The sequence below is a fragment of the Alkalibacterium sp. MB6 genome (assembly GCF_009935905.1).
GTDB lineage: Bacteria > Bacillota > Bacilli > Lactobacillales > Carnobacteriaceae_A > Alkalibacterium.
Genome location: NZ_PREX01000011.1, coordinates 1 through 57,671, shown reverse-complemented (window position 1 = coordinate 57,671; position 57,671 = coordinate 1). Strand labels below are relative to the sequence as shown.

Below are 57,671 nucleotides of genomic sequence, written 5' to 3'. Positions count from 1 at the left end.
TGGAGCAAACGTAGAAATAAAAGACTTTGTAGGCGAAGAAAATCTATTTGTATTTGGTTTAACGAGTAAAGAGGTTTATGAATTAAAAGGTCGACAAGACTATAATGCAAGAGCTCTTTATGAAGGTCAAGATAAGATTCATGCTGTACTCAACGCCTTAACAGATGGCACTGTACCAGGTTTACAGGGTGAAGGGCATGCCTTGTTCGATTCATTGGTTCAGTACAATGATGAGTATTTTGTTTTAAAGGATTTCGAATCTTATGTAACAGCTCAAGAAGATATTGATACATTATATAGAAATCAACCGGAATGGTTACGTAAGTCCTTACTCAATATTGCTGCATCTGCACCATTTTCTGCAGATTATACTATTAAGCGTTATGCTGATGATATTTGGAAAGTCAAACAACACAGCTCAAATGGTTTCGCTGTAACTATTTTAGATGAACCCTTAGCTTAAACCAAAAAACGTGCTTCTTCTTATCTGTTTTTCACAGATAGAAAAAGCACGTTTTTTATTTTTTCTCACGGCCTTAAACTAGTTTAAGCAATCAACCCAAAGTAGCCAATAACGATCAAACCAACAACAATTCGATACCAACCAAAGGAACTAAAATCATTGCGACGGATATAACTCATTAAGAACTTAATTGCAACTATAGAAACGAGGAAAGAAAATAAGCAGCCGGCAATTAAAATAGCTAATTCTGCTGAAGTAAACGTAAAGCCGAAACCGACTAATTTTAATAGACTAGCGCCAAGCATAACAGGTATGGATAGGAAAAAAGAATACTCTGCAGCAACTGGACGAGCGATTCCAATCATTATTGCTCCGACGATGGTTGCACCAGACCTAGACGTACCAGGTATTAAGGCAAGGACTTGAAACATCCCGATAATCAATGCCGTTTTATAAGACAACTGCTCGAAAGTGGCAACAGTAGGAATCTTTCCTTCGTTACGTTTTTCAATAATAATGAAGGCAATACCATATACAATTAACGCAATAGCGACTGTCCACCAATTATAAAAATGTTCATTGATGACATCTTCAAACAGCAAACCAATAACACCGGCTGGTATAACCCCAACGACTACTTTAAACCAGATATGCCATGTCTCTTTCTTTTGAATCTCATTTTTTTGTGAATCAAAAGGATTTAATTTTCTGAAATAAAGCAAGATGACAGCTAATATAGAAGCCAACTGGATAACAACGAAAAACATTTCCTTGAAGTCAGCGCTCGTATTGAGGATTAAAAATTCATCAACTAAAATCATGTGACCGGTACTACTAATAGGTAGCCATTCGGTAATCCCTTGTACAATTCCTAATATAATCGATTTAATTATTTCAATAACCACATAAAACACTCCTTAATGAACAATTTAACAGCCTTTTTATCATAACGAATATTGTCAAAAAATGCTATGATATTTAGTGGAAAAATGTGTCTAATCGTTTCGCTTAATGAATAAGACAAGGTATGATAGTATTAATAGTAGGTTAAACCTATAAACTATTGTATAATACGAGTATAAAAAAAAGAAAGCGGGCGAAAAAAATGGGTGTATTTGATTTTTTGAAAGGCAAAGGAAAAGAAGCTGGAAACTCGAAAGCAGAGTTGTCAAACCCGGTTAACGGAAAGGTCATTCCGATAGAAGAAGTAGATGATCCTGTCTTTTCACAAAAAATGATGGGTGATGGATTTGGAGTTGTTCCTAACGATGGGGATATTTATTCACCAGTTTCAGGTAAGGTAGTCAGTGTCTTTCCTACTCAGCATGCAGTCGGTTTAGAGATGGACAATGGAGTTGAAGTGTTGGTTCACATTGGTATCGATACTGTAGAACTTGAAGGTGGACCATTCAATACCGTAGTTAAAGAAGGAGATACGGTGTCCCCAAGCACGAAGCTTTCGACTGTTGATTTGGCCGGCTTGAAAGCTGCAGGCAAAGAAAATACTGTCATCATTGTATTCACTAACATGGATCAAGTAGGCGATTACGATCTAACCAGCACTGGTGAGATGGACAGAGGCGCACCAATTGGAACAGTTTCATCTAAGTAAGGATAACCAAAAACACGCTACGAAAGCAGGGGATCAACCTGCTTTTATAGCGTGTTTTTTCTATTTATCTGGTCGAATCATTGAGAATACCTTTCCGATTGAGGCATATTCGATACCGGCCAAGCGGGCGACTGGGTCCAGTTGTTCAGGTAGGATATAGTCTTTATCCTTATCGAATACTGACTCATCAAAATAATAATCGGTAACCTTAAGAAGGAATAAGTCAGTAATGATTTCACCTTTTTCATCTTCCACAGGCACGTGTTGATACAAAGTGGTCTCAAATCGAATGAGAGCTTCTTTAATTCCAGGAACGGAGATACTTTTGCTGTCAACTAAGGACAAGTCTGTTCTGTCCAATTCGCTTTCGTCAGAAGGCATGGGTGCAGAAGTAGCATTCATCTCTTCAATTACTGAACTACTGACGATATGAATCACAGCTTCTTTGTTTTTCAATATATTCACTGCCGAATCCTTTTGCTTACCGGCAGTTCGTAAAATGGAAACGGAAAGCAAAGGAATCTGATTAGAAACAACACTGAAAAAACTGAAAGGAGCAGCATTGACAGTGTCTGAGTCTTCATTCAAAGAAGTGATCCAAGCGATAGGGCGAGGAATCACACTCCCTGTTAAAAACTTGTATTGTTGTTTTAGAGATAAATCGTCTGTACTAAAATGATACATATTAACTCCTTGTCTTGAATGTGATAGGGACTAGCTAAATCAGTTTACTATTATTTTTTAAATGTAACGCAGATAACTTCTGGCGCGTACACATCTTTTTGAAGCATGGTTAACGTGCCGTCTGCTTTATTACGTTCAAATAGGGTGAGATTATCGGTATCTTGATGGGCGACAACAATAAATTGTTCAGAAGGATCTAAGTTGAAATCGCGAGGCGTTTTACCTTCAGTAGGAACATACTCCACTAACTCTAAGGTGCCATTCTCTTTGATTGCATAAACAACAAGAGAATCATGTCCACGATTTGAAGCATAAAGGAATTTGCCGTCAGAAGACATTCGAATAGCGGCGGCACCATTAAAGCCAGTATGGTCTTCAGGGATGGACGTTATTGTCTGAATAGAATCAAAACGACCCTCGTCTTTGTCGTAAGAGAGTACCACTACCTCACTACTCAATTCCCCCATGACGTAAGCGTAAGGTTTTTGAGGATGGAAGACGATATGTCTAGGACCCGTACCAGCGGGCATCTTTACAGAAGCGACGGGTTGTAATTTATGATCCATTGTTAAAGAATAGGTAATAACTTCATCCGTACCTAAATCACAGGCGACTAGAAAGTCTTTATCTGGTGTAAGGTCAAAATAATGAGCATGAGGACCTTTTTGATTGTCGTGTACAGAACTGCCGGAGTGTTTCACTTTATCGACTAAAGTCAATTCCCCTTCTGAGTTTGTAGAGAAAACAGCGACTTCTCCAGTGTGGTAATTAGCCGTATAAACCAGTTCTCTATCCGAATCATAAGCAACATAACAAGGTGGCGCACCTTCTTCCATAAATGTGTCCATGGCAAGGTAGTTACCCAGTTCCCCTTTTCTAAAAGACGCTATACCACCTTTGTCTTCCGTTTTAGCTACTGAAAAGAGTAGACTTAGATCATCAGTGCCATCCAGGTAAGTAGGGTTACCGATGTGGGCTTCTTCTTTCAGTAAATCCAAGGATTTCTTTTGAGTATCTAATTGAATACTATATATGCCTTTACTGTCCTTTTTTGTATAGGTGCCTAAAAGTATAGTCTGTGTCATATCATTTCCTCCTTCGTCATTTGTACATCTTCCAGTATATCAGATAGAAGAAGGAGGTGGAAAGGAAACAGTCAGCATAGACAAGCGAGTTAAATAAGTGTGGTCACCATAAAGGCTTTATTTTACTATAGAGGTGAACAGTATGATAAAATAAAAGTAGTTGTTTGAAGGAAGGTGATAAGGTTGGATGGAGATAAAAATCAGTTTGGCTTATCTCAGTGGAATAGAACTTGGCTTTGGCGAAGAGTCATTAATAATAGAGCTGTGTCTGTGTTATTGGTCACCTTTTTAGTGTTTTTAAACATTTATATGCTGACACGGATTTCTTTTATATTTAGACCTCTGGGAATAATATTAACTATCGTGGGACCCCCGCTTATTTTTTCAATTATCTTTTACTACTTACTAAATCCAGTGGTTGACTGGTTAGTCACTAAACGCTTCTCGAGAATCACCGCAATAGCCTTTGTTTTTAGTTTAATCATTTTGCTAGTCATTGGTGGAGTGAATTATATAATTCCCATTATAAGGGAGCAACTAGAAACGCTCATTACTAACTGGCCGTCTTACTGGAATAGTCTTATTGCGCAATTAGACACCTTTTTAGATACGGCAATTTTTACAGACTTTATGGATCAGATTAGAGAAACAAACATATTGGAAACAATGACTAATCAAGCTACGACTGTAGTGAATGCAACTGTGGGAGGCATCGGTAGTTTTATAGGAACGGTTACTCAAGTTTTTATCACGCTGATTACTATGCCTTTTATTCTCTATTATCTATTAAAAGACGGTCGCCACATACCAAACATATTTTCCAAATATATTCCTACAAAAGCTAGGCCAACCATTAACAAGTTATTTGGAGAAATTAATCAACAGGTCAGTTATTACGTTAGAGGACAGTTGATCGTTGCCATATCAGTGAGTATTATGTTTTGGATCGGGTATTCTATTATAGGACTGGACTTCGCATTGACACTCAGTATTTTTGCAGGCTTTTTAAACTTAATTCCTTATTTAGGGTCGTTTCTTGCAGCTATTCCAGCTGTGATTATAGCCATTGTCCACTCACCCTTAATGTTACTTAAACTGCTCATTGTTTTTAGTATTTTACAAATTTTAGAAAGTCGAGTGATCTCTCCTCAAGTAATAGGGAATACTTTGAAGATACATCCAACCATTATTATCTTCTTGTTGTTAATCGGAGGTAGATTGTTTGGGGTATTTGGAGTCATATTCGGTATACCTGGATACGCCATCATCAAAATCATTTTCACCATGTTCTTTCAATGGTATAGTAAACGCACGGGTCTCTACGAACCCGAGGAACCACCAATAAATCCAGAAGAGGCTATTATTAAAACAGAGGAATAATTGGCATCTTTTTAATACTCACCGAATTTAAGGTGGGGTTAAGAAGATGCTTTTTTCACGGAAAATTCACTTGCTATGTGACACGTTGTCACTTATAATAACCTAATGTGACAGCGTGTCATGTTTTAATTTTTAGGCATAAGGAGGAAAACGAGTGCCAACGCAAACCTTTTTTAATTTATCAGAAGAAAAGAAAAAACGACTGATTGCAGGAGCGATGAAGGAATTTTCAACAAAATCACTCAATGATGCATCGATTTCTAATATTGTAAAAAATGCAACTATATCCCGAGGAAGCTTTTATCAGTACTTCGAGGATAAAAAAGATTTATATTTTTATTTAATCGGTAAGTTTCGATACAACTATCGTAAGTTAATGTATGACAGCTTTGTAAAAGAAGAAGGAGACTTTTTCAAAGGGTATAAAAACTTTGGTGAAAAGTATATTTTATACATTCGCCAATCTCCAAAATTTGGTTTTTTTGAAAACATGTACTTGCATATGAATTATCAAATTAATCAAGAAGCACGACTTGATTTTGATAAAGCAAAAGGTAAAGTCATGCCTGAAGGAAAACGAATTGTCGACGTCATCAAACGCGATAGTTTGAAGATAAATACTGAAGAAGAATTGGTATCCATTGTTAGGTACTTGTTAAGTGTTTTAAACGATACAATTATGGAAGGGTTCTGGAAAGAGCTCTCGATAGAAGAGACTCAGCAACTATTTGTTAAACGGTTAGAATGGATCACTTATGGTGTTGCAGTCTCACAGAAAGAAGAGGATTAAGAATGATTAGATTAGGAAAATGGATGAATCCATGGCGCATCTTTTTAAGTTTGTTGTTTTTAGCGGTACAGACTGTTGGCATGTTAGCTATGCCAACCATCACAGCAAATATCATAGACTATGGTGTAGCCCAAGGAGATATTGATTATATTGTTAGAAGCGGCATTATCATGCTGTTGTTTACTCTATTAACCATTGGCTCTGCAATTTTAAACGTGTATTTTTCTGCCAAAGAATCTCAAGGACTCGGGCATAAGATTCGCCAAAGAATTTATAGCATGGTTACTTATTTTACGAATGAGGAATTAGATCGGTTCGGGACATCTACTTTGATTACTCGAACGACGAACGATGTCATGCAAATACAATTCGTCATGATGATGGTTCTACGTACAATGGTTTTAGCTCCGTTCTTAATGATAGGTGCCGGCATTATGGCCTTTACGCGTGAACCTCAACTGGCTTTTGTCTTTCTCATTACCATGCCGCTTTTATTCGTTTTGTTATATATTATTCTCAGATTAACTAGTCCGATTTTTAAATCGATGCAAAAAAAAACAGATAGACTAAACAAAGTCTTTCGAGAAGGCTTGACTGGGATTCGAGTCATTAGAGCCTTTAATAAAGATGAGTATGAAAAAGAACGTTTTGATGAAGCGAACTGGGACTTTGCAGCTACTTCTATCAAAGCATTCACGAGAATGTCCTTTATGATGCCATCTATGGTATTTGTAGCAAGTATTACGAATATTATGATTACTTGGTTTGGAGCTCAATTAATTAGTGTCGGAGACATGCAAGTAGGCAATTTAGTTGCCTTTATGACTTACGCCAGTCAGATTTTGATTGGAGTGATGATGGTTTCTATGGTTCTTTTCTTCTTACCAAGAGGTCAAGTAGCAGCTTTCCGTATATTGGAAGTTCTTGATACAGCTAATATTATTGTGGATCCTGAAAAACCTATTAAATTAGACGATACGAAAGAAGTATCACTATCATTTGAAGGAGTAAATTACCGCTACCCTGGTGCTGAAAAATTAGCACTGGAAGATATTAGCTTTACCTTACGAAAGGGAGAACGTTTGGCTGTCATTGGCGGAACTGGTTCAGGGAAGTCAACTCTGTCGAATCTCATTCCCCGCTTATATGATATAGAAGCAGGCTCCATAAAAGTTAATGGCATTGATATTAGAGATGTGAAACAAGGTGACTTACGCCAAATTATTGGTTTTGCTCCTCAAAAAGCTGTTCTATTTAGTGGAACGATACGTGACAACATGCGTTACGGAAAAGAAGAAGCAACGGATGAAGAGATTTGGCATGCCCTAGAAGTGGCTCAAGGAAAAGATTTCGTGTCAGACCTGCCGGATGGGCTGGATTCAAGAGTCGAACATGGAGGAGGTAACTTCTCTGGTGGTCAACGTCAGCGTCTAAGCATCGCTCGAGCTTTGGTAACGGATGCCGATATTCTCGTATTTGATGATTCCTTCTCCGCGCTCGATTTCAAAACAGATGCTCGATTAAGAGAAGCTTTGAAACCTGAAACAAAAGATGTTGCGGTCGTTATCATTGCCCAGCGAATCAGTACGGTTTTAGATGCTGATCAAATAATTGTGTTGGATAAGGGGCAAATTGTTGGTAAAGGGACGCACAACGAACTAAAAGAATCGAATGTAGTGTACCAAGAAATCATGGACTCTCAAATGAAAGGAGAGGATATTTAATGAAAAACCAGGGGAAAAGTCCAGCTCATATGAAAGCTCGGAAAGCGAAAGATTTCTGGGGCACATTGATACGCTTGGTCAAATATATGTCCACTCGTTTCTGGGGATTAGTGATTACGTTGGTCTTAGTTATTGTGTCTACCGTCTTGGCCACCCAGGCACCAAGAATCTTAGGTGAGGCAACTACGGAAATTTACCGCGGTATACAAGAGGGAAATGCCCTTAGAGAAGCTGGACAAGTGGTCAACACCTACCCAATTGATTTCGATTTAATTAGAACGATATTAATTACGGTATTCGTTGTATACATGACTCAGTCTGTTTTTCAATATTTCCAGTCTTTTATTACGGCTAGAATTGCCCAAAAAACAGTTTATGACATGAGAAAAGACTTGAAAAACAAAATGTCACGCTTGCCTATTCGCTACTATGATACTCACTCAAATGGTGATATCATGTCTCGAGCAATTAACGATATGGACCAAATCGCAAATACTTTGCAGCAATCATTGTCTCAATTTATTATAAGCGTCGTGCAATTTGTTACAGTGTTAGCTGTTATGATATCCATTGATATCCAATTAACTCTTGTAACTATTGTGACCGTGCCGATTAGTTTTGTATTGATTGCTATTGTTGCACCTAAATCACAAAAACAGTTTGCTGCTCAACAAAGAGAGTTAGGCTTTCTTAATGATAAGGTAGAAGAAACCTTCTCTGGTCATACGATAGTGAAGACATATAACAGAGAAGAAGATGAGATTAAGGCATTTGAAGAACAAAGTGAACGATTAAACGATGCGTCAATGAAAGCTCAATTTCTATCAGGTATCATGATGCCATTAGTGAGCTTTTCAAGAGACCTTGGTTACTTCGGAGTTGCTATCGTTGGCGGAATTAGTGTAGCTAACGGGACTGTTACATTAGGTAACGTTCAGGCCTTTATTCAGTATGTTAACCAGTTCTCTCAACCGGTTAGACAAGTGGCGAACCTCTCTAATACGATTCAAGTCACTATCGCGGCTTGTGAGCGAATATTTGAGTTGCTTGATGAAGAAGAGATGGAAAACACTGAGTCTGGTTTGGATCCTAAACCGAATTCACCTTACAAAGTTGAATTTGAGCATGTTCAGTTCGGGTACAGTGAGGATGAGCCGTTATTAATGACTGACTTTAACTTAACGGTTAAAGAAGGCGAAATGATAGCTGTAGTCGGACCGACCGGAGCGGGTAAATCCACTTTAATTAACTTGTTGGAGCGTTTCTACGATGTTGATGGTGGAAGTATTCGATACGAAGGGATCGATACAAGAGATATTGATCGTGCAAAATTGCGTAGTAGATTCTCAATGGTACTACAAGATACGTGGCTGTTTAATGGTACGATATGGGATAACTTAGCATATGGTATTCAAAATGGTGAACCAAGTCCTGAGAGGATTTTAGAAGCGGCTAAAGCTGCTCACGTTGACGAATTTGTTCGTCGACTTCCGGACGGTTACAACACAGTGTTGAATGAAGAAGGAACCAATATATCTCAAGGGCAAAGGCAGCTAATTACTATCGCACGGGCCTTTTTGGCTGACCCTGAAATATTAATCTTAGATGAAGCGACTTCATCTGTTGATACACGTACAGAGATTCTTATACAGGAAGCGATGACTAAGCTACTTGAAAACCGTACGAGCTTCGTTGTTGCCCACAGACTCTCCACTATTCGTGATGCGGATAAGATTATTGTGATGAACAATGGAGATGTAATTGAAACAGGTAACCATGAGGACTTAATGGAAAAAGACGGCTTCTATGCAGACTTATATAATTCACAATTCCAAAGTCCAGACGAACAACTGGCTGTTGGATAACAAACAAGCACCCTTTCTACATTGTTAATGTGGAGAGGGTGTTTGTTAATTTTTATTTTATCGTAACTATCTAACTATAGTCGACTTCAAGTAGCAGAAAACCATAAATAGTAAAGACTACTCACTTTTTTGTCCAGGAGTTGAAGCAATAATGTGAAGATTCCCATCTAATGTCCACTCTCTTACTGTTGCGGGTAAGATAAAATGGTCGCCTTTTCGACAAGAGTAAGATTGGGCATCAATCGTTAAGTTGCCTTCACCATCTAGAACACTAACCAATGAATATGGGGCGTCAGGAGTAAAGTCTGCTTTACCTGTCACACGCCATTCTTCAACCGAAAAGAAGTCGTTAGAAACTAAGTGTGTGCGCTCAAGATGATTGTTTTTTGTTTTATCCATACTTAAACTGGGTTCTACGTGAGGAATCGTTGTGACGGCTATCGATTGTTCCAGGTGCAAATCCCGTGGCTCGCCGTTATCTTGGAGTCGATCATAATCGTATACTCGGTAAGTGGTATCACTGGATTGTTGGGTTTCTAAAATCATGACGCCACTGCCAATGGCATGTATGGTACCACTAGGCACATAAAAGAAGTCTCCTGGTCGGACTTTTACTCTTTTTAATAGATTGTCCCAGTCACCTTGTTCGATAGCGTCTTCCAGTTCTTTTTGGCTGTTAGCGTGATGACCATAAATAATTTCTGCATCTTTTTTTGCGTCAATGATATACCAGCATTCAGTTTTTCCTAACTCACCTTCATGCTCCAGTGCATAAGTATCGTCTGGATGAACTTGAACAGACAAATCATGTTGAGCATCGATAATTTTGATTAATAAAGGAAAGACAGCTTCAGTTGGATGACCAAATAACTCTTTGTGATTATCCCATAGATCACCTAACGTTTTTCCCTTGTACGTTCCATTAGCTACAACACTTTGTCCATTAGAGTGGGCAGAAATGGCCCACAATTCTCCTGTACGGTCGCTGGGAATATCATAACCAAACAAGTCGTGGAGCTGCTGACCGCCCCATATTTTCTCTTTAAATACTCCATTTAAAAATAAAGGTTCTGACATACTAACACCTCATATATTTTTCTTCAGTGTAACATAAGATAGGAATACTAGATAACATTTAGTCACTCGTTCTAAATAAAGTTGGATACACTGTCATGCAGCAGGAGAGAAATACCAGTAGATATGAATGAATGCTTGTGCTTTTCTTCTTATTAACTTATAATTTATTAGGATATGGGTCATAGATGACACGGAGTATATATATATAAAGAGAGTGGGAGTTTAACATGGCACAACTGTTTTTTCGATATGGAGCAATGAATAGCGGAAAATCAATTGAGATATTAAAAGTAGCACACAATTATGAAGAACAGGACAAACCAGTCATACTCTTCACAAGCGCATTGGATAATCGAGAAGAAGTAGGAGTAATCTCAAGTAGAATTGGCTTAAAAAGGGAAGCTATTCCTGTAACAAACGATATGAACATTTTCGAATCGGTTAAAGCACTTAATAAACCACTTGCATGTGTCTTAATCGATGAAGCCCAGTTTTTGAAAAGAGAGCACGTTAACCAATTGGCTGAGATTGTAGATGAATTATCTATTCCAGTTATGGCTTTTGGCTTAAAAAATGACTTTATGAATAATTTGTTTGAAGGTTCAGAGCGACTACTTGCGTTGGCAGATAAAATAGAGGAAATGAAAACGATTTGTTGGTTTTGTCATAAAAAAGCAATTATGAATATGCGCACGCACGATGGAAAACCAGTTTATACAGGAGAGCAAATCGTGATTGGTGGGAATGAATCGTATTACCCTGTGTGTAGAAAGCATTATCACAATCCGCCAATAGTCACTACTGATTAGATAGCATCTTTAAGGAACACATGAGGTAAATTGTAAGAGTGAGAACGGAGCTAGTTGAAAGGAGCGACTGTTTTATGAGTAACATGTTAGATCGATTGGAACAAGTTGAGGGACGTTATGATGAGTTAAACGAATTGTTGAGTGACCCAGATGTCATCAGTAACACTGACCGTTTAATGAATTTAAGTAAAGAAGAGGCTAGTTTAAGAGAGACTGTAGCCACTTACCGACGATATAAAGAAGTAAAATCAGAACTGCAAGATACAGAAGAGATGTTAAACGAATCGCTTGATAAAGACATGGAAGACATGGCAAAAGAGGAACGTGCCTCCTTGCAAGCAGAAATTGCAGAAATGGAAGAGGCATTAAAAGTGCTATTGCTTCCAAAAGATGAAAACGATGAGCGCAATATTATTATGGAAATAAGAGGAGCAGCGGGTGGAGATGAAGCTCAGTTGTTTGCTGCCGACTTATTTGAAATGTATCAGCGCTATGCGGATAGTCAAGGTTGGAAAACAGAAGTATTGGCTGCTAACTCAAATGGTCTTGGTGGCTATAAAGAAATCACCCTTATGATTACAGGAACAAATGTGTATTCAAAATTAAAATTCGAAAATGGAGCGCACCGCGTCCAGCGTGTACCTCAGACAGAATCTCAAGGCCGTATTCATACGTCTACCGCTACAGTTGTTGTTATGCCTGAAGCTGAAGATGTTGAAGTGGATATTGATGAAAATGACATTCGTGTTGATATCTACCATGCCAGTGGAGCTGGAGGGCAGCACGTTAACAAAACGGCTTCTGCTGTCAGATTAACTCATGAGCCGACTGGAATTGTGGTTGCGATGCAGGATGAACGCTCTCAATTGAAAAACAGAGAAAAAGCGATGAAAATATTACGTTCAAGAGTATATGATAAAATCACACAAGAAGCTCAGGCAGAAGTGGATGCAGAAAGAAAATCAGCAGTAGGAACAGGCGATCGTTCTGAACGTATTCGTACCTATAATTTCCCACAAAGTCGAGTGACTGATCACCGCATCAACTTAACTATTCAAAAACTAGATCAAATTTTATCTGGCAAGCTAGATGAATTTATCGATGCGTTAATGCTTTGGGAGCAATCTAGAAAAATGGAGCAGCTTCAAAATGAGTATTAAAGATCTTTCTTCTGCACTAACATATGGGGAGGCCCTCACGAGGGCTTCCCTTTTTTTAAAAAAGAATGGAAAAGAAGCGCATTTAGCAGAATGGTTGTTGAAAGAACGGTTCGATTTTAGTTTAACTGATCTTGTTCAAAAACAAAGACACGTCATGCGTACCGATGAAAAAGAACAATTTATAAAAGATATACTCGAGGCAGTGGAAGGTAAACCGGTACAATATATTGTTGGTCATGAATGGTTCTATGGGAGACGATTCCATGTCTCTCAAGATACCCTTATTCCTCGACCAGAAACAGAAGAATGGTTCGATCATTACATTAAAACGTTGCCCAACAGAGCACTTAATGTATTGGACATTGGGACAGGCAGTGGGGTATTAGCCATTAGTCATAAATTGGAAAGACCTCAAGATAAAGTTACTGCAGTTGATATTTCCCCAAACACGTTGAACATGGCTATAAAAAATGCGGAAGAAATGGAAGCGGACGTAACCTTTATTATTAGTGATATGACTAAGCAAGTCACAGGACCTTTTGATTTGATTTTGTCTAACCCTCCTTATATAGGTAGTGAGGAGTTACAAGCTATGGATGATTCTGTATTGGCTTTTGAACCTCATGAAGCGTTGTTTGCAAAGGATGAAGGGCTATTCTTTTATAAGCAGTTAGCTCACACAATCCCTGATATACTGTCTCAGACAGGGCTAATTATTATGGAGCTTGGATATAAGCAAGGTCAAGCGATTAAAGGACTATATGAAGAAGCTTTTCCGAAAGCACAGGTAGAGATTAGAAAGGATTTTAGCGGTCATGACCGAACACTTTATGTTAGACGATAAAGAAAGGAGGGGGCTTTATGGATACGATCATATGGAACGAAAATCAACTTAAAGAAGCAGCCAATCAGTTGAGAAATGGAGATGTGGTCGCCTTTCCAACTGAAACGGTGTACGGTCTTGGAGCGGACGCAACAAACGAAGAAGCAGTTAATCGGATTTTTCGAGCAAAAGGGCGGCCTAGTGACAATCCTTTAATTGTGCATATTTCGACTATAGACCAATTAGAAGACTATGTTACCTTTGTGCCTGAAAAGGCTAGAGAAGTCATCGAGCATTTTTGGCCAGGACCGTGCACCGTTATCTTAGAGAAAAAAGGAAACCTGGCTCCTTCTGTAACAGGAGATCTTCAATCAGTGGGCATTCGGATGCCAGATCACCCCTTGGCATTAGCACTTATTGAACAAGTAGGTAAACCATTGGCCGCGCCAAGCGCAAACTCTTCTGGAAAACCAAGTCCGACAACGTCTCAGCATGTCTGGGATGATTTAAATGGAAAAATTGCAGGCATTATTGATGGTGGACCGACTGGAGTAGGATTGGAATCCACAGTTTTAGATTTAACAAATCCCCATAAGCCTACGATATTACGTCCAGGAGGGATATCAAAAGAAGAGTTGGAGTCAGTTCTAGGTCAGGTATATGTGGATACACATTTAGTCGATGAAACAGCAGCTCCAAAATCTCCCGGAATGAAGTACCGACATTATTCACCGGATAAGCCAGTTTGGATATTGCCCCAAGACACTGAAGAAAGTCGTCAAATGATAACTAGTTTAATAAAAAACGGTGAAGTAGTCGGCTTATTAGCGAGTGAAGAGTTCATTACATCAGTATCGATTCAACCGCTTAACCATTACTCCTTAGGGAAAAAGACGTTACCCTCTCAAGCAGCATCCTTATTGTATAGTGGGCTGAGAGAGATGGATCAATCGTTAGTGACCATTATCCTAGTGGAACCCTACGAAAAAAAGGGAATAGGAACAGCTTATATGAATCGGCTAGAAAAAGCGGCCGAAAGAGTGCTTTAAAAATGAGGAATATGCTTAAGTGACCATGACTCATTATTTTAGTAATAAAATTGTCTGGAAACTTGGTCATACTTTTTGTACAATAGATTAGGATTAAAAATGGATTTATAAAGGAGCCGAATCATGGGAAAAGTAGAAGTCATTAACCATCCACTTATTCAGCATAAACTTACAATTATTAGAGACAAGAGCACAGGGACAAAAGATTTTAGAGAAGTTGTTAATGAAATTGCTCGCTTGTTGGCATATGAAGTATCAAGAGAAATGCCACTGGAAGATGTTGAAATCGAGACACCTTTAGTTAAATCCGTTCAGAAACAATTGGCTGGGAAAAAAGTAGTTATCGTACCTATTTTGAGAGCGGGCTTGGGTATGGTTGATGGTATGCTAGATTTAATTCCAGCTGCCAAAGTCGGTCATGTCGGTATGTACCGTGACCATGAGACAATGGAGCCTGTAGAATACTTTATTAAAATGCCTTCTGATTTAGCTGAAAGACAAATGTTGGTCGTTGATCCTATGTTGGCAACCGGTGGTTCAGCAGTTGCTGCAATCGATGCGATTAAGAAACGCGGAGCAAGCAACATTAAATTTGTATGCTTAGTCGCTGCGCCAGAAGGAGTTAAAGTTCTTAGGGAAGCACACCCGGATGTGGATATCATCACAGCTTCACTAGATGAGAGACTAAATGAAAAAGGTTATATCTTGCCTGGACTTGGCGATGCCGGAGACAGATTATACGGTACAATGTAAACAACAAGAAAAGAAATCAAAGCTTCGATAAAAAGGAAACTCATCCTTTTTTTATCGAAGCTTTTTCATAAGGTCACTGTTTAACACAAAATTAACTCAAAAACGCCGAATAAAACAGAAAATTAGTTGAAACGATCAATGAAAGCGTGTAATATTCCTGTAATAAGCATTATAAATGAAATATTTATTTGAGTATGCTAGTATGAAAACGGAAGGATGAAAGACATGTCACTTATCACATTGCAATCGATGATTAACCTTGTATCACATATATTTTTTATATTGGTTGCTTTTTGGGCACTGCAGGCCTTACGAACTGATATGCTAATAAAAAAGCATCATATACCTCAAGCAAGAACCTTGTATATTCTAGTTGCTATAGCTGTAGGATATACTACGAGTCAGTTTTTTATAGATTTCATCCTTTACATTCAAAACGTATTAGTATTTTAAATGAATATTAACTGGATGAATCACAGTCTATGTAATCTTGTAACAAATTCGACATGAAAGATTGGGATCTATAGTGTTCCTCTTTAAGATACAATCTGTTATACTATTACAGGTGTGCTGAGAGTTAGTGCATATTTCGCATGATACAGACTGATTAACTTAGACATTGAGATGATTTTAAAAACGATGATTAGTGGGGATTACCCTGGACGTTTCAACTTATGGAGGGCATAGAATGGAGAAAATAATAGTAGGTGGAGGCAGACGTTTAGTAGGCGCCGTGGATATTGACGGAGCAAAAAACGCTGTTCTTCCGATTTTAGCATCGACGATTTTAGCAAGTGAGGGAGATAGCACGATAACCAACGTGCCGTTACTTTCAGATATTTATATTATGAAAGAAGTTTTATCTCACCTAAATGTTGATTTAACATTTGATGAAGGTAATAATACTATGACAGCAAATGCTACGAGAGAATTAAACAATGACACGCCTTTTGACTTTATGAGCAAAATGCGTGCGTCAATTGTTGTAATGGGACCATTGCTTGCCAGAACGGGCTACGCTCGAGTGGCTATGCCAGGTGGCTGTGCGATTGGATCTAGACCAATCGATTTGCATTTAAAAGGCTTTGAAGCAATGGGCGTAAAGGTACATACCGGCCAAGGGTATATTGAAGCCTCTGTGGACCAATTAAAAGGCGCTCATATTTATCTTGATTTCCCAAGTGTTGGAGCAACTCAAAATATTATGATGGCAGCAACAATGGCAAAGGGAACAACAGTCATGGAGAACGTTGCTAGAGAGCCTGAGATTGTTGATTTAGCAAATATCCTAAATAAAATGGGTGCTAAAGTAGTAGGAGCAGGTACAGAAACACTTCGAATTGAAGGAGTAGACTCTCTCGTTGGGGTTAATCACTCGATTATACCTGACAGAATAGAAAGTGGCACCTTTATGGTAGCTGCAGCTATTACTCAAGGCGATATTATGATTAATGACTGTGTACCTGAACACAACAAGCCACTTATTTCTAAATTAAAAGAAATGGGCGTTCAGTTTATTGAATCTTCAGAAGGACTACGCGTTATTGGACCTAAAGAACTAAAGCCGACTGATGTTAAAACGATGCCACACCCGGGCTTTCCAACTGACATGCAAGCACCTATGACGATTGCGCAGTTGGCAGCTAAAGGAACAAGTATTATGCGTGAAACGGTATTTGAAAATAGATTTATGCATATGGAAGAGTTAAGAAAGATGAATGCTTCTTTCCAAGTTGACGGTCAAAGTTTGATTGTTCAAGGAGGACATACGTTGCAAGGCGCTGAAGTTGCTTCTACTGACTTGCGTGCAGCAGCAGCCTTAATTCTTGCAGGCCTGATTTCTGAAGGGTACACTAAAGTTATTAAACTAGAACATTTGGATCGTGGTTACGCAGGATTCCATAACAAATTGGCTAAATTAGGCGCGGATATTGAGAGAGTATCAGAAGATGAAAAAACTGTTACTCAAAAGAATCACGTTAGCATTAAGTAATAAATGGATTAAATTTAGAGAATAATAGAGGTAGCTGTGTCGGAAGTGTGACGAGCTACCTCGTTTTATTCTCTTTTTTTTTTGTTATTGTGAAATTGATATCAGTAAACCATGAAGGAATCTAAATTTCCTGTTGCTCTTTTTTTTTAGATTAAGTATTATAGAAAGAGTGAGAACAAATTAAAGAATACTCATGGTTTCCCGAAACAAAGATAGTGTAACTGAAGTTGAGAGGAGAAATACGATGGCGAGAGATATTGGCATCGACTTGGGCACAGCAAATGTGCTGGTTCATGTAAAAGGAAAAGGAATAGTATTAAATGAACCATCGGTGGTTGCCCTGGATACAAAAACGAATGAAGTATTAGCAGTGGGAGAAGACGCCTATAGAATGGTTGGTCGTACCCCTGGAAACATAAGAGCCATCCGTCCCCTCCAAGGAGGAGTGATAGCTGACTTTGATATTACTGAAGCAATGCTGACTTACTTTATAAATAAATTAAACGTTAAAGGCTTTTTATCGAAACCCAATATATTAATCTGTTGCCCGACTAACATTACTGCTATTGAACAAAAAGCAATCATTGAAGTAGCAGAAAAAAGTGGAGGTAAAAACGTTTATTTGGAAGAAGAGCCTAAGGTAGCAGCAATAGGTGCAGGAATGGAAATCTTCCAACCAAGCGGAAACATGGTCATTGACATCGGAGGCGGAACGAGCGATATAGCTGTTCTATCTATGGGTGGTATTGTTACAAGCCGTTCGATTAAAGTTGCAGGTGACACGCTAGATGACGACATTACTCAATACATTAAAAAGAAACATGGTTTACTGATAGGCGAACGCACTGCCGAAACAATAAAAAAAGAAATCGGTGTGATGTTTGATAATGGACGCAATGAAGAAATGGATGTAAGAGGTCGTGACATGGTTAACGGATTGCCACGAACAATTACCATCACCTCTTCGGAAGTTAGAGAAGCGACACACGAATCAATGCAAATCGTAGTTGAACAGGCCAAGTCTGTTTTAGAGCAGACTCCACCTGAATTATCGGCAGATATTATTGATCGCGGGGTCATATTAACTGGCGGGGGTGCCTTGCTTGATGGAATTGAGTTACTTTTTGCCGAGGAGTTAAAAGTTCCGGTATTTAAAGCGGAGAATCCTCTTGATTCAGTTGCATTGGGAACAGGCATATTGCTCGAAAACCTAAAAAAAAGAAGATAGCCTCTTTATTTGGCTAAGCTTTGCGAATGACTAATTGAGGTGCACACTAATGACATGGAAAACGATCACTAAGAATATTGTCTTTTATATTTTGAAGGTTCTGCTTATTATTCTGCTAATTGCAGCAGCGTTCATTGGAGGAACCATGCTTGGATACAGTGTCATTGGTGGAGCTGGCGACCCGATGGATGTTTTCAATCCAGAATTATGGCAACATATCTTGGAATTTATATTCTAAAAACTAAACGCTTTTCTCATGGCTTGTCTTTGAGAAAAGTGTTTTTTAGTACATTTTCGAACCACTCTTTCCATTATAATCGACTATATTTGTCTAGAATAAGGCGTAAATCGAGAGAAACTAAAATTTTCCGAAAGAAAAAAAGTGCTTTAAGAAAGTTTTGGGTAATATTATATTATAGGGGGAGAAAACACTTCCTACTATTATGCAAGGAAAGAGGAATAAAATGAATACGATCTCATTGATTGGAAGGCTCACCAAAGATGTGGAACTGAGAAGTGTAGGTGACGGACGGTTTGTCACCAATAATACACTGGCAGTTAGAAAGACCTTTAAGAAAGAGCAAGGAACGGATGCTGACTTCATTCCATTTGTAGCCTGGGGTAAACGGGCAGAGCTTCTTGAAGAGTACTGCAGCAAAGGTGACTTAATCGCCTTAAATGGGAAAATGCAGTCGCGATCTTACCTGACAGAGACATCAGAAACTAGATATGTTATTGAGATGTTTGTCGAAGAGATAGAATTTTTACAAAAGAAAACACCTGAAAAAGTCACTCAACACGTTAGTCAAAATATCATCCCGACTCCGCAACCTGCTTCTCCAGTATTCAGTCAGTAATCAATAAAATAGAGATATAAAAAGAGCCATCGATGAGACTGAGCAATTAAGGCAGTCTTTTCAATGGCTTTTTGATGTGTGTAAAAGATTAAACACCATTTATGGAGAAACAGTTAATGCACTAAACGTTTCTCAATTGTTAATTGCATGTCTCTTAACGATTCATTTATAGTATAATGGATAGTATAAACAGCAGTATGAAAGCAAAAGTTCACATTTTTTTCTATTTAATAACTATAATGACATAGAATATTCATTACTGTTCAGTATAATAAGGGACAGCACAGATCTGAGAAAGAAGGATGACAATGCATATCTTAATGATTGAAGATAATGAGTCGGTATGTGAAATGATTGAAATGTTTTTTATTAAAGAAAATTGGGAAAATACGTTTGTCCATAACGGGAAAAAAGGACTAGAGACTTATTTAAATGCTCCTGATACATTTGATTTAGTTGTTTTGGATATTATGTTGCCTGAAATGGACGGAATAACGATTTGTCGCGAAATTAGAAAACACTCAACAACTGTGCCAATTATCATGTTGACAGCAAAAGATACTGAGAGCGATGAAGTCATTGGCTTGGAAATTGGAGCGGATGACTATGTGACTAAACCGTTCAGCCCATTAACTTTGGTTGCTAGAATTAAATCCATAATGAGACGAGTAAACGATCGAAGTACATTGGAAGAACAGGAACCTCAGTATGAAATTGAAACGGAACATTTGAAAATGGACCGCACAACAAGAGAAGTTATTTTGTATCAAGAACCTTTAACTAATTTAACTCCGAAAGAATTTGATTTGCTTTACACCTTAGCGAATAGTCCGAGACGAGTTTTTTCTAGAGAGCAATTACTGCAATTGGTCTGGGATTATGAATATTTTGGAGACGAGAGAACCGTCGACGCACACATTAAGAAATTGCGTCAAAAGTTGTCGGCAACAGGACCACAAGTGATAGAGACGGTATGGGGAGTGGGATATAAATTCGATGATACCGGAAAACTGGACTAAAATGAAATTACCGTATTTCTTCCAGCAACTGCTAGGCTTTTTAGCAGTTATTATCATATTAATGACGATTACCGTCGTATATTTGGTTCATTTTGGAAGACATACAGCATTTGGAGAAATAGAAAGACGTCTATTTGGCTATGCCGAATCTATAGTTGAACAAAATTTAGATTCGGAAGAATTGGATACTATCCATGAAGTACTCGGTAAACAAGGTGTGTCGTTTTATGTGTTTGAAGAAGAGGGTAGACTGATTTACCCGGAACTGCCGCCGCATCTTGAAGCTAGAGTAGTTCCTGAAGAGTTTCAGCAATTGGAGAATGGAGAGCGTTTAGCTTTAACAACGGAACAAGAAGACATGCTTGGAAATCCGAGTGAAACAGCCTTCATCTATATGCCTTACTTTAGACAGTCAACGGAAGATTTCGCAGGGTTTATTACGGTTAGTGCTCCCATTAGTCAAGTGGATCGACAAATGAGTGAATTACATGGGAATGTTTTTGATGCATTTGTTCTTTCTACAGCTGTAGCCATTATCATGAGTATCATATTCGCTCATTATCAAGTTAAACGAGTGAATCGGTTGCGTAAAGCTGCCCACCAAGTGGCTGAAGGAGAGTACACTATACAGCTGGAGCATAAAGGACGAGACGAAATTGACTACCTATCAAAAGACTTTAATCGCATGGTTAATGCGTTAAAAGAGACTAGTGAAGAAGTAGCCCGCCAAGAAGAAAGAAGAAAGACCTTTATGCAAGATGCAGCTCACGAAATGCGCACACCCTTAACAACGGTCAACGGTCTTTTGGAAGGTCTCGAATACAATGTGATACCAGAAGAACAGAAGTTGAGAAGCATTCAGTTGATGCGAAAAGAGACTCGGCGTTTGATACGTTTAGTCAATGAAAATATGGATTATGAAAATATCCGATCGAACCGGATTATACTAAATAAAAATAACATACCGGTAACAGAAATATTTGAGGAAATTAAAGAACAATTGAAAGAAATGGTAGAAGACTCCACTAACACGATGACATTTGAAGCAGCAGATGACCTAAGCGTCTATGCGGACTATGATAGACTCAAACAAATTCTTGTCAACTTGATTAAGAATGCCATGCAGTTTACAACAGATGGCGAAATTATTATAAGAGGGCAACGAACACATACGGGGACTCGGTTGAGTGTAATCGATACGGGAATCGGTATGACGGAAGATGAGCTCCGATTTATATGGGATCGATATTATAAGGCAGATACTTCTAGAGTGAATACGAAATATGGTGAGTCAGGTTTAGGCTTGGCTATTGTTCAGCAGCTAATAGAAATGCATCAAGCAACCATAGACGTAGACAGTGAACCCAACAAAGGAACCAGCTTTCACCTTGACTTTCCTTTTAAAGTATCCGAATAATTGAACTGTAAAAACCTACATTGTTCACGCTTTAGTGACAATAGCAGGTTTTTCTTATGGAAATATTAATATAAAAGAACTATAATAGGTTTTCTAAATAGAATAGTAGCAGTTGTGCTTTTAGTAAATATCAATTAGAATAGTCGAGGCAAGTGTTTTATTTCTTCTCAAATAGTGATGCGCACAAATGCAATAAAATTAGGAGGCATGAGAATGTCGAGAATAATCTCAAAATTAAATAAAAAAAATAACTACTTCTTTATAGCGGTAATCCTCTTTTGGTTAAAAACCTATGCGGCTTATCTGGTTGAATTTAATTTAGGTGTAACTGGACTGTTTCAGCATATCTTATTATTTATCAATCCATTACCTTTTATCATCATCTTTTTCTCAATCTCTTTATATTTCAAGAGAAAGAAGGTATCACACTATAGTCTTTTAATAATTCAACTAGCTTTATCCTTCCTTCTTTATAGTAATATCTTATACTACCGAGAATTTACGGACTTTTTAACAATGAATATTATGATGGGTTCCAATAATGTCTCTGGAGCAATGTTAACATCTACTATTGCCATGATTAGATCATGGGATTTACTCTACTGGGTGGATGTCTTATTGCTTTTCTTTTTAATTAAAAAAGCACCTAGTTCCACTACGGACGTTGAAGAAGCAGCTAACGTGTCAACTAAAACCAACAGCAGATTTAAATTTTTAACAACTAATAAGACGCATAAAGGAAAAGCCTTTATGATTACTAAGTTTGGAGTATTATTATTTATAGGGAATTTGTTGTTAGCCGAAATTGATCGACCGCAACTACTAACCAGAACATTTGACAGAAATTTCATCGTTAAATACCTGGGTATCAATTTTTTTACCGGATATGATGTGGTTCATACGATTCAAACAAATTCTATTAGAGCCAATGCCGATGAATCGCATTTAAGTAAAGCTGTAACTTATGCCAAGCAAAATCATGCCGCACCAAATGCAGAGTATTTTGGTATAGCAGAAGATCGCAACGTTATTATGATTTCAATGGAAAGTATACAGCAGTTCCTGATTGATTTTGAATTGGAAGACGAGTACGGAAGAAAGCATGAAGTCATGCCTTTTGTGAATAGCCTGTTCCACAGCGAGGCATCTTATAGTTATGAAAATTTCTTCCATCAAACGGGACAAGGGAAATCAGCTGATGCCGAAGTACTCGCTGAATTGTCATTATATGGGTTGCCGCAAGGAAGTGCTTTTCAAACATTGGGCTCATCCAACACCTTCCATGCTACGCCAAATATATTGAAATCAGCCGGCTATACAACAGCCGCTTTTCATGGGAATGTGGGTTCATTTTGGAACCGAACCGATACGTATGGACGGTTTGGCTATGATTATTTCTTTGACTCAGAATTTTATGATTTATCAGAAGATCGAGCGATGGAATATGGATTGAAGGACAAGTTGTTCTTCCATGACTCTGTCGAATACATGGAACAACTCCCGCAACCTTTTTATTCTAAATTCATTACCGTTACACACCATTTCCCTTATCCAATTGATGAAGCAAATGAAGGGTTCCCGAAAGCCCAAACGGATGACGAGACGATAAATAATTTTTTTGTGACAGCAAACTATGCAGATCAGGCAATTGAAGAATTTTTTAATTACTTGAAAGCATCCGGCTTGTACGACAATTCGATGATTGTCTTATACGGTGATCATTTCGGTATTTCGAATATGAGAAACCCTCATGTCGCTCCTTTGTTGGGCCAAGACCCAGAAGAATGGGGAAATTATGAAAATACACACATGCAACGAGTGCCTTTAATTATTCACATCCCTGGGGAGACAAATGGTCAAGTTTTTGACACGTTCAGTGGGCAAGTCGATATATTGCCAACAATGATGCATTTATTGGGACTCGAAACAGATCAATACCTATTTATGGGACAAGACTTACTGTCAGAAGAACATGATGGCACAGTTACTTTAAGAAACGGGCGGGTCATTAATAAGGATTATACCTTTATCGAGCAAAGTGTTTATGATACCAAAACCGGTAACGAAATTCACGAAGATTTGTCACCTGTTGAGTTAAATGCATTGTATAAGCAACGGGATAGAGCGAGACAAGCCATGTCTTACTCGGATGAAATCATGCAAATGGACTTATTAAGGTTTTACACTCCAGAATCGCTGACTGTTACAGAACCAATTGATTATCTTTACCGAGATCAATTGCAAATTTTGAAACGGGATAACAGACGAGAAACGAGTCTGATAGAGAAAAATGGTGGAGTATCTACAATTGAACTTTATGAAACAGACGCACCTGAAATGATGAACACCGATATGGACGAAGAAGAAATGGGTCATCCGAATCATACGGAAACACCAAAAGGAATCGAACGAATAGAGTAAGCTAATCAAAAGATAGAATAAAGACACCTTAAAGCAGGAAGGCTTATGAGCCTATCCTGCTTTTTAGTTTGAGAGAGCAATCTTGACTGTAAGCATATAACCTGAATAAGCAGTGTGTTATAATAATAAGAAGGATATCCGTTTTAATGACGGAAAGGAAAGAGGGAAATAAATGATTACATTAGAAATAAAAAGCTTAGCAGCGAATCGGATAAGAGATGGTTACCCTGTTATTGAAGACTTTGACTTTAAGAAGAAGATAAATGAAAAAGAAGGCGAATTGGTTAGAATGGTTGACTCTAATCAACGGTTTGTAGCGATAGGTTACCTAGGTGCAGAGAAGAGAGCAGCTGGATGGGTTTTATCTCGAGAAGAAGATGAACAGATTGACGCAAGATTCTTTGATCGTTTATTTAGAATTGCTCGCACGAAACGGGCAACGTTTTACTCAGATGATACAACGACAGCCTTTCGTTTCTTAAATGGTGATGGGGACGGCCTTGGCGGGTTGACTATCGATTATTATGATGGGTACTATGTCTTTTCTTGGTACAATAAAGGTTTATATGCTCATAAAGAAACGATTATGAAAGCATTTAAAGTAGCTGTGCCTGACTTTAAAGGAATTTATGAAAAATTGAATTACCCTAAAGCTTCTTTCCAAACAAGATTTGTTGAAGGAACAAAGCACGATGAAGCCCTCATCATTTTAGAAAATGGCATTCGCTATGCTGTTTACTTGAATGAAGGATGGATGACTGGAATATTCCTTGATCAAAGAAATGTGAGAGGGAAGATAATGGAAGAGTGGGGAATGGGTAAAACGGTTCTAAACACTTTCAGTTACACGGGGGCTTTCTCTGTGGCAGCGTCAATGGCAGGAGCAGTTAAAACGGTTAACGTGGATGCAGCTAATCGTAGCAAGGAACGCACAAGAGAACAGTTTGAAATTAACGGCTTAAACCCAGATGACCATGAAATTCGTGTAATGGATGTCTTCAGTTATTTGGATTATGCTATCAAACATAAGTTGCAATTTGACTTAATTATTCTTGATCCGCCAACCTTTGCACGGACTAAAAAGCGTACATTTAGCGTAGAAGAAGATTATAGCGAATTAGTTAAAGATGCAATTAAAGTTTTGGCTCCAAATGGTATGATTATTACTTCGACCAACTCTTGGAAGATTAGCCGAGATGAATTTTACGATATGGTTAGTCAGGCATTTGATGAAAGTCAAGTGGATGCCTATTTGGTGGATGAATTTGGCTTGCCAGAAGATTACAAAACGAGTCAAGAGTATCCAGAGTCAAATTATTTAAAGGTATTTGCTTTGAAACGCACATCTTAAAAAAATGAGCGCATCAAATTGAATGGGAGCCGTCATCATATGAGCAATGGGTTAGGTAATACCTGACTTGCTCATGTGCCTTGACGGTTTTTTGCGTTAGTATAGCTGTATATATGAAGAAACAATGAATAATGTATACTAATGAACAGACTAATCTAGAATGAACAATTAATTATGCTAAAATAATAAAGTTAAGTAATGAAAGGATCGGTGACTATGACAGCGTATATATCAGTAAAAGACGAATTTAAACGATTTAAATCTGGAGAGACAGAGGTAGTGGCGAATAATGGAATCACTTTTGATATTGAAGAAAAAGAGTTTGCCGTTATTGTTGGACCGAGTGGAGCAGGCAAAACAACGCTCTTAAATATATTGGGTGGTATGGATGCAGCGGATGAAGGTGAAGTGATTATTGATGGGACAAATATAGTCGGGTTTAATGATAAACAACTGACTGAGTACCGTCGAAAAGACGTCGGGTTTATTTTCCAAAATTATAACTTGATACCTAATTTAACTGCTAAGGAAAACGTTGAGTTAGCAGCTGAGATTTCTCCCAACGCATTAGACGCTGAAGAAGTATTGAAAAGCGTAGGGTTAGAACACCGTATGGATAATTTCCCAGCCCAATTATCTGGAGGAGAACAGCAAAGAGTTTCTATTGCCAGAGCCTTGGCTAAGCAGCCTAAGTTATTATTGTGCGACGAACCCACAGGGGCGTTGGATTATGAAACGGGGAAAAAAGTATTAAGCTTACTAAGCAAAGCTAAAGAAGATTACGGAGCAACCGTTGTTGTGATTACGCATAACCGAGCCATTGCACCAATGGCAAACCGAGTTATTGATATTAATAATGCCAAGGTTAGAGAAGTGAGTATTAACACTAATCCAAAACCAGTAGAAAGCATTGAGTGGTAAGCTGTTGAAATGAGAGTAGAATAGGTGATCGAGTGAGATATAAAGCATTAAGAAAAGATACGTTAAGAGAGATATGGCGGACGAAAACCCGCTTTCTTTCCATTTTTGCCATTATTTTATTAGGGGTTGCATTTTTTGCTGGCCTTAGCGCCACTGGCCCCGTTATGGTAAACACTGCTGATAATTATTATGCTGACCAACAATTAGCTGATGCTCATATTTTTTCAACAATGGGTCTAGATGATGAAGATGTCGCCATTTTAGATTCCGTAGAAGGAGCTGAAACCCAGTATCATTACCGGTCTGATGTAGTATTTACTGAGACGGGTTTATCTTCTCGTGTATTTAGTTATTCACCGGGTGAATCAGAATCAATGAATGAATTAGTTATAGTAGAAGGTAGATTACCGGAATCCAGCGGAGAAATAGCTTTAGATCATACCTCAAGTTATTTAGATGAGTATACTATAGGAGATACGATTGAGATTGATGTCGAAACGTTGGATGACTTTAATGAAAACTTTACTGAAACATCATTTGAAGTCGTTGGATTTTTTAATCATCCGAAGTATATTGAACGATCTGAAAGAGGGAATACCCAAGTTGGAACAGGGACCTTAAATGGGTTATCAGTCATTTTAGAAGATGACTTTGACATGGACATCTTAACAGATGCATTTGTACGTTTCCCAGGAGCTCATGACTATGAGGCGTATTCAGATGACTATGAGGCCTACGTTAATGACTATGTAGCTGACATTGAGGAGTCTTTGGCTTATCGACCTGCAGAACGCTATAATGAATTATATGAAGAAATTGAAACGGAAATAAATGACGGTTATCAAGAAATAGAGGATGCCCGCCAAGAATTGGCTGATGCACAGGATGAGCTGGCAGAAGCCCGTCAAACTATTGAAGAAGGTTACGCTGAATTGGAAGATGCTCAGGCTGAGCTAGATAATGAAGAATCTCAGGCTAGAAACCAATTGGAAAACCAGCGTAATGAATTGAACCAGGCCTTATCCGAGATTAATGCAACTAGAGAACAATTGGAAGCTGCACCGGTTCAAGATCCTGCTTTATTAAATCAATTATATGCACAAGAGCAAGAAGTTAGTGCTGGATTAGAAAAAATACAAGCAGCTGAAGTAGAATTGACCAACAACATTCAAGCGGCACAAGCAGAGATTAATGAAGGATTGAGTGAACTGGAAGAGGCTACTGCTGAACTAGAAGAGGGTGAAGCGGAGTTTTTAGAAGAGAGTGAAACAGCGGAAGAAGAGATTAGAGAAGCGGAAGAAGAATTGGCTGATGCTGAAGAACAGCTAGCTGATTTAGAAGAACCAGAATACTTTATTGAAGATCGTAATGACTTCTCGGGCTATGCAGAATTTCAAGATAACGCTGAGCGAATCAATAATATTTCTCGTATTTTCCCTGTCTTTTTCTTCTTGTTAGCCGCACTCATCTCGTTAACGACGATGACGCGTATGGTTGATGAAGGCCGTAACCAAATTGGTACAATGAAAGCACTAGGCTATGGGAACGTAGCTATTGCTATGAAGTACTTCGTTTACGCTATGATAGCGACTTTTGCAGGAGGCGTGTTAGGTCTGTTCCTAGGGTATTGGCTATTTCCTAATGTTATTATAGATGCTTACAGCTCGATGTATAACTTGCCAAGTGCTGATATTGAATTCTATTGGTCTTATGCCATTATATCGATGGCAGGAGCCTTATTAGCTACTGGTTTATCTACTTTAGTATCCGTCAGGTTATCTTTAAGGAGCAATGCAGCGACCTTGCTTAGACCGAAGGCACCAAAAAAAGGGAAACGAATTGTTTTGGAGCGTATACCATTTCTGTGGAATCGATTCACCTTCACGCAAAAAGTGGCGTCTAGAAATCTATTCCGCTATAAACGTCGTATGCTCATGACTTTATTTGGAGTAGCAGGCGGTACGGCCTTACTTTTGACGGGATTTGGTTTATCAGATTCCATATCAGATTTAGGACGTATTCAATTTGAAGAACTCTTTTTGTACGATGCGATTGTTTCAGAAAACACAAGTGCATCAGAAGCTCAAACGAATGAGTTAGAAGATACATTAGCTAATGTAGACGGCTTAGAAGATCAACTCCGAGTCCGAATGGAAAATGGAGAGGCATTTGCTGAAAATGGAAGTCAAGATCTTAATATAGTGGTTCCATCCGATACAACAGGTGTAGAAGACTTTATTGTATTTAGAGATGTAGATGATTCAAACACCATCCTGGAACTCCCTACAGAAGGTGCTTTAATAACAGATAAGCTCGCTGACTTACTGGATGTTTCCGTTGGAGATACGATCCAGGTTGAAACAAATGATGGCATTGAATTTGAAGTAGAACTCACTGATATTGTTGAGCATTATGTCCAACACTATATTTATCTGTCACCAGAAGCCTATGAAAATAGCGTGGGGGAAGAAGTCGAATTAAACTCACGATTCCTTCAGTATGACACGGCTGTAGTTGATGATGATGAATTAGGAGCAACATTGACAGATCAAGCGGCTGTGCAAGGCGTTGTTTTCTTGACTTCTGTAGAGGATGCCTTCCAAGATTCGATGGACAGCTTAGATGTCGTCACCGTTGTCTTAATTGTTTCAGCTGCTTCCTTAGCCTTTGTTGTCTTATACAATTTGACGAATATTAACGTGTCAGAACGTATAAGAGAATTATCTACTATTAAAGTGCTTGGCTTTTTCGATAGAGAAGTCACGATGTATGTTTATCGAGAAAACTTTGTTCTTACGATTATGGGCATACTGATTGGTTTCGTACTTGGATTTATCATGCATCTTTTTGTTTTGCAGACTGCAGAAGTAGATATTCTCCGCTTCTCTAGAGATATTAATGCAACGAGTTATCTCTATTCGTTCTTGTTAATGTTTTTGTTCTCTAGTCTAGTCATGGTTGTCATGCATTTCAAATTAAAGCGTGTGGATATGGTAGAAGCACTTAAAACACAAGATTAAAGGATGTTTGAAATGACCGAGCTCACGTTAGGAGACGTTCGGTCATTTCTTCTTTTTCAAATACCTTGTATCATAACTGATTTTTGACCATTATCGTGGTACTATTCAATTAAGATTAAGAATGAACTAGGAAAGGTGATGAATATGGAAGGCTTTGTCGAGGTGACATCACTTGAAGAAGCAAAACAGTTGATACAAGCAGAAAACTTGCTACTGATGTTTATTTATGGTGAGACGTGTTCCGTTTGTCATGCCGTACTGCCACAAATTAAGCCAATGATCGATTCGTTCGACGCTATTAAGTCAATTCAAATCAATCATGAACATGTCCCAGCAGTGGCTAGTGAATTTACCGTCTTCACTGTTCCAGTTGTTCTTCTTTTCCTTGAAGGGAAAGAAGTGTTACGTCAAGCTCGATTTATCGACAGAGACCTGCTTAAACACCAATTGAACACCATTACTACAGGATTAAAAAATTAGAACGGAGGGTTAGTATATGAAGAGACTTTTGGATTGCCATGCCAGTGATTTTGAAAACATGACTAAAGATGAATTAGTACAGTCTATTGTAGCAAGCGAAGGACGCACACTTTTATCAGAAAATATTGTAACTGGATCTGCCGCAGAAGGGTTGACAAACAGTGAGGTGGCTAAGGCGGCCGGGGCTGACTTGATTTTGCTAAACGCCTTAGATCTCTTTGACATTTACATCAGTGGACTTGATGAGACAGATGATCCAATCCGCAGAGTAAAGCAGTTGGTTGGGCGTCCGGTCGGAGTGAACTTGGAGCCTATTGATTTATCCGCTGATTTTAATGAACAAAGGTTAGTCATTTCGGAAGGGCGTATGGCATCGAAAAAGACCTTTCAAAAAGCTAACGACTTAGGTTTTGATTTTATCTGCTTAACAGGTAACCCTAAAACCGGAGTAAGTAATGATGTATTAGTCGAGGCAGTCAAACAAGCAAAAGAGCAGTTTAATGGAATGATTATTGCCGGGAAGATGCATCAATCAGGAGTAGCTGAACCAGTCATGACTGAAACTGTTGCCAAACGAATAATGGATGCAGGGGCTGATGTCCTATTGATGCCAGCAGTGGCTACCGTTCCCGGAGTGAATGAAGAGATGTGCCGAAGTATTGTAGAATTGGCAAAAAAAGAGAAGGTATTAACTATGGCTTCCATTGGAACGAGTCAAGAGAGTGCTGATCCGTCTACCATACGCCAAATCGGCTTGATGAATAAAGTGATCGGCTTTGATATCCATCATATTGGAGATTCGGGTTACAGCGGCATCTCACCATATGAGAATATCATTGAAATGTCAAAAGTTATTCGTGGGAATCGTCATACCATTAGACGAATGGCTGATTCAGTCAATCGTTAACTAAACTAGCAAGACACTCTATAAAGCGGCATGACATGCCAATTTATAGGGTGTCTTTTTTATCTGAGGTAAGTATACGGTTCAGGAATTACGATTCAAACAACCAGTCCATTTTCCATTCTTTTGCTGCCCAGTTCATCAATTCATTAACGTCTTTGGTTAAATCCATTGCAGTCAAATGTTGACCAGTTAATAAGCTTTCTGACAAATGATCAACTTCATAATTTAACGCTTGGGCTGTTTCGCCTGATTCAATGGTTTCCGTACGTCCATCTGCATAGGTAATAAGTGCCTGGTCAGCTCGAGGGTAATTCATGATAGTGATATAAGCATCTTCGCAGGCAATAATGCCTTGCTTAGGCAGTTTAGCGCGAAAGCTGATTGTCACCGTGGCCAACTCGTCTTGCTCATTAAGCAGTTGGAAGCTACTCATTTCATCTACACCAGTTTCATAAAGCAAGCCGACAGTTTGACGGATATGGGGTTGACTGCTTAAGAAAAACCTGACAAAAGATAAAGCATATACACCAATATCTAAAAGAGCACCTCCGCCGAGTTCAGGGTTAAAAAAACGGTTAGTTGGATCAGCTTCTTTTAAACTACCAAAGTAAGCATGAACCATTTTCAATTGACCGAACTCACCAGCGTCTACTCGTTTTTTCACGGCTTGCATGAGTGGCATATGATAAATGGTCATGGCTTCAGCCACAATCAAATTCTTCTCTTTAGCATAAGATAAAACCTCGTCTAATTCAGCTTTAGTCATAGTGATAGCTTTTTCACAAAGGACGTGTTTGCCGGCCTTTAATATCATCATCATATTGTCTTTGTGATAACTGTTAGGGGTAGCCAAATAAACAATGTCAATCTCGGGATCGTAAGCTAACTGTTCATAACTACCGTATGCTTTTGGAATGGAGTATTGTTTTGAAAAATCATAAGCTTTTTGAAGTGTGCGAGAAGCCACTCCAACTAATTCTGCATGCTCTGATTGGAAAGCCGAAGCAAAGGAGTGAGCAATGCCTCCTAAGCCAACGATGCCCCATTTAATAGTCTTCATAACTATCCTTCTTTCTCACTTAGCGTGTTTAAGTTTAGTATAACAAATTATTGCTAAAATAGTGAGGTAAGCGAAATAAGAGGCAACTCTATCGAGAGCAAATAACTTATGGTAAAATGATTACTGAACTACATGTAGGAGGATTTAAATGATTGTAAAGATTTTTGTAATAGTTTCAACAATGACATTGCTTACTGGATGTCATGTGCTAGAGGCAGATGAAAGTGATCAAGAGGTACTTGAAGAGTCTGCTCAGGATAGAATTGATGAATCAGAAGAGCTTTTAACAGACGAAGAAAAAAGACAGCGGCAATTGATGGACGCGCTCCCTAAAACTGTTTCCTCAAGTGATTGGGAACTCATATTAGTTAACAATGATTACCCTCTTCCAGAACAGTTTGAGGTTGAACTTAAAGAAGTGGAACCTGAAAAGTGGATAGATGAACGCATAGCAGATAACTATATGGCTTTGCGAGATATGGCATCAGAGAATGGGCATCGTTTGTTTTTTGCCTCTGGTTACCGTTCAGTTGAAAGACAACAAGCGAATTACGATCGGTCCATAAATAGTTATATTGAACAAGGGCATTCAAAAGAAGAAGCAAGGGCATTAACTGAAGACTACATTGCCATACCAAATCATAGCGAGCATCATACGGGTCTAGCGTTAGATATTGTAGACCAGGAATGGATTGCAGATGGTAATGGCTTAGTACCAGAGTATGATACGCAAATGTCACAACAATGGCTGATAGAAACAGCACCGGCATTCGGCTTTATACTGAGATACCCTGAAGGAAAAGAAGAGGTAACAGGCATAAACTATGAATCATGGCATTTTAGGTATGTAGGCAAAGAGAGTGCTGTTTATATTCATGAACATGAACTTGTTTTAGAAGAATACATCGAGTTGCTCGAAAGCAGAGAAAATAAAAGCAAGTTAACGGAACAGAACGGCTAGGAGGGGATAATCTGTCTAACAGAAAAAAGAAAGCCGCATCAAGTCTGACACTGTTGCAACGGGTTGGCTTAATTGTTTTAACCTTTTTTGGGACACTGATGATATTGAGTCAGGAATTTCAAGAAGACGTTCCTTTAGAAGATGCCCCTTTGTCGAAAGAGGCTTTTATTGAGGAAGTAGCCAAACATACATTACCTTTAGAAAAAGAGTATGGTATAAGACCCAGCGTGACGATTGCTCAAGCTATTTTAGAATCAAATTGGGGACAAAGTGGTTTGTCAGTGCAAGACAACAATTACTTCGGAATAAAAGGAGGGAAATCCTCGAGGCAGTATGCGACCCTCGAATATGAGGAGGACTGGGTAGAAATAGAAGCGTCCTTTAGAAGTTATCCGTCTCTTCAAGCGTCTATTGAAGACTATGCTAAACTTATAGCTAACGGCACGCAATGGGATTCATCCCTTTATAGAGGGGTCATTGATGCTGATAATTATAAAGATGCTGCTTACGCCTTGAGTGATGCAGGATACGCCACAGATCCAACCTATCCTGAAAAATTAATCGCTCTAATAGAAACCTATCAGTTAGACCAGTACGATACTAAATAATAAAGGATGTTGAAGACTAGAATGTCAAACAAACGATTTCCACATGTTCGAACGGATTTATTTAAAAACTATGTTGAAGTACCGGAAGTGATTCGCAAATCCAGTGGTATTGTGATCAATGGCAAACGATTTAAGGCATTGCTGTTTACAACGGATATTGCGCTTATTATGAACAATGATGCCGATGCGATTATGGCAGTTTATCCTTTCACCCCACACCCAGCTATAATTAAGGCCATCACAGACGTCTCTACTATATCTGTAATGGCTGGAATCGCTGGTGGTATGACACACGGCATACGATCCGCTAACATGGCTTTACTTGCTGAATCGCATGGGTGTAAAGCGGTTGTCGTTAATGCCCCTACACCAACAGATACAATTATTAAAGTGAATGAAATGATTGATATTCCGATTATTTTAACGGTCGTATCAGAATATACTGATATAGAGGATAAAATTAAAGCAGGAGTAGATATCGTCAATATTTCAGGAGCAGCGAAAACAAGCAAAATTGTTCGAGAGATTAGGCAGAAGTATCCAGATTTACCAATTATTGCAACAGGCGGACCGACGGATGAAAGTATTTTAGAAACCATAGAAGCGGGAGCGAATGCGATTACGTATACCCCCCCTTCAAATGGGGAGCTCTTTGCTCGGAAAATGGTTGACTACCGAGAAGCTCAAAAAGATTTATTTGAAAACTAAGCTATAATCAAAACGAGAGCCTTTTTTGCGAATGACTAATAGTCTTACAAATGAAGGCTCTTTTTTAAAAGTAAGGAGCTGATTTTTTGAAACAAACCAAGCATTCTTCTAATAAAAGAAATAGTAAATTAGGGTTAATCATAGCGGTTGTTGTGAGCTTACTTATTGTTGGTGGTATAGTGGGTTTTTTCTGGTATAGAAATTATCAGGAAAAACAGCTGGCTATACAACGTCAAAATGAAGTAGAAAGCTTAGTTAGCGATTACTTAGCTGCAAGAGAGAATCAAGACTTTGCTACTATGGTTAGTTATTTCACAGATGAATCGTTGCAAGCTCAAGGGTATTTAAGTGAAGAGGAGTTAAGTGAACGTTATGATACTATCTTTTCAGGTATTGGAGCTGACGAACCGAGTATAACTAGCGATAACTTAGTTTACGATGAGGAGACAGATACCTATAGCTTATCTTATACGATGCAAATAGAAACGGCTTTAGGAACCTTGTCAGATTTACAGTACGCTACTTCAATTGTTGAAACAGAAGAGGAGACGCTACTTGTCTGGGATCATGATCTCCTATTACCTGGAATGGCAGAAGGGGATACAGTAAATTTATCTTATTCTAGTCCAAACAGAGGAAGTATTTATGACCGTCATGGGAATATGCTTGCTGGTGAAGGTGAATCTTGGCAGGCAGGCATGTATCCGGCTGCCATGGGGGAGGATGTTGAACGGGAAGCTTCCATAGATACCATTAGTCAGGAATTCAATGTGTCGACAGACCGATTGGAAGCTTTGTTAGCCCAAGGATGGGTAACTGAAGAGAGCTTTGTTCCTTTTGCTTTCGTTGAAGAAGGACAGACTCCAGAGATACTTGGCGTTCGGTACCAAAGAACAACCGAGCGGGTATATCCATTAAGGGAAGCAGCAGCCCATCTTATCGGTTATGTAGGGGAGGTTTCTGCTGAAGATATTGAAAACAATCCCACGCTTCAACCCGGACAAAAGATTGGGAAAGCGGGGTTAGAGGCAACATTTGAAGAGCAATTAAAAGGGATACCTGGCGGTCGATTGACTATAATGGACCGCAACCAAGAAGTGAAAATGGTGCTGATGGAAAATGACAAGCAAGATGGAGAATCCATTTACTTAACCATTGATTTTGATATCCAAGAAGAGTTATTTCAGGCATTTGAAGAGGGTGAACCGGGAACCGCAGCGGTTATGGACCCGACGACGGGAGATTTAATCGCCTTAGCTAGCTCTCCTTCTTATAATCCTCAGTCTTTTGCTAGAGGCATGTCCTCTGAGGAATATAATGCCTATTTAGAAAATACCAATAATCCCTTTTTAAATCGTGCAACAGCACGGTATGTCCCGGGATCTACTTTTAAAATTCTAACATCGATGGCTTTGTTGGAAAAAGGACCGACCACTACGGAAACTGTGAATCAAATTGAAGGGTTACAGTGGTCGCCTGGAATCGAAAGTTTTGGTAATCACAGTATTACTCGGGTCAACAGCTCTATTTCAGAAGTAAATCTTGCATCGGCATTGATTTACTCCGATAACATTTTCTTCGCAATGGAAGCTTTAAAAATGGATACAGAAGAGTTTGAAGAAGCTCTTAATTTATTCCCATTTGGCGAAAGTATGTCATTGCCGCTTAATATGCAAGCTGCCCAGTTCGCTAATGACAATACAATTAATCAACCGACCTTGCAAGCTGACACTGCCTATGGCCAAGGTGAAGTATTAATGAACACCATTCATCAGCTGGTCTTTTATACACCGACTCACAATGACGGGCAATTGATTTGGCCAAGGTTAATTAGAGATGAAGAGACAGCAGAGCCGCTACAAGTTGTATCGAAAGAAACTGCCGATGTTATAGAGGCGTCATTAATTGAAGTCGTTAATCATCCCAGTGGGACAGCAAGGAGACTTCAAAGCCTTCCTTATCAAGCAGGGGCTAAAACAGGGACAGCAGAAATAGCTGGTGAAGAGGGCAATGATGCTAATGGTCTATTGTATGCTTACGATGCGGAGGATTATCAGTATGCCTTTATCGGTCTCTTAGAAGATCAAGTTGCAGGGGATGCGATTGACAGATTCAGTCCATTTTTGGCAAATGTGAAAACCATGTTAGAATAAACGTCACGACATTGCAACAAGTCCTTATTATGTGTTGAAAGACCTTGAACAGTATGATATATTGACTGGTGTTTTACAAGCACAGTTGGTAGAATAAAGAAAATTAACAAGTATGTTTACAATTTAAAGGAGATAATTTATGAACAGTGACCCTTGGAGTATTCAGCCCTTAATTGGGCCAATATTAATTATAGTCGGGTTAATCATAGTACATGCCTTATTGGCAGCAATGGAAATGGCCGTTGTGTCAGTTAGTTCAGTCACTATAATGGAAGAATCAATCGAAGGAAATCAAAAAGCGAAACGTGTGATGCGCATACTTGAGAACTCAGACAATTATGTCACATCTATTCAAGTTGCCGTGACACTGACCGCTTTAATGATCAGTGGCGTCTCTATCGTTGTGTTCACTCATGTGCTGAACCAGACGACACGATCGCTTTTACAAACGAGTCCGGCAGTCTTTTTAATCAGTACAATCGTAGTAACGTATCTGCTAATGCTTTTAGGAAATAAATTGCCTAGAGCAATGGCTGCGCAAAACTCACACAAAGCAATAATGAGTTTGTCAGGACTCTTGGTTATCATTCATGTCATTCTTAAACCGATTGTATGGTTGATTCAACTATCATTAAGAGGTTTAAAGCATGTGTTGCCAATGACCTTTGATGATAATAAAGAAGCCATAACACGCGACGAATTCCGTACATTCATTGAACACAGCCACAAACATGATGTGATAGACATGGATGAATTTACCATGTTAAAAGGTGTGTTGTCATTGGATAATAAAATAGCCAGAGAAGTCATGGTACCTAGAACCGATGCGTTCATGTTGGATTACGATGATCCGAATGAAGAAAATATTCAAGCTATGCTTGAGACGCCTCACTCTCGTGTACCGCTCTATTACGAGGACAAAGATAATATACTTGGTATCGTTCACGTTAAGAATTTGCTGCAAGCATCTAAAAATCAGCCATTATTAACTGTGGATTTAAAAGAGATTAGTAACCCACCGCTTTTCGTTCCGGAAACCATTTATATTGATGATTTGATTTTCCAAATGAAAAGAACCCAAAACCAGATGGCTATCTTAAATGATGAGTATGGTGGGGTGATTGGAATCGTTACTCTGGAAGATTTGTTGGAAGAAATTGTTGGTGAAATTGACGATGAATATGATAAAACAAACAAATTAATTGAAGAAATTGGGGAATTTTTATATAGTGTAGATGGTGCCACTCCTCTTGATAAGTTTAATGACTTTTTTGAGACCTCTGTGGATTCAGAAGACGTTGATACGATTGCAGGATACTTCATCACAGAACTGGGAAGTATTCCAGAAGAAAATGAGACGTCAGTCATTTCTGCAGGGAATTGGAATTTAACAGTTGAAAAAATGGATGGCACACGTATCTCTTCATTGTTCGTAAAGAGAGTCGATCCTATAAATGATAGTGAATTAATTAAAGAAGATGAAGAGTCATAAGGGAATGAGTCCTTTGCTCTCAAAACAGGCTGAGGCAGGTTGTTGTCTCAGCCCTTGTTTTTATAACTAGTGATATGATGAAGTAGCTTAGACAAGTCATATAGGTTTAGATATATAGAAAGGTAAGGATATAACAGTGGAGTTTAATTGGGGAATTTTAGTAACAATTTTTATAATAAACGTCGTATTTGTCACGTTGAGTACTTTACGTATGCTGTTGACAATGAAAGGTTATCAATCCGTCGCACCGTTAATTGCAATGATTGAAACGGCAATCTATGTTATCGGGCTAGGCTTAGTCTTAGATAATCTAGATAATGCCATCAATATCGTTGTCTATGCGGTAGGTTTTGGAGTAGGAATTTTTGCGGGAATGAAAATTGAAGATAAATTGGCTTTGGGTCATACGCTTGTCACAACAATTCTTCCAGAAAATGGCTGGGAAATTGCGGAGAAAATTCGTAGCAAAGGGTATGGCGTAACCATTTCTCAAGCACATGGTCGAGAAGGCGTCCGATTTGTATTAGAAATTTTAACATCACGTTCCAATGAGAGAAACTTGTATAAATTAATCAGTGATATCGAGCCCAAAGCATTTGTGGTCTCATATGAGCCGAAGTACATTAATGGTGGATTTTGGACCAAACGAATGAAAACAAATAAAGTTCAAGTCAAAAAGAATCCAAAAGTTAGTCCCTTTACAGAAGGTTAAATAAGGTGGGTGAATGACTATGTTAAATTGGCTAAGACCAGGCAGTACAATAGGTATTATTGGTGGAGGAAGTGTCTCTCGTTTACTAGCCTTATCAGCAAAACGATTAGGCTATAAAGTCGGCATCATCGATCCAGATCCTCATTGTTTAGCACACTCAGTCTCTGATTGGCATTGGCAGGCGGATATGTCAAATGAGCAACTGTTTATGGATTTGTCCATGAAGTGCGACAGTATCATTTATGAAACAGAAAACTTTCCATCGCGGTTCGTCAATTTGATGCAAAGAGCTGTCCCAGTTCCTCAAGGAGAAGAATTACTATTGGCTTCACAAGACAAAATGCTCCAAAAGGCTTATCTGGAATCAGTCCGGGTTAACATTGCACCATTTGCAACCATAGTTAGTATAGAAGATATTGAAGAGTCTGTTAAAAGCATTGGCTTTCCTTGTGTCTTGAAAGCAAATAACACAGACGAACGATTCAAGAAACACAAAGTTTTGTATGATGAAGAAGATATTCCGGGAACGTCCGATTTGCTAAGCCAAGGAACCTGTGTACTCGAAGCGTGGATTCCGTTCGATAAAGAGTTATGTATAGCTTTAGTCAAGGATAAGAATGGGCAGATTACTCACTTTCCGGTGACAGAAATGACCTATCGTCAAGATGAGTGTTATCGATCAATGGTACCCGCAAGAGTGAACAATGAGATGGAAAAAGAAGTGGAACGAATCGGTCGTGTCATAGCAGAAGGACTGGATTTTGTAGGTGTCATGGCTGTTGAGTTGTTTGCCACTGAAAGTGAAGCTCTCTATGTTAATGAGATTGTTGCACACCCACATCGTGCTTACCATTATACCTTTGATTGTTTCCCGGTATCACAATACGATACGCATATAAAAGCCATAACGGGTTGGCCGATAGACATTAGTTATGAAGTAACTGATGCCATTGTGATGCATTCTCTCACGAAGCCTGATTTGGAAGAAGCTTATACACTGGCGCAAATCAAACCTGATTGGCAATTTACGTTCTATGAAAATACAGTGAATACACGAACCAATGAAGCAGGGCATGTTGCCATTCGAACGAAAGACAGTAAGAAGACTTTGACCTCGCTAAAAGATAGTTTTGAAAAGTAGAGGATGCATTTGATGGCTAGAAAAAGTAAAGTGGAAATGAAGGCTTATGACTATATTAAAAAGCAAATAGAATCGGGTATGTGGGCTGAAGGAACGCAAGTTAAAGAATTATCCGTCTCTGAAGCATTGGGCTCTAGTCGGACACCCGTCAGAAAAGCGTTGAGGCGTTTGGAAGATGAAAACTATGTCATCATTAAACCAAATACCGGTGTCTACGTCTTATCGAAACCTATGGGAATAAAGGAGCGACGGGATAGAATTTATTATTTAGAAGCATTATTGCAACATATCTTTTATACATTGCAGCTAGACGAGATCATTGTAAACACTCAGTCACCTCAAACCATTCTAAAAGAAATGGAAGAACTGGTTGGTCATGAGGGGGACGCCTTTGAAAAAAGAGAAATCCTTTTTTGGGAAACGGTTCTTACTTATCATTCTAATACGTACATGAATTATATGGTCATTCGAACGATGGATGAACTCTTCCAGCCCAAAGGAATGATAGTGAACGTCCTAATAAAAAGTCGGCCGATTAAATTAAAGCACTACAATGCCATGATTAAGTGGTTAAACGAGCGTAACTATATATATGCCCGTCGAGAGGTGCGTATCTTGTTGAATCAGTTATTGATTAACATTATTCAAGGAGTCGACTAAACACCTACACTAACATACCCACCCAAACCTATGTCCTTTGGCATAGGTTTTTATTTTAGCAGACAAATCTGGATGAAGCCGCCTATACTTGTTTACAAATAACAATCAATTAGCCAATCTATTTATGAAAAACAAACAAATATTCTGTAAACTCTACTGACTACTGTGGCACGGGACAGCTATTTTCTGTATAATAAAACAATGTATGAACACCTGAAAGGATGAAGAAAGTGGTTCTTCGAGATGACATATTACAGGGTATGAACCCTAAACAAAAAGAGGCAGTCGTGCATACGGAGGGGCCTCTCTTAATTATGGCCGGAGCAGGATCAGGCAAGACAAGAGTCCTGACTCACCGTATATCTTATTTAATACAAGAAAATGGCGTTAACCCTTGGAATATATTAGCTATTACATTTACCAATAAAGCAGCAGCTGAAATGAAAGCCCGTGTGGCAGCTCTTGTAAAAGACGGCGGTCGAGATGTTTGGGTATCAACCTTTCACTCGATGTGTGTCCGTATATTGCGCAGAGAGATTGATCGAATAGGATACAGTTCATCCTTTACAATCGCAGATCCGGGTGAGCAAGTCACTTTAATGAAACGTATTTTAAAACAATTAAATATCGATCCGAAAAAATACAATCCTCGTGCCATTTTGGCAGCTATCAGTAACGCTAAAAACAACTTGGAGTCTGAGAAAGATTTCAGAAGCAATGCGAATGACTACTTTAGCCGAATGGTAGCAGATTGTTATGATCGTTATCAAAGAGAGTTACGTCAAGCTGAAACAGTCGATTTTGACGATTTAATTATGCTAACCGTTCGTTTATTTGAAGAACATGACGATGTTTTAAATAAATACCAGACTAAATTCCAATATATTCATGTGGACGAATACCAAGATACAAACCATGCCCAGTATCGACTGGTTAATTTGCTTGCTCAAAAATTGAGAAACCTGTGTGTCGTAGGGGATGCTGACCAAAGTATTTACGGCTGGCGTGGAGCAGATATGGAAAACATAATGAATTTTGAAAAAGATTATTCAGATGCCAAAGTTGTCTTCCTCGAACAAAACTACCGTTCTACTCAAACGATTTTAAAAGCAGCTAATGACGTTATATCCTATAACATCAATAGGAAAGACAAGAGTTTATGGACTGAAAATGATCCGGGTGATAAAATTATTTATTACCGTGCGGGAAATGAACACGAGGAAGCACGTTTTGTTGTCCAACAAATTCAACAAGAACTTGAGAAAAATCCTGACAGAGAATATGGGGATTTTGCAGTTTTGTACAGAACCAATGCCCAATCGCGTGTGATGGAGGAAACATTGATAAAGACCAACATCCCTTATAAAATGGTTGGAGGGCACAAGTTCTATGAACGTAAAGAGATAAAAGATGTTTTGGCCTATCTCACATTAGTTGCTAATCCAAGTGATAACTTAAGTTTTATTCGAGTCGTTAATGAACCGAAACGAGGCATCGGCGCAAGCACAATAGAAAAATTGATTGCTGCTGCTGACGAAATGGGTTGGAGTCTATATGAAGCATCGTTAAATGCTAACACCATAAACCTCTCAGCTCGGGCGGCTAAAAATTTAGAAGCATTTGGTCTAATGATTCAAAACTTTAGGCAAATGGCAGAGTTTTTAAGTATCACAGAACTGACGGAAACGATTCTTGAAAAATCAGATTACCTACCAACGCTACAAAAAGAACGCACGCTTGAATCAGAAACACGAGTAGAAAACATTCAAGAGTTCTTAACAGTTACTCAGCAATTTGACAAAGAAGAACAAGATGATCAAGGATTAATTACGTTCTTGACTGATTTATCATTAATATCTGACCTGGATACTCTTGAAGAAGTGCCAACGAGTGAAATAACGTTGATGACTCTTCATGCTGCCAAAGGCTTAGAATTTCCTGTTGTCTTTTTAATCGGTATGGAAGAAAACCTATTCCCGTTATCGCGATCTTTGGATGATGAAAACGAATTGGAAGAAGAACGTCGTTTAGCTTATGTAGGCATTACTCGAGCTGAACAAAAATTATATTTGACTAATGCGATATCCAGAACCTTTTACGGAAAAATCCAATCCAATATGCCATCTCGTTTCTTAGAAGAAATTGATAATGATAGCTTGGAGCGTCAAGAATCGAATACGTTAAGACCATTTGCGAGTGGGATGTATAAGGGATTTGGATCCAGTGCGAATGATCCGTTTGCTAAAGAAAACAAACGCAATAAAGTGAAGAAAGTATCGGCTCATCCTAGCGGAAACAGTGGAGCTGAAAAGCTTGAGTGGACCGTGGGAGAAAAGACGAAGCATAAGGTATGGGGAATCGGCACCATCGTTAAAGTCAGTGGTGAAGGTGATAACCTCCAACTTGATATAGCTTTCCCAGGTATTGGGATAAAACCACTTTTAGCGAGTTTTGCACCGATAGAAAAAGTTGAAAAATAAAACAGAATACTGACTTGAGAGGGGTATACGAATGGCTAATGGTATGACATTTGACGAGGCAAAACATCGAGTTGATGAATTAGTTACCTTACTGGATAAATACAGCCACCAGTACTACGTTTTGGACCAGCCGACTATTCCAGACGAGGATTACGACCGTCTGTATAGAGAACTAGTCAATTTGGAAGAACTCTATCCGACCTTAATTCAAAACAACTCCCCTACTCAGCGGGTAGGTGGAACCTTATTAGAAGGCTTTGAAAAGGTTCAACATGATTCACCAATGTTGAGTTTAGATAATGCTTTCTCCAAGGAAGAACTCGAGTCTTTCGATCGTCGGATGAACCAGCTGATTGATGAACCGTTCACCTATCATTGCGAGCTGAAAATAGATGGACTGGCTGTATCGTTAAAATACGAAGACGGTAAATTAGTTCAAGCGGTAACTAGGGGTGATGGCACAGTCGGTGAAAATGTGACAGCTAACGTCCGAACCATCAAAGCTATTCCATTATCTTTAAAAGAACCGCTAACGCTTGAAGCACGCGGGGAAATATATATGCCTAAATCTTCTTTTCTGGCGCTCAATCAACAACGTGAAGAGCAAGGAGAAGCTGTATTTGCTAACCCAAGAAATGCGGCTGCAGGGACACTTAGAAACTTGGATCCGAAAGTAACGGCATCAAGAAACCTTAGTATCTTCTTATACTCCCTTCCGCAGTTGAGTAATCGTGACGTTCACAGTCAGAACGACGCTTTAAACTTATTAGATTCTCTAGGTATAAAAACGAATCCAGAGAGACAAGTATTGTCCTCAATTGACGAGGTATGGTCATTTGTAAAAGAGTACCAGGAGAAAAGGAACTCACTACCTTATGAAATTGACGGCATTGTGATTAAAGTGAATGAACTAGAGCAACAAGAAAAAGCAGGCTATACAGTCAAAGCGCCAAGATGGGCAATCGCGTATAAGTTTCCCGCTGAAGAAGCGAAGACGATCATTCGTGACATCGAATGGACAGTGGGCCGAACGGGCGTTGTTACACCGACGGCCATCATGGATCCGGTTCGTCTCGCAGGAACAACCGTCCAACGTGCTAGTCTTCACAATGTTGACTTAATGAAAGAGAAAGACATCAGGCTTTTCGATACAGCTATCGTTAGAAAAGCAGGAGATATCATTCCTGAAGTCGTTAGAATCGATAAAGAGCTAAGAAATAAAGACAGCGAGCCTTATTCGTACCCTACTCATTGTCCAGCTTGTGACAGTGAATTGATGCATCTAGACGATGAAGTCGCTTTAAGATGCATGAATCCGCGCTGTAGTGCACAAGCCAAAGAGAAATTGACTCACTTTGTTTCTAGAAATGCTATGAATATCGATGGAGTAGGTGTCAGTGTTGTCACGCAGTTGTATGAAAAAGAATTGGTTAAAGATCCAGTTGATTTGTACTTCTTAACAAAAGAACAGTTCCTTACTTTAGATAAAGTAGGCGACAAGTCAGCAGATAATATGTTAAAAGCCATTAAAGAATCAAAAACGAATTCTTTGGAACGATTACTATTTGGCTTAGGTATCCGACATGTCGGTTCAAAGGCTGCCAGGTTATTGGCTGAAGAATTCCTCACCTTAGAAGGTGTCAGTACAGCGTCACTTGAAGCTATTCAATCTATTGAAGGCATCGGTGAAAAAATTGCAGAGAGCATTCATGCCTTCTTTGAACTGGAAGAAGTGAAGGTATTAATAAGTAAGTTGGAAGAAGCAGAAATCAATTTATCCTATACCGGCATTCGGAAAGAAGAAGTCGAACAAGTCGACTCGTTTTTTACAGATAAAACAGTTGTCATCACAGGTAAGTTAGAACAATTTAAACGAAACGACTTAAAAGAACGTCTGGAAATTCTTGGGGCTAAAGTGACCGGTAGTGTGTCTAAAAACACAGATTACTTGATTGCTGGAGAAGAAGCCGGTAGCAAATTAACAAAAGCTCAAGAGTTGGAGATTCCCATATTGAGTGAAGCAGATGTATTAAAAGAATTGAATGAACGTTAAGAAATGAGTGTGAGAACTAGTGAAAAAAATTGTACAATTCAGCATGTTAATAGCTGGTGTACTCATGATGGCCTCGTGCGGTATTTTACCTGAACCGGTTGATCCAAGTGTTGAGCCTATAGAGGAAATGGACGGAACGGAAGAAAACAGCAATGTAGACGAATCAAGTGAAAGTGATATATCTACTGTTGAAGTACAGATGGACTCTGAATATTACCGTCCAGTTATTGCTGAAGATGGCACGTATAGAACCAGTCAACACAGAGGAATCACCCGTCAGTTAAATTCAGGAATTAATATCCGGACATTTGAAAGCGACCTGATGCGGTTGTCTCAACGTTACTTTCCGACAGATAACCATTTCCTTCAAGAAGGCCAATTTCTATCCGCCAATGATGTGAACAGTTGGTTGAGTAGAAGAGAAGAGCCAAATGCAGAAGATGAAGGTGAAACTGAAACGGATGAAGAAGAAAATTTAGGATTAAATCCTCCAGCAAACGGCAGTGATGATCCAAACGATCGTGTGCCTAATTATTTAAATTCTATTTTAGAGCATAATTTTTATGTTCAAACGGATAATGGTTTGGAGTTAGCGGGGTTGAGTATTGGCTTGGCTCTTAATCAGGTAGACTACTATAGAGCCAATGATACAGAGTATGAGCAAACTATTTCCCGAGAAGAACTTCTTGAAGCGGGTAGAGAAATGGCAAATGAGGTCGTTGCGAGACTTCGTGAAAGAGAAGGTTTAGGCAATCTTCCTATTATGATTGCTCTTTATGAGCAGTCTACTCGAGATAACCTTGCTCCAGGTACCTATATAGCAGAAGGGCTGAGTGAAAATGGTAGCACATCAGTCGATGAGTGGCGGGCGATAGATGAGGATCGGTTAGTCTTCCCACTTGAGGGGATGCAAAGTGCAGAAGGCAATAGTTTTGCGAACTTCCGCTCAGAAGTAGAAGGTTTTTTCCCTAACATTAGTGGTGTGACAGGGATTGCTCACTATGCTGAAGAGCAACTGATTCACTTGCAAATTGATATCATGATTCAGTTTTACGGAAAAGGCGAAATTATTGCTTTCACTCAGTTTTTAAATGAAGCAGGACTCAATTATTTACCAGGCACTGTCCCTATAGAAATAAGAGTACAGTCTTTAAATAGAATGGAATCTTTCTTGTATAAAGAAGCGAATGAAGACGAATTTACTGTCTTTATCTATAATTAGTTTTTTATTCATGAAATAATTAAGAGGTTGACTATTGACAGAAGGAGTGATGAGTAATGACTATAAAAGAAGAGTTAGTCGTGCATGTAGCCAAACTGGCGAAATTAGAGTTTGAAGATGAAGAAATTCATGGATTCACTGAAGAGTTTAACAACATTTTAGATATGGTGGAGAGATTGACCGGGTTAGATACTGAAGGCATACCCGGAACGTATCATGGACTAATTCAAGAGAATGTCTGGCGAGAAGACGTTTCTGAAAAAGGAACGGATAGAGACGAATTGATGAAAAATGTTATAAATCATAAAGATGGCTTTATCGAAGTGCCAGCTATGTTTGATGACGGGGAGAGTGGAGCGTAGTGGATTTCTTAGATTATACCTTAGAAGAACTGCATAACATGTTGGTCAACAAAAAAACGACTGCCGTTGAACTCATGGAAGCAGTATATGAAAATATCGAGAAAACTGATGGACAAGTCGGTGCCTTTTTAGAATTAAGTAAAGATGAGGCATTACGTGCGGCTAAAGAAGCCGATGAAAAGGGAATCGATCCGAATAATGTATTGAGCGGCTTGCCTATCGGTATAAAAGATAATATCGTCACTAAAGGGGTTAAAACAACAGCGGCATCAAAAATGCTGGAAGATTTTATCCCTACTTACGATGCCACTGTAGTCGAAAAATTGAGAGAGGCAGGAATGATTTCTGTCGGTAAATTAAACATGGACGAGTTTGCCATGGGCGGTTCTACAGAAAACTCTGCCTTCAAATTGACTCGTAATCCATGGCATTTAAATAAGGTTCCTGGTGGATCTTCCGGTGGGTCAGCAGCTGCTGTTGCAGCAGGACAAGTTCCTGTCTCATTAGGATCGGACACGGGTGGTTCTATCCGTCAACCAGCGGCATTCACTGGAACGGTTGGATTGAAGCCAACCTATGGCCGCGTATCTCGTTATGGATTGATTGCTTTTGGTTCAAGTCTAGATACAATCGGTCCGTTTACTCGTACAGTTAAAGACAATGCTTTAGTGATGAATGCTATCAGTGGTCCTGATAAGAGAGACTCAACGACTTATAAAGGCGAAGTACCTGACTTCACAGAAGGAATCGAAGAAGGTGTTAAGGGACTAAGAATCGGTGTGCCTGAAGAGTATTTCCAAGAACATGGAGAAGAACAAGGCGTAGCGGACGCTGTTAAAGAGGCTTTGGAACTTTACAAAGAATTAGGGGCAGAAGTTGTACCGGTTCACCTACCTCATACCGATTACGGTATTCCGGCGTATTACATTATTGCCTCATCTGAAGCAGCCAGTAACTTACAACGTTTCGATGGCATACACTATGGTTACCGATCAGAAGATGTGCACTCTTTAGAAGATATTTATGTAAAATCACGTTCAGAAGGTTTTGGCAGAGAAGTGAAACGTCGTATTATGTTAGGAACGTTCTCTTTAAGTTCAGGGTATTACAACGCTCACTTTAAAAAAGCGGCGGAAGCTCGTACGTTAATTAGAAAAGATTTTGATGGGGTATTTGAGGATGTGGATATTCTTATCTCACCAACTACGACAACCACGGCATATGATATTGGTGGAAAAATAGAAGATCCATTGGCAATGTACTTATCCGATGTGTTGACTGTTCCAATAAACTTAGCAGGGATTCCGGCTCTGTCTATTCCATGTGGCTTCTCTAATGGTTTGCCTGTGGGCATGCAATTAATCGGTAAAGCCTTTGATGAAAAAACGTTATATCGTGCTGCCTATGCTTATGAGCAGGCAACAGATTATCACAAACAAAAACCAACATTTAAAGGAGGAGAATAGTGTATGAATTTGGAACCAGTTATTGGCTTAGAAGTTCACGTCGAATTAAAAACTGAGTCGAAAATGTTCTCCCCAGCACCCGCACATTTTGGTGCAGAACCAAATACAAATACAAATGAAATCGATTGGGGTTACCCTGGTGTTTTGCCTGTAGTAAACAAGCGTGCGATTGAGTTTGGTATGAAGGCTGCTTTAGCTCTGAACTGTACAATAGCTAATGATAGTAAATTTGACCGTAAAAACTACTTCTATCCGGATACACCTAAAGCGTATCAAATATCTCAATTTGACCAACCACTCGGTTATGATGGGTGGATAGATATTGAAGTAAACGGTGAAACAAAACGCATCCGAATCGAACGAGTCCATTTAGAAGAAGATGCCGGTAAAAATATGCACGGTGACAATGGTTCTTCATATGTTGACTTAAACCGTCAAGGCACACCACTCATTGAGATTGTGTCAGAAGCAGATATGCGCTCACCAGAAGAAGCGTATGCTTACTTGTCTACGATTCGTCAATTGATTCAGTTTACTGGTGTGTCTGATGTGAAAATGCAGGAAGGTTCGATGCGTTGCGATGCGAATATTTCTCTTCGCCCATTTGGACAAGAAGCGTTTGGAACGAAAACAGAGCTTAAAAACCTTAACTCTATCAATAATGTGAGAAAAGGCTTGGAGTATGAAATCAATAGACAAGAAAAGTTACTCATTGCTGGTGGCGCATTAGCTCAAGAAACAAGGCGCTACGACGAAACTACAGGTGAGACCATTTTGATGCGTGTGAAAGAAGGATCCAGTGACTACCGTTACTTCCCTGAACCTGATATTCCTAATTTAAAAATTAGCGAGGAATGGATTCAATCCGTAAGAGAATCACTTCCAGAAATGCCTAAAGACAGACAGGTTCGTTACGTTAAGGAATATAAGATACCTGAATACGATGCCCAAGTCTTGACAGCGTCTGTTGAAATGTCTAACTTCTTCCAAGAAACCGTAGACCATAAAGCAGATCCTAAGCAAGCATCAAACTGGTTAATGGGTGAAGTATCAGCTTATCTAAATAGTGAACAAGTTGACTTGCTAGATACAGCTATGACTCCAAAAGCATTAGCTGAAATGATTAATTTGATTGCGGACGGCACCATTTCTTCTAAAATAGCTAAAAAAGTATTCCGTGAATTAGTGACTAATGGAAGCGATGATGTGAAGGCATTAGTTAAAGAAAAAGGCTGGGTACAGTTAAGCGATACCTCTACCTTAATGCCTATCATTAATGAGACCTTAGATAACAATGCTCAATCTATTGAAGACTATAAAAATGGTAAAGACCGTGCACTCGGATTTTTAGTCGGTCAAGTCATGAAGCAGACGAAAGGTCAAGCCAACCCAGGTATGGTTAACAAGCTGTTGAAAGAAGAAATGGATAAACGATAATCTTTTTACAGGAGAGGTCTGCGATGAGAAGCAAAGCAAGAATTATATATAATCCAACATCAGGCCGCGAGAACTTCAAACGGTTTTTACCTGATATTTTAGCTGTATATGAGCAGGCCGGCTACGATACAAGTGCCTATAGTACAACTGCCTTTCCATTAAGCGCTCAAAAGGAAGCGGAAAGGTGTACGAAAGAAAACTTTGATTTAATTATTGCTGTAGGTGGCGATGGAACGATTAATGAAGTCATCAATGGCATGGCTTCTTTCGAACACCGACCAAAACTGGCTATTATACCTGCGGGAACGACCAATGATTACGCTCGTGCTCTAAACATTCCACGCCATCAATATGTGGAAGCCGCCAAGTTGATTCATAAAAACCAGTCGGTGGTGATGGATATTGGACACATTCGTACAGGTGAGAATCAACGTTACTTTATTAATATTGGAGCAGCTGGTTCTTTAACCGAAGTGACTTATGATGTACCTGCCAACATGAAAACTATATTCGGGCAATTAGCTTACTTTGTCAGAGGGGCTGAGCTGCTTCCCCGTATTGGAAATGTCCCGGTTAGAATTACTTATGATGGTGGTGTCTATGAAGGGAATGCAGCTCTTGTACTGGTTGCATTAACCAATTCGGTTGGAGGCTTTGAAAAAATTGCTCCTGATAAAACACTTGGCGATGGTAAATTTACATTAATTATTGTGAAAACAAAGAATTTAGTGGAAATTTTACGCTTAATTACGATGTTAATGAATGATGGCAAACACATTAATCATCCAAAAGTGCTTTATACGAAGACCAGTTTCGTAAAAGCAGAAACCATTTACGATGAGCAGTTGTTGATTAATATTGATGGAGAGTATGGTGGCGATGCGCCAGCGGAATTTACCATGTACCAGCAGCATATTGATATCGTGACGGATGTTGATCGAATGAAATTGGCGATTGAAGCACCTGATTTAACACGAATTGAAAAAGAGTCAGAATTTATTGAACAAGTGCAACAACTTGATGAAGAAAATATAGAACCTTAATAACTCAAAGAAAACGTACAGACTACATCTGTACGTTTTCTTTATGGCTATGACGACTTTAGGATTACAGTCGTTTGATTACTCGGTAGTTAAAAAGCTATAATAGAAACGACGATAACCGAATGGAAGTAAAACTAAGAAGTAAAAGGAGTGCTAATGATGGCACAGCAAAAAAAGAAATGGCGTGCACCGGTTCAAAAGAACGACCAACTAGAAGGAGAAGTCGTTGACTTAACTCATGAAGGATTAGGTGTGGTTAAAGTTGATCAGTACCCCCTATTTGTTGAGGGCGCACTAACTGGTGAGACCATTCAATATAAAGTAATTAAAACTGGGAAAAAGTTTGGGTTTGGACGTTTGGAGAAAGTGATTGAAGCCAGCCCGAACCGTGTAGACATCGTTGATAAAGTCTATGCGCAGACGGGAACCATGTCCCTGCAGCATTTAACTTACGATGCTCAACTGGCTTTTAAAAAAGAGCAAGTCGAAAAAGTATTAACTAAAATAGCGAAGCTTCCGGACGTTAAGGTAAATGACGTTATCGGAATGGATAATCCATACGGCTACCGAAACAAAGCACAAGTACCAGTCAGAAAAATAGATGGTCGACTAACGACTGGCTTTTTCAGAAAAAACAGTCATGACTTAATTCCCTTAGAAGACTTTGTTATTCAAGATCCCAAAATAGATGAAGCCATTGTGAAAGTTAGAGACATTATGAGACGGTATCATGTGAAACCTTATGACGAAATCGATCATAAAGGTTGGCTACGACATATTATAGTGAGAAGAGGGTATTATACTCAGCAGTTAATGCTAGTATTAGTCACCACAACTTCAGATTTCCACCGACAAGATGAAATCATAGAAGCGATAAAAAAAGAGTTGCCTGAGTTAGTTAGTATTATTCAGAACATCAATTCAGAGAAGACAAACGTGATATTGGGTGACGAGTCAACTGTCTTATTCGGGACAGATGCTTACCAGGATCAATTGCTTGGCTTTACCTTCACTATTTCGCACCAATCCTTTTACCAAGTGAACCCATTGCAAACAGAAAAACTGTATCAGACAGCTGTGGAGTATGCTGGTTTGACAGGAGAAGAAACAGTCATCGATGCATATAGCGGAATAGGGACAATGACCTTGGCACTAGCAAAAGAAGCCAAGCACGTCTACGGCATGGAAATTGTTGAACCAGCTGTAAAAAACGCCAAAGAAAACGCCGAGTTAAATGGAGTCACAAACGTCTCCTTTGAAACAGGTCCCGCAGAGGATATTATCGTGGCATGGGCAAAAGAAGGCAGACACGTGGATACAATCGTCGTCGATCCACCACGAAAAGGGTTGGCATCTGAATTTATAGAAGCCGTGTTAACTATGAAGCCCCAGAAAATGATTTATGTGAGTTGTAACCCAAGCACATTAGCACGTGATTTGAAGCTGTTAAATGAAGGCGGCTATGACGTCAAACGTGTTCAACCCATTGATATGTTTCCGCAGACAACACATGTGGAGACAGTCTGTCTGCTGACAAGAAAATAGATGTAGTTGCCCTTGAGAATGGTGTATTTACGGTGTTTTCAGGGGTTTCTTTATTTTTTGATGGCGTGTAAAGTGATAGATTTCGGGTGTGTTTTAAAGGAAAAGGGTTTAAGTGATGAATTGAGCTCACCCATGAAAATATAGTTTTGCTTTAAGGGTTCAACCGTTTAGCAAAAAATTTCAAACAAAAAAATACTAGTTAACCTGGATTATTCAACAATTTAGATTGATTCTCTTCAAACCATTGAAACTCAATGATCTATAGGCCTGGACTCTGTCACCCGTTGGGTGACAAAAATAATAAAAGAAAAGAACCCAAGTTTATGTTAAAGTGAAATTGCAAAAACACACAAAAACATAAAAAGGAGTTCTTTTCATGATGAGTTTACAGCAGAATGCACTTCAATTCAACACTAAATTTTCTTTTGATTTCAGCGGAGGGAATTTGTCTTCAGATTCTAGACTGCTCTTCATCAAAGAATTCATCCATAAAATAGGTTTTGACAATCTTCTTAATCAGTACTTCGGGGCAGATAATCGAAAAATTCATTCGGTTTCTTCTGTCATTGAACTGCTTATTTATCAGAATATCGCTGGTTATCATAGAGATGATGCAGCAGATCATTTACGATATGATCCTGTGTTTACAGCAGTGCTAGAGAAGGAGGCGCTCGCCTCCCAGCCGACAATCTCAAGAACCTTGAACTCTTTCGAGCAGAAAGACATCGATAAGTTCAACGATATTTTGGAACATCTCTATAAAATGACACATAATCCATCAGACAAACGGCATATCATCTTGGATCTGGACTCCACTAATGTTGAAACTCATGGTCATCAGGATGAAAGTACCTATATCTACCATTATGACACCACAGGATATCATCCCATGGTTCTCTACGATGGTCTTACCGGAGATCTGATGAAGTTTATGCTCCGAAAAGGAAGTGAGTACACCTCCACTGGTGTGGTGAGCTTCCTTGAGCCTGTTCTCTTCTCCTTACGGAGAACTTATCCGGAAGCCACAATTCTTGTTAGAGGAGATAGCGGGTTTGCTGTCCCTCAGTTATATAATCTCTGTGAAGAGTACGGTGTCCATTATCTGTTCAAGCTGAAGGCCAACGCTACCCTGCATAAGCTCTCAAGCTTTGAGGAAGAACTATTCCTAGATCGATATAAGATGGATTACAGCAAGTATCACTGTCAGTATGATGACTTCTCTTATCGGGCAAAATCTTGGTCCCATAGTAGACGCGTAGTAACCAAGATTGAACGTTCTCCTGGGGAACTAGTTCCCCGAAAGAGCTTTATTATAACTTCTCTGAGGCTAGATGCTCCTGATATTCTGAAAGCCTACAACAAACGTGGAAACATGGAGAACTACATCAAGGAAACCAAGCTTGATTTTGGGCTAGATCACTTAAGCCATTCTTCTTTCTTGGCGAATCAGGCGAAAGCCATGATTCTCGCTGTTGCCTATAGTCTCGTTAATGCTATGAAGCAGCTGGTCTTACCCAAAGAGTTCTCGAAAAGCAGAATGTCTTCTCTTAGAACTTTCTTCATCAAGATCGCAGGAAAGAGCATTTCTCACGCAAAAAAGATAAAGATGAGACTCTGCAGTAGTGCGCCATACAAAGAAGCCATCTTAAAAATGTTAGAGAATATCCACCTCTTAGCCTTGTGCTAAGCAATCTCGCATTATAGCTTTCTCGAAGTCCAAAGAAGCTTTGGGCTTATTCACCAAACACTAAAATAGGAAATACTCAGAAAGACTCTTCAAACGGGCTCACATCTAAAAGTTTGCTCCTTGTCGGGCAGTATATATTCCGTAAAAAGTAATTTGAAATTAGAAAATCATGATATCAACTGGTTTGTTGAATAATTCGGGTTCATTTATGGAAAGTATCAGTAAAATAAGACTTAAGAAGATTAGAGAAGAGGTAATTTCCTATACTGTAGAAGAGAAGTTAGAGAGGTACAATAATCGAATATATATTGATAAGAAACACAAAATCACTTTTTCTATTACGAATGGAGTGTTACAGATTAATATAGGAGGATTCATCTTTTATATTCACGATTTTGATACCAGGAGTAAGATAAAAAAGTTAAGGAAATTATCAATTGCTATTACTTATGAGGTTGTAAGTCCTTTAATGTTGACAAATCCCTGGGAATTGCTACATTTAATCGTTATTAAAGGTATTGAGAAATGAATTAAAAGAGATGTAATATATTGATTCTGATGGAGGGTGTTTATTGAGTAAAATGGATGAATTAATTTATTCGTGGGAAATAAATAGAGCCTTTGATAAGTTTTGGGAAGAAAACGGAAATTCAATCAATGATTTATATAACAATTTCCATAATCAACTGAAAGATACTTTCTTTACTGCCTATGCTCAAGGACATGGAAATGGCTATGACAGTGGAATAATAGATGAAAAAATGAAATTGATGGTTAAATTGGCGGTTCATACGAACCTGAATGATGACATGATACTAAAAGTCTTAGAAAAGGAAAACGAAGAACATTTTGTAAAAGCATTAAGTGTGATTCGGGTAAAGCAAAAGAATGAAAGTTAAGGAGAGTTGAAAATGGAACTTATACCTCGCAGAGAACCACAAAAAATAACCTATCAACAATACGAAGAAAACACCCCAGAAAAAATAGAAATGTACCAGAACAATATCTTCTTTGACGAAACAGAAAGAATAAAAATGCTTAATCTCCTCATGACTAATGTTGGGATGGAGACAATGGTTAAAAACTTGTCCAAGGAAACCCGAAGGGAGTTGATAGGGATTTTGGAAGAAAAAGAAATGGAACGAAAATGTGTGGAAATGGTTGAACAAGAAGTATTAAAATTTGGTCCTCAAATGAAAAAAGACTATGAGTACAAATTCGATAAGCAAAATAACACTTTATATATCTTTTTTCGTGTACTCGACACTAACTCCATTTGGTCTATTAAATACACTTTTAACAAAGAAACAGATGAATTTAAAGAAGAACAGCGTTTTCAGGCGTTTGCATGTGCGGATACTCTACGTAGATTATTAGATAGAAAATAAAAGAGAAAGTATTATACATTTTTCTTAAGACTAAAAATGATTTCAATGGAATCAGAAAGTAGTTATTCGTGTTTAGTCTGAATTTTCACTAAACTTTTATGACAAAATACCTATATATTTCCCACGATTTCATGATGAAAATAAAACGCAAGTTTACAAGACTGAGTTATCAGAGTATAATATTGAAGGAGCTTAATCTATTGAATTAAAAGGAGTTGAATTTTTTTGAGTAGTCGAAGTTGCAATGAACCCGAACCCAGTTCGAGCAAGGAGGAAGTCATTAACGAACCATTCCTCAGAAGGTTGAATACTGATGAAAAATTCAACTCTTTATGTATGTAGGGGCATTTTTGACTTCCTCGTAAAAATGAGGAGGTTTTAGCAGTGTTAAAGATTTATTTATCTAATGAACAAGGTATTCTTCAAGAAAAAACGGAGATTACAAACGGATGTTGGGTTAATTTGACATCACCAACTGAACAAGAGATTAGTATTGTAGCAAATAAATTACAAATTCCCTTGGAATTTTTAAAAGACCCGTTAGACGAAGAGGAACGCTCAAGGATTGAAAAAGATGGTGACAATATTCTAATTATCGTGAATATTCCTTTGATGTCTATAGATGAACATAAAATCCCTATTTATGACACAATTCCGTTAGGTATGATAATAGCTAACAATTGCTTTGTTACCATTTGTTTGAGAGACAATCCGATTTTTCATACTTTTTCAGAAAATAAAGTGAAGAATTTTTTCACTTACAAAAGAACAAGATTTTCGTTTCAAATCCTTTATTCAATGGCAACTTCATATCTCAAGTATCTAAAACAAATTAACAAAAAGACAGATGCAATTGAAAAGGAACTTCATCAATCGATGAAAAATAAAGAACTTTTTTCATTGTTAAATTTAGAAAAAAGTTTAGTTTATTTCACAACCTCTTTAAAATCAAACAATATTGTTATGCAGAAAATGTTAAAAAGTAATTACTTGAAAATGTATGAAGATGACCAAGAATTGCTTGAAGATGTAATCATAGAAAATCAACAAGCAATTGAAATGGCTGAAACACACACAACAATTTTAAGTGGTATGATGGATGCTTTTGCATCGGTTATTTCAAATAATGTAAATATCGTAATGAAATTTTTGACATCCTTTACGATTATTTTGGCTTTACCAACTATGGTTGCAAGTTTTTATGGGATGAACGTTCCAATTCCCTTTCAAGATTACCCATATGCATTCTTTGTTGCCATCATCATCTCTTTCGTTTTATCAAGTATTACAGCAGTTATCTTCTGGAAAAAGAGATTTTTTTAATAAACCTGGAAAAGCCGATGTATCTTTTTTTAAGAACATCGGCTTTTTATGACTTTTATTTGAACCAACCTTTAAGCCATAATCCCATTAACATAGAAAAGCCAACTACAAACATAACTCCTAATACACCAAAATATCCAAAACGCCATGTTAGTTCTGGCATATATTCAAAATTCATCCCATAAATACTCGCAATAAATGTTAAGGGAATAAAAATGGATGTCAAAACGGTTAATGTCTTCATGATGGTATTTAGTCGATTGGAATTTAATGAAATGTAACTATCTCTTATATCTGCTGTCATTTCTCGATTAGACTCAATCATTTCAGAAAGTTTCAGCAAATGGTCGTGAATATCCATGAAATATACCCGTTCTTCTTTGGGAATTATCAGTCTCTCGGAATTTAATATCCGATAAAGTAATTCTCGCATCGGAAGAATGGTTCTGCGTAATTTTAGTAACTTGCTTCTGATTTCATAAACTTCTTCAATTAAATTTTGATTTGCTTCGATTTCATTTAATTCATCTTCAATTTGATAAACATTAGGGAAAAATTCGTCTGCAATTTTATCCATTATTAAATAAAAAATATACATTGCCCCTTTGTTTAAAACATTTTTGTCTTCTATTAATCTTTTTTGAACCATTTCTATTTCAACTGATGGTGATTGATGGAAAGTTACAATAAAGTTGTGTCCCACAAATACATCTACTTCTTCGGAAGTAAGTAAAGATTGATTTAATGTATTTAAAACAAAGAAATCATAACCATCATAATAATCAAGTTTTGGTCGCTGTAAAAAATGAAAGCAGTCTTCTATCGCAAGTGGATGAAAACTAAAATGGGTTTTAAGAAGCATTGCTTCTTCTTCAGTAGGAGAATCAAAATCCATCCAAAACCATTTAATATCAGAATCGGATAAACGGTTCAAGGGTATATCACTTATAAGTTTTAAATCAATTGTAACAGCAAAAATACGAATCATGCTTAACGACCCTCCTTTATTTTTATAAGATGCACAATAAGTTTTTGCATTAGTCATAACAAATATTAATAGGCTATGTATTGTGTCATATTCGCAAATTCTTATAACTGCGTGTTTTTTTATATGTGGCCGATCACTAGTGTTGCATAAAACTGAAAATCACTGTTACTTGTTTATTGTTAATTAAATCACATGTAGTTTTCGTTAAAAATTTTAAAAAAGTCAAATGCTGGCGCAGCGGATGACTTTTTCCAGAATTTTTTTGACTTATTCAGTTGTGGATAAATCGATTTG

Annotated in this window: 50 protein-coding genes (1 of these 50 running past the window's edge); 44 read left to right on the top strand and 6 right to left on the bottom strand. The window is 38.5% G+C overall.

Annotation, left to right across the window (positions count from 1 at the left end; all coding sequences use genetic code 11):
• A protein-coding gene (locus tag C3945_RS05865; protein ID WP_161878764.1) for a glycogen/starch/alpha-glucan phosphorylase crosses the window boundary here: on the top strand, positions 1-463 show its 3' portion. It extends 1,976 nt beyond the left edge of the window; 463 of the gene's 2,439 nt are visible here — the last part of the coding sequence; its start codon lies off the left edge, out of view; its stop codon occupies positions 461-463.
• A gap of 83 nt (positions 464-546) precedes the next feature.
• On the opposite strand, the gene C3945_RS05860 is transcribed toward C3945_RS05865, so the two are convergent.
• On the bottom strand, positions 547-1,368 hold the full coding sequence (locus C3945_RS05860) for an undecaprenyl-diphosphate phosphatase (protein WP_161878763.1): 822 nt from the start codon (positions 1,366-1,368) through the stop codon (positions 547-549).
• A 200-nt stretch (positions 1,369-1,568) separates the two neighbouring features.
• On the opposite strand from C3945_RS05860, the gene C3945_RS05855 reads away from it, so the two are divergent.
• Entirely contained in the window at positions 1,569-2,075 is a 507-nt protein-coding gene (locus tag C3945_RS05855) for a PTS sugar transporter subunit IIA (RefSeq protein WP_161878762.1), read from the top strand.
• Positions 2,076-2,135: 60 nt separating this feature from the next.
• Here the strand turns inward: C3945_RS05855 and C3945_RS05850 are convergent, their stop codons facing one another.
• Positions 2,136-2,759 carry a flavin reductase family protein gene (locus C3945_RS05850; RefSeq protein ID WP_161878761.1) on the bottom strand — a complete coding sequence of 208 codons (624 nt, stop codon included), beginning with the start codon at positions 2,757-2,759 and terminating at the stop codon, positions 2,136-2,138.
• Positions 2,760-2,809: 50 nt separating this feature from the next.
• The gene (locus C3945_RS05845) at positions 2,810-3,844 is read right to left on the bottom strand and encodes a lactonase family protein (protein WP_161878760.1); all 1,035 of its coding nucleotides are present in this window, start codon (positions 3,842-3,844) and stop codon (positions 2,810-2,812) included.
• A gap of 183 nt (positions 3,845-4,027) precedes the next feature.
• Here C3945_RS05845 and C3945_RS05840 point away from each other — a divergent pair, with 183 nt between their 5' ends.
• From C3945_RS05840 to C3945_RS05825, 4 genes are all read left to right on the top strand, one after another.
• Positions 4,028-5,224, top strand: coding sequence for an AI-2E family transporter (locus C3945_RS05840; RefSeq protein WP_161878759.1), 1,197 nt, complete (start codon positions 4,028-4,030; stop codon positions 5,222-5,224).
• Between the two features lie 154 nt (positions 5,225-5,378).
• Complete coding sequence (locus C3945_RS05835) at positions 5,379-6,014, top strand: TetR/AcrR family transcriptional regulator (protein ID WP_161878758.1); 636 nt, start codon at positions 5,379-5,381, stop codon at positions 6,012-6,014.
• A gap of 2 nt (positions 6,015-6,016) precedes the next feature.
• On the top strand, positions 6,017-7,738 hold the full coding sequence (locus C3945_RS05830; protein WP_161878757.1) for an ABC transporter ATP-binding protein: 1,722 nt from the start codon (positions 6,017-6,019) through the stop codon (positions 7,736-7,738).
• Positions 7,738-9,603, top strand: coding sequence for an ABC transporter ATP-binding protein (locus C3945_RS05825; RefSeq protein ID WP_161878756.1), 1,866 nt, complete (start codon positions 7,738-7,740; stop codon positions 9,601-9,603). Before C3945_RS05830 ends, C3945_RS05825 begins: the two co-directional genes overlap by 1 nt.
• 117 nt (positions 9,604-9,720) lie before the next feature.
• Here the strand turns inward: C3945_RS05825 and manA are convergent, their stop codons facing one another.
• Positions 9,721-10,680, bottom strand: a complete 960-nt coding sequence (gene manA / locus C3945_RS05820) for a mannose-6-phosphate isomerase, class I (protein WP_161878755.1) — start codon at positions 10,678-10,680, stop codon at positions 9,721-9,723.
• A 227-nt stretch (positions 10,681-10,907) separates the two neighbouring features.
• Here manA and C3945_RS05815 point away from each other — a divergent pair, with 227 nt between their 5' ends.
• From C3945_RS05815 to C3945_RS05730, 18 genes are all read left to right on the top strand, one after another.
• The gene (locus C3945_RS05815) at positions 10,908-11,489 is read left to right on the top strand and encodes a thymidine kinase (protein WP_161878754.1); all 582 of its coding nucleotides are present in this window, start codon (positions 10,908-10,910) and stop codon (positions 11,487-11,489) included.
• Between the two features lie 83 nt (positions 11,490-11,572).
• A complete protein-coding gene (gene prfA / locus C3945_RS05810) occupies positions 11,573-12,649 on the top strand; it encodes a peptide chain release factor 1 (RefSeq protein WP_161878782.1) in 1,077 nt (358 codons plus the stop codon).
• Positions 12,639-13,493 carry a peptide chain release factor N(5)-glutamine methyltransferase gene (gene prmC, locus C3945_RS05805; RefSeq protein WP_161878753.1) on the top strand — a complete coding sequence of 285 codons (855 nt, stop codon included), beginning with the start codon at positions 12,639-12,641 and terminating at the stop codon, positions 13,491-13,493. Before prfA ends, prmC begins: the two co-directional genes overlap by 11 nt.
• Positions 13,494-13,510: 17 nt before the next feature.
• Positions 13,511-14,521 carry an L-threonylcarbamoyladenylate synthase gene (locus C3945_RS05800; protein ID WP_161878752.1) on the top strand — a complete coding sequence of 337 codons (1,011 nt, stop codon included), beginning with the start codon at positions 13,511-13,513 and terminating at the stop codon, positions 14,519-14,521.
• Between the two features lie 123 nt (positions 14,522-14,644).
• On the top strand, positions 14,645-15,274 hold the full coding sequence (gene upp / locus C3945_RS05795; RefSeq protein ID WP_161878751.1) for a uracil phosphoribosyltransferase: 630 nt from the start codon (positions 14,645-14,647) through the stop codon (positions 15,272-15,274).
• Positions 15,275-15,490: 216 nt separating this feature from the next.
• Positions 15,491-15,727, top strand: a complete 237-nt coding sequence (locus C3945_RS05790) for a DUF1146 family protein (protein ID WP_337249272.1) — start codon at positions 15,491-15,493, stop codon at positions 15,725-15,727.
• Positions 15,728-15,962: 235 nt separating this feature from the next.
• Positions 15,963-17,267, top strand: a complete 1,305-nt coding sequence (gene murA / locus C3945_RS05785; RefSeq protein WP_161878749.1) for a UDP-N-acetylglucosamine 1-carboxyvinyltransferase — start codon at positions 15,963-15,965, stop codon at positions 17,265-17,267.
• Positions 17,268-17,511: 244 nt separating this feature from the next.
• Positions 17,512-18,495 (top strand): rod shape-determining protein MreB, encoded by a 984-nt coding sequence (gene mreB / locus C3945_RS05780; RefSeq protein ID WP_161878748.1) that lies wholly within the window; start codon positions 17,512-17,514, stop codon positions 18,493-18,495.
• A gap of 49 nt (positions 18,496-18,544) precedes the next feature.
• On the top strand, positions 18,545-18,733 hold the full coding sequence (locus C3945_RS05775; RefSeq protein WP_161878747.1) for a DNA-directed RNA polymerase subunit beta: 189 nt from the start codon (positions 18,545-18,547) through the stop codon (positions 18,731-18,733).
• A gap of 226 nt (positions 18,734-18,959) precedes the next feature.
• Positions 18,960-19,352: a single-stranded DNA-binding protein gene (locus C3945_RS05770; RefSeq protein ID WP_161878746.1), complete on the top strand. Its 393-nt coding sequence runs from the start codon at positions 18,960-18,962 to the stop codon at positions 19,350-19,352.
• 308 nt (positions 19,353-19,660) lie between these two features.
• Positions 19,661-20,371 (top strand): response regulator transcription factor, encoded by a 711-nt coding sequence (locus tag C3945_RS05765; RefSeq protein WP_161878745.1) that lies wholly within the window; start codon positions 19,661-19,663, stop codon positions 20,369-20,371.
• Positions 20,349-21,788, top strand: coding sequence for a sensor histidine kinase (locus tag C3945_RS05760; RefSeq protein ID WP_237585491.1), 1,440 nt, complete (start codon positions 20,349-20,351; stop codon positions 21,786-21,788). Before C3945_RS05765 ends, C3945_RS05760 begins: the two co-directional genes overlap by 23 nt.
• A 213-nt stretch (positions 21,789-22,001) precedes the next feature.
• On the top strand, positions 22,002-24,209 hold the full coding sequence (locus C3945_RS05755) for an LTA synthase family protein (RefSeq protein ID WP_161878744.1): 2,208 nt from the start codon (positions 22,002-22,004) through the stop codon (positions 24,207-24,209).
• A gap of 172 nt (positions 24,210-24,381) precedes the next feature.
• Positions 24,382-25,560, top strand: coding sequence for a class I SAM-dependent rRNA methyltransferase (locus tag C3945_RS05750; RefSeq protein WP_161878743.1), 1,179 nt, complete (start codon positions 24,382-24,384; stop codon positions 25,558-25,560).
• A gap of 216 nt (positions 25,561-25,776) precedes the next feature.
• Positions 25,777-26,481: an ABC transporter ATP-binding protein gene (locus C3945_RS05745; RefSeq protein WP_161878742.1), complete on the top strand. Its 705-nt coding sequence runs from the start codon at positions 25,777-25,779 to the stop codon at positions 26,479-26,481.
• 32 nt (positions 26,482-26,513) lie between these two features.
• Positions 26,514-29,501 carry an ABC transporter permease gene (locus tag C3945_RS05740; RefSeq protein ID WP_161878741.1) on the top strand — a complete coding sequence of 996 codons (2,988 nt, stop codon included), beginning with the start codon at positions 26,514-26,516 and terminating at the stop codon, positions 29,499-29,501.
• Positions 29,502-29,645: 144 nt separating this feature from the next.
• Positions 29,646-29,981, top strand: coding sequence for a thioredoxin family protein (locus tag C3945_RS05735; RefSeq protein WP_161878740.1), 336 nt, complete (start codon positions 29,646-29,648; stop codon positions 29,979-29,981).
• A gap of 16 nt (positions 29,982-29,997) precedes the next feature.
• A complete protein-coding gene (locus tag C3945_RS05730; protein WP_161878739.1) occupies positions 29,998-30,888 on the top strand; it encodes a DUF7916 family protein in 891 nt (296 codons plus the stop codon).
• Positions 30,889-30,976: 88 nt separating this feature from the next.
• On the opposite strand, the gene C3945_RS05725 is transcribed toward C3945_RS05730, so the two are convergent.
• The gene (locus C3945_RS05725; protein ID WP_161878738.1) at positions 30,977-31,948 is read right to left on the bottom strand and encodes a Gfo/Idh/MocA family protein; all 972 of its coding nucleotides are present in this window, start codon (positions 31,946-31,948) and stop codon (positions 30,977-30,979) included.
• A gap of 148 nt (positions 31,949-32,096) precedes the next feature.
• Between C3945_RS05725 and C3945_RS05720 the strand changes: the two genes are divergently transcribed.
• The 20 genes from C3945_RS05720 (at position 32,097) to C3945_RS05625 (ending at position 56,389) form a co-directional block, all read left to right on the top strand.
• Entirely contained in the window at positions 32,097-32,909 is an 813-nt protein-coding gene (locus C3945_RS05720; protein ID WP_161878737.1) for a M15 family metallopeptidase, read from the top strand.
• Between the two features lie 104 nt (positions 32,910-33,013).
• The gene (locus tag C3945_RS05715; protein ID WP_161878736.1) at positions 33,014-33,517 is read left to right on the top strand and encodes a glycoside hydrolase family 73 protein; all 504 of its coding nucleotides are present in this window, start codon (positions 33,014-33,016) and stop codon (positions 33,515-33,517) included.
• A 21-nt stretch (positions 33,518-33,538) separates the two neighbouring features.
• Complete coding sequence (locus tag C3945_RS05710; protein ID WP_202623306.1) at positions 33,539-34,225, top strand: hydrolase; 687 nt, start codon at positions 33,539-33,541, stop codon at positions 34,223-34,225.
• An 86-nt stretch (positions 34,226-34,311) separates the two neighbouring features.
• Positions 34,312-36,378 carry a penicillin-binding transpeptidase domain-containing protein gene (locus C3945_RS05705; RefSeq protein WP_161878734.1) on the top strand — a complete coding sequence of 689 codons (2,067 nt, stop codon included), beginning with the start codon at positions 34,312-34,314 and terminating at the stop codon, positions 36,376-36,378.
• A gap of 139 nt (positions 36,379-36,517) precedes the next feature.
• The gene (locus tag C3945_RS05700; protein ID WP_161878733.1) at positions 36,518-37,870 is read left to right on the top strand and encodes a hemolysin family protein; all 1,353 of its coding nucleotides are present in this window, start codon (positions 36,518-36,520) and stop codon (positions 37,868-37,870) included.
• A gap of 136 nt (positions 37,871-38,006) precedes the next feature.
• On the top strand, positions 38,007-38,582 hold the full coding sequence (locus C3945_RS05695) for a DUF2179 domain-containing protein (RefSeq protein WP_161878732.1): 576 nt from the start codon (positions 38,007-38,009) through the stop codon (positions 38,580-38,582).
• Positions 38,583-38,601: 19 nt separating this feature from the next.
• The gene (locus C3945_RS05690; protein ID WP_161878731.1) at positions 38,602-39,723 is read left to right on the top strand and encodes an ATP-grasp domain-containing protein; all 1,122 of its coding nucleotides are present in this window, start codon (positions 38,602-38,604) and stop codon (positions 39,721-39,723) included.
• Positions 39,724-39,735: 12 nt separating this feature from the next.
• Positions 39,736-40,383, top strand: coding sequence for a GntR family transcriptional regulator (locus C3945_RS05685; protein ID WP_161878730.1), 648 nt, complete (start codon positions 39,736-39,738; stop codon positions 40,381-40,383).
• Between the two features lie 230 nt (positions 40,384-40,613).
• Positions 40,614-42,863 (top strand): DNA helicase PcrA, encoded by a 2,250-nt coding sequence (gene pcrA / locus C3945_RS05680; RefSeq protein WP_161878729.1) that lies wholly within the window; start codon positions 40,614-40,616, stop codon positions 42,861-42,863.
• A 31-nt stretch (positions 42,864-42,894) separates the two neighbouring features.
• Complete coding sequence (ligA, locus tag C3945_RS05675; protein WP_161878728.1) at positions 42,895-44,916, top strand: NAD-dependent DNA ligase LigA; 2,022 nt, start codon at positions 42,895-42,897, stop codon at positions 44,914-44,916.
• 19 nt (positions 44,917-44,935) lie between these two features.
• On the top strand, positions 44,936-46,138 hold the full coding sequence (locus C3945_RS05670) for a CamS family sex pheromone protein (protein WP_161878727.1): 1,203 nt from the start codon (positions 44,936-44,938) through the stop codon (positions 46,136-46,138).
• A gap of 56 nt (positions 46,139-46,194) precedes the next feature.
• Positions 46,195-46,500, top strand: coding sequence for an Asp-tRNA(Asn)/Glu-tRNA(Gln) amidotransferase subunit GatC (gene gatC / locus C3945_RS05665; RefSeq protein WP_161878726.1), 306 nt, complete (start codon positions 46,195-46,197; stop codon positions 46,498-46,500).
• Positions 46,500-47,966, top strand: a complete 1,467-nt coding sequence (gene gatA, locus C3945_RS05660; protein WP_161878725.1) for an Asp-tRNA(Asn)/Glu-tRNA(Gln) amidotransferase subunit GatA — start codon at positions 46,500-46,502, stop codon at positions 47,964-47,966. The genes gatC and gatA overlap by 1 nt, the downstream gene beginning before the upstream one ends.
• A 3-nt stretch (positions 47,967-47,969) precedes the next feature.
• Positions 47,970-49,403: an Asp-tRNA(Asn)/Glu-tRNA(Gln) amidotransferase subunit GatB gene (gene gatB, locus C3945_RS05655; RefSeq protein WP_161878724.1), complete on the top strand. Its 1,434-nt coding sequence runs from the start codon at positions 47,970-47,972 to the stop codon at positions 49,401-49,403.
• 23 nt (positions 49,404-49,426) lie between these two features.
• Positions 49,427-50,446 (top strand): diacylglycerol kinase, encoded by a 1,020-nt coding sequence (locus C3945_RS05650; RefSeq protein WP_161878723.1) that lies wholly within the window; start codon positions 49,427-49,429, stop codon positions 50,444-50,446.
• A gap of 159 nt (positions 50,447-50,605) precedes the next feature.
• A complete protein-coding gene (rlmD, locus tag C3945_RS05645; protein WP_161878722.1) occupies positions 50,606-51,991 on the top strand; it encodes a 23S rRNA (uracil(1939)-C(5))-methyltransferase RlmD in 1,386 nt (461 codons plus the stop codon).
• Between the two features lie 376 nt (positions 51,992-52,367).
• Positions 52,368-53,678, top strand: coding sequence for an IS1380 family transposase (locus C3945_RS05640; RefSeq protein ID WP_161878721.1), 1,311 nt, complete (start codon positions 52,368-52,370; stop codon positions 53,676-53,678).
• Between the two features lie 572 nt (positions 53,679-54,250).
• Positions 54,251-54,577 carry a hypothetical protein gene (locus C3945_RS05635; protein ID WP_161878720.1) on the top strand — a complete coding sequence of 109 codons (327 nt, stop codon included), beginning with the start codon at positions 54,251-54,253 and terminating at the stop codon, positions 54,575-54,577.
• Between the two features lie 12 nt (positions 54,578-54,589).
• Positions 54,590-55,066: a hypothetical protein gene (locus tag C3945_RS05630; protein ID WP_161878719.1), complete on the top strand. Its 477-nt coding sequence runs from the start codon at positions 54,590-54,592 to the stop codon at positions 55,064-55,066.
• A 384-nt stretch (positions 55,067-55,450) separates the two neighbouring features.
• Complete coding sequence (locus C3945_RS05625; RefSeq protein WP_161878718.1) at positions 55,451-56,389, top strand: magnesium transporter CorA family protein; 939 nt, start codon at positions 55,451-55,453, stop codon at positions 56,387-56,389.
• Positions 56,390-56,444: 55 nt separating this feature from the next.
• Here the strand turns inward: C3945_RS05625 and corA are convergent, their stop codons facing one another.
• Complete coding sequence (gene corA / locus C3945_RS05620) at positions 56,445-57,377, bottom strand: magnesium/cobalt transporter CorA (RefSeq protein ID WP_161878717.1); 933 nt, start codon at positions 57,375-57,377, stop codon at positions 56,445-56,447.
• Between the last annotated feature and the right edge of the window lie 294 nt (positions 57,378-57,671).

Bases quoted from the DNA above. Each gene is read 5' to 3' on its own strand.
- C3945_RS05855 (WP_161878762.1), top strand. From the start codon at position 1,569: ATGGGTGTATTTGATTTTTTGAAAGGCAAAGGAAAAGAAGCTGGAAAC.
- C3945_RS05850 (WP_161878761.1), bottom strand. From the start codon at position 2,759: ATGTATCATTTTAGTACAGACGATTTATCTCTAAAACAACAATACAAG.
- C3945_RS05845 (WP_161878760.1), bottom strand. From the start codon at position 3,844: ATGACACAGACTATACTTTTAGGCACCTATACAAAAAAGGACAGTAAA.
- C3945_RS05830 (WP_161878757.1), top strand. From the start codon at position 6,017: ATGATTAGATTAGGAAAATGGATGAATCCATGGCGCATCTTTTTAAGT.
- C3945_RS05825 (WP_161878756.1), top strand. From the start codon at position 7,738: ATGAAAAACCAGGGGAAAAGTCCAGCTCATATGAAAGCTCGGAAAGCG.
- manA (WP_161878755.1), bottom strand. From the start codon at position 10,680: ATGTCAGAACCTTTATTTTTAAATGGAGTATTTAAAGAGAAAATATGG.
- C3945_RS05815 (WP_161878754.1), top strand. From the start codon at position 10,908: ATGGCACAACTGTTTTTTCGATATGGAGCAATGAATAGCGGAAAATCA.
- prfA (WP_161878782.1), top strand. From the start codon at position 11,573: ATGTTAGATCGATTGGAACAAGTTGAGGGACGTTATGATGAGTTAAAC.
- prmC (WP_161878753.1), top strand. From the start codon at position 12,639: ATGAGTATTAAAGATCTTTCTTCTGCACTAACATATGGGGAGGCCCTC.
- C3945_RS05800 (WP_161878752.1), top strand. From the start codon at position 13,511: ATGGATACGATCATATGGAACGAAAATCAACTTAAAGAAGCAGCCAAT.
- upp (WP_161878751.1), top strand. From the start codon at position 14,645: ATGGGAAAAGTAGAAGTCATTAACCATCCACTTATTCAGCATAAACTT.
- C3945_RS05790 (WP_337249272.1), top strand. From the start codon at position 15,491: ATGAAAGACATGTCACTTATCACATTGCAATCGATGATTAACCTTGTA.
- murA (WP_161878749.1), top strand. From the start codon at position 15,963: ATGGAGAAAATAATAGTAGGTGGAGGCAGACGTTTAGTAGGCGCCGTG.
- mreB (WP_161878748.1), top strand. From the start codon at position 17,512: ATGGCGAGAGATATTGGCATCGACTTGGGCACAGCAAATGTGCTGGTT.
- C3945_RS05775 (WP_161878747.1), top strand. From the start codon at position 18,545: ATGACATGGAAAACGATCACTAAGAATATTGTCTTTTATATTTTGAAG.
- C3945_RS05770 (WP_161878746.1), top strand. From the start codon at position 18,960: ATGAATACGATCTCATTGATTGGAAGGCTCACCAAAGATGTGGAACTG.
- C3945_RS05765 (WP_161878745.1), top strand. From the start codon at position 19,661: ATGCATATCTTAATGATTGAAGATAATGAGTCGGTATGTGAAATGATT.
- C3945_RS05760 (WP_237585491.1), top strand. From the start codon at position 20,349: ATGATACCGGAAAACTGGACTAAAATGAAATTACCGTATTTCTTCCAG.
- C3945_RS05755 (WP_161878744.1), top strand. From the start codon at position 22,002: ATGTCGAGAATAATCTCAAAATTAAATAAAAAAAATAACTACTTCTTT.
- C3945_RS05750 (WP_161878743.1), top strand. From the start codon at position 24,382: ATGATTACATTAGAAATAAAAAGCTTAGCAGCGAATCGGATAAGAGAT.
- C3945_RS05745 (WP_161878742.1), top strand. From the start codon at position 25,777: ATGACAGCGTATATATCAGTAAAAGACGAATTTAAACGATTTAAATCT.
- C3945_RS05735 (WP_161878740.1), top strand. From the start codon at position 29,646: ATGGAAGGCTTTGTCGAGGTGACATCACTTGAAGAAGCAAAACAGTTG.
- C3945_RS05730 (WP_161878739.1), top strand. From the start codon at position 29,998: ATGAAGAGACTTTTGGATTGCCATGCCAGTGATTTTGAAAACATGACT.
- C3945_RS05725 (WP_161878738.1), bottom strand. From the start codon at position 31,948: ATGAAGACTATTAAATGGGGCATCGTTGGCTTAGGAGGCATTGCTCAC.
- C3945_RS05720 (WP_161878737.1), top strand. From the start codon at position 32,097: ATGATTGTAAAGATTTTTGTAATAGTTTCAACAATGACATTGCTTACT.
- C3945_RS05710 (WP_202623306.1), top strand. From the start codon at position 33,539: ATGTCAAACAAACGATTTCCACATGTTCGAACGGATTTATTTAAAAAC.
- C3945_RS05700 (WP_161878733.1), top strand. From the start codon at position 36,518: ATGAACAGTGACCCTTGGAGTATTCAGCCCTTAATTGGGCCAATATTA.
- C3945_RS05690 (WP_161878731.1), top strand. From the start codon at position 38,602: ATGTTAAATTGGCTAAGACCAGGCAGTACAATAGGTATTATTGGTGGA.
- C3945_RS05685 (WP_161878730.1), top strand. From the start codon at position 39,736: ATGGCTAGAAAAAGTAAAGTGGAAATGAAGGCTTATGACTATATTAAA.
- ligA (WP_161878728.1), top strand. From the start codon at position 42,895: ATGGCTAATGGTATGACATTTGACGAGGCAAAACATCGAGTTGATGAA.
- gatC (WP_161878726.1), top strand. From the start codon at position 46,195: ATGACTATAAAAGAAGAGTTAGTCGTGCATGTAGCCAAACTGGCGAAA.
- gatB (WP_161878724.1), top strand. From the start codon at position 47,970: ATGAATTTGGAACCAGTTATTGGCTTAGAAGTTCACGTCGAATTAAAA.
- C3945_RS05650 (WP_161878723.1), top strand. From the start codon at position 49,427: ATGAGAAGCAAAGCAAGAATTATATATAATCCAACATCAGGCCGCGAG.
- rlmD (WP_161878722.1), top strand. From the start codon at position 50,606: ATGGCACAGCAAAAAAAGAAATGGCGTGCACCGGTTCAAAAGAACGAC.
- C3945_RS05640 (WP_161878721.1), top strand. From the start codon at position 52,368: ATGATGAGTTTACAGCAGAATGCACTTCAATTCAACACTAAATTTTCT.
- C3945_RS05630 (WP_161878719.1), top strand. From the start codon at position 54,590: ATGGAACTTATACCTCGCAGAGAACCACAAAAAATAACCTATCAACAA.
- corA (WP_161878717.1), bottom strand. From the start codon at position 57,377: ATGATTCGTATTTTTGCTGTTACAATTGATTTAAAACTTATAAGTGAT.